Source organism: Streptomyces sp. NPDC005492 (assembly GCF_040605995.1).
GTDB lineage: Bacteria > Actinomycetota > Actinomycetes > Streptomycetales > Streptomycetaceae > Streptomyces.
Genome location: NZ_JBEXDX010000016.1, coordinates 1 through 56,646, shown reverse-complemented (window position 1 = coordinate 56,646; position 56,646 = coordinate 1). Strand labels below are relative to the sequence as shown.

50 protein-coding genes, 2 pseudogenes and 1 CRISPR repeat array are annotated in these 56,646 nt (G+C 68.9%); of the genes and pseudogenes, 30 read left to right on the top strand and 22 right to left on the bottom strand.

Going from position 1 to position 56,646, the window contains the following annotated elements; translation table 11 throughout:
- Positions 1-655: 655 nt before the first annotated feature.
- On the bottom strand, positions 656-1,375 hold the full coding sequence (gene fabG, locus ABZT04_RS22370; protein ID WP_356058633.1) for a 3-oxoacyl-ACP reductase FabG: 720 nt from the start codon (positions 1,373-1,375) through the stop codon (positions 656-658).
- A gap of 312 nt (positions 1,376-1,687) precedes the next feature.
- Between fabG and ABZT04_RS22365 the strand changes: the two genes are divergently transcribed.
- Together ABZT04_RS22365 and ABZT04_RS22360 are read left to right on the top strand one after the other, a co-directional pair.
- Positions 1,688-2,512, top strand: coding sequence for a helix-turn-helix domain-containing protein (locus ABZT04_RS22365; RefSeq protein WP_356058631.1), 825 nt, complete (start codon positions 1,688-1,690; stop codon positions 2,510-2,512).
- Between the two features lie 563 nt (positions 2,513-3,075).
- A complete protein-coding gene (locus tag ABZT04_RS22360) occupies positions 3,076-3,600 on the top strand; it encodes a DUF6417 family protein (protein WP_356058629.1) in 525 nt (174 codons plus the stop codon).
- Between the two features lie 43 nt (positions 3,601-3,643).
- On the opposite strand, the gene ABZT04_RS22355 is transcribed toward ABZT04_RS22360, so the two are convergent.
- The gene (locus tag ABZT04_RS22355) at positions 3,644-4,117 is read right to left on the bottom strand and encodes an SAM-dependent methyltransferase (RefSeq protein ID WP_356058781.1); all 474 of its coding nucleotides are present in this window, start codon (positions 4,115-4,117) and stop codon (positions 3,644-3,646) included.
- A gap of 148 nt (positions 4,118-4,265) precedes the next feature.
- Between ABZT04_RS22355 and ABZT04_RS22350 the strand changes: the two genes are divergently transcribed.
- Complete coding sequence (locus tag ABZT04_RS22350; RefSeq protein ID WP_356058627.1) at positions 4,266-5,297, top strand: NAD-dependent epimerase/dehydratase family protein; 1,032 nt, start codon at positions 4,266-4,268, stop codon at positions 5,295-5,297.
- A 7-nt stretch (positions 5,298-5,304) separates the two neighbouring features.
- On the opposite strand, the gene ABZT04_RS22345 is transcribed toward ABZT04_RS22350, so the two are convergent.
- Positions 5,305-6,645, bottom strand: a complete 1,341-nt coding sequence (locus tag ABZT04_RS22345) for a hypothetical protein (RefSeq protein ID WP_356058626.1) — start codon at positions 6,643-6,645, stop codon at positions 5,305-5,307.
- Between the two features lie 416 nt (positions 6,646-7,061).
- Here ABZT04_RS22345 and ABZT04_RS22340 point away from each other — a divergent pair, with 416 nt between their 5' ends.
- The 6 genes from ABZT04_RS22340 to ABZT04_RS22315 all read left to right on the top strand — a co-directional run bounded on the left by ABZT04_RS22340 (position 7,062) and on the right by ABZT04_RS22315 (position 10,893).
- Positions 7,062-7,496 (top strand): ATP-binding protein, encoded by a 435-nt coding sequence (locus ABZT04_RS22340; RefSeq protein ID WP_356058625.1) that lies wholly within the window; start codon positions 7,062-7,064, stop codon positions 7,494-7,496.
- Positions 7,497-7,501: 5 nt separating this feature from the next.
- The gene (locus ABZT04_RS22335; protein WP_356058779.1) at positions 7,502-7,939 is read left to right on the top strand and encodes a DUF6415 family natural product biosynthesis protein; all 438 of its coding nucleotides are present in this window, start codon (positions 7,502-7,504) and stop codon (positions 7,937-7,939) included.
- Positions 7,936-8,445, top strand: a complete 510-nt coding sequence (locus ABZT04_RS22330) for a hypothetical protein (protein WP_356058623.1) — start codon at positions 7,936-7,938, stop codon at positions 8,443-8,445. The genes ABZT04_RS22335 and ABZT04_RS22330 overlap by 4 nt, the downstream gene beginning before the upstream one ends.
- Positions 8,445-9,128, top strand: a complete 684-nt coding sequence (locus tag ABZT04_RS22325) for a hypothetical protein (RefSeq protein ID WP_356058791.1) — start codon at positions 8,445-8,447, stop codon at positions 9,126-9,128. The genes ABZT04_RS22330 and ABZT04_RS22325 overlap by 1 nt, the downstream gene beginning before the upstream one ends.
- On the top strand, positions 9,052-9,708 hold the full coding sequence (locus ABZT04_RS22320; RefSeq protein ID WP_356058622.1) for an NUDIX hydrolase: 657 nt from the start codon (positions 9,052-9,054) through the stop codon (positions 9,706-9,708). The genes ABZT04_RS22325 and ABZT04_RS22320 overlap by 77 nt, the downstream gene beginning before the upstream one ends.
- Before the next feature lie 288 nt (positions 9,709-9,996).
- Positions 9,997-10,893, top strand: coding sequence for a TauD/TfdA family dioxygenase (locus tag ABZT04_RS22315; RefSeq protein WP_356058621.1), 897 nt, complete (start codon positions 9,997-9,999; stop codon positions 10,891-10,893).
- A gap of 139 nt (positions 10,894-11,032) precedes the next feature.
- On the opposite strand, the gene ABZT04_RS22310 is transcribed toward ABZT04_RS22315, so the two are convergent.
- Entirely contained in the window at positions 11,033-11,806 is a 774-nt protein-coding gene (locus tag ABZT04_RS22310; RefSeq protein ID WP_356058620.1) for a glycosyltransferase family A protein, read from the bottom strand.
- 66 nt (positions 11,807-11,872) lie between these two features.
- On the opposite strand from ABZT04_RS22310, the gene ABZT04_RS22305 reads away from it, so the two are divergent.
- Genes ABZT04_RS22305 through ABZT04_RS22295 form a run of 3 tightly spaced genes read left to right on the top strand, consistent with a single transcriptional unit; the run spans position 11,873 to position 15,733 of the window.
- Entirely contained in the window at positions 11,873-13,120 is a 1,248-nt protein-coding gene (locus ABZT04_RS22305) for a nucleotide sugar dehydrogenase (protein WP_356058618.1), read from the top strand.
- A gap of 55 nt (positions 13,121-13,175) precedes the next feature.
- Entirely contained in the window at positions 13,176-14,534 is a 1,359-nt protein-coding gene (locus ABZT04_RS22300) for a hypothetical protein (RefSeq protein WP_356058616.1), read from the top strand.
- Entirely contained in the window at positions 14,531-15,733 is a 1,203-nt protein-coding gene (locus ABZT04_RS22295) for a glycosyltransferase family 4 protein (RefSeq protein WP_356058615.1), read from the top strand. Before ABZT04_RS22300 ends, ABZT04_RS22295 begins: the two co-directional genes overlap by 4 nt.
- 359 nt (positions 15,734-16,092) lie before the next feature.
- Here the strand turns inward: ABZT04_RS22295 and ABZT04_RS22290 are convergent.
- Positions 16,093-16,227 (bottom strand): annotated as a pseudogene (locus ABZT04_RS22290) (transcriptional regulator); the annotation flags it as partial.
- 1 nt (position 16,228) lies between these two features.
- Positions 16,229-16,440: direct repeats of the CRISPR family, unit length 29 nt; unit sequence GTCGTCCCCGCGCCAGCGTGGGTAGTTCC.
- Positions 16,441-16,548: 108 nt separating this feature from the next.
- Here ABZT04_RS22290 and ABZT04_RS22285 point away from each other — a divergent pair.
- A protein-coding gene (locus ABZT04_RS22285; protein WP_356058613.1) for an IS3 family transposase occupies positions 16,549-17,711 on the top strand; the annotation gives its coding sequence in 2 pieces (ribosomal slippage) (positions 16,549-16,833 and positions 16,836-17,711; 1,161 coding nt in all).
- A 374-nt stretch (positions 17,712-18,085) separates the two neighbouring features.
- Here ABZT04_RS22285 and ABZT04_RS22280 read toward each other — a convergent pair.
- The 3 genes and pseudogenes from ABZT04_RS22280 to ABZT04_RS22270 form a co-directional block, all read right to left on the bottom strand.
- Positions 18,086-18,580, bottom strand: coding sequence for a hypothetical protein (locus ABZT04_RS22280; RefSeq protein WP_356058611.1), 495 nt, complete (start codon positions 18,578-18,580; stop codon positions 18,086-18,088).
- A gap of 169 nt (positions 18,581-18,749) precedes the next feature.
- Positions 18,750-19,712: pseudogene (locus tag ABZT04_RS22275) on the bottom strand (ISL3 family transposase); the annotation flags it as partial.
- Positions 19,713-20,519: 807 nt separating this feature from the next.
- Positions 20,520-21,503, bottom strand: a complete 984-nt coding sequence (locus tag ABZT04_RS22270; protein WP_356058609.1) for a LacI family DNA-binding transcriptional regulator — start codon at positions 21,501-21,503, stop codon at positions 20,520-20,522.
- A gap of 249 nt (positions 21,504-21,752) precedes the next feature.
- On the opposite strand from ABZT04_RS22270, the gene ABZT04_RS22265 reads away from it, so the two are divergent.
- From ABZT04_RS22265 to ABZT04_RS22250, 4 genes are all read left to right on the top strand, one after another.
- Entirely contained in the window at positions 21,753-23,051 is a 1,299-nt protein-coding gene (locus ABZT04_RS22265) for an MFS transporter (protein WP_356058608.1), read from the top strand.
- A gap of 81 nt (positions 23,052-23,132) precedes the next feature.
- Entirely contained in the window at positions 23,133-24,533 is a 1,401-nt protein-coding gene (locus tag ABZT04_RS22260) for a sulfatase (protein WP_356058606.1), read from the top strand.
- Positions 24,503-27,106 carry a hypothetical protein gene (locus ABZT04_RS22255; RefSeq protein WP_356058604.1) on the top strand — a complete coding sequence of 868 codons (2,604 nt, stop codon included), beginning with the start codon at positions 24,503-24,505 and terminating at the stop codon, positions 27,104-27,106. Before ABZT04_RS22260 ends, ABZT04_RS22255 begins: the two co-directional genes overlap by 31 nt.
- Positions 27,107-27,321: 215 nt before the next feature.
- On the top strand, positions 27,322-28,266 hold the full coding sequence (locus ABZT04_RS22250; RefSeq protein ID WP_356058603.1) for a formylglycine-generating enzyme family protein: 945 nt from the start codon (positions 27,322-27,324) through the stop codon (positions 28,264-28,266).
- Positions 28,267-28,342: 76 nt separating this feature from the next.
- Here ABZT04_RS22250 and ABZT04_RS22245 read toward each other — a convergent pair whose 3' ends face one another.
- Entirely contained in the window at positions 28,343-28,765 is a 423-nt protein-coding gene (locus ABZT04_RS22245) for a hypothetical protein (RefSeq protein ID WP_356058601.1), read from the bottom strand.
- A 275-nt stretch (positions 28,766-29,040) separates the two neighbouring features.
- Here ABZT04_RS22245 and ABZT04_RS22240 point away from each other — a divergent pair, with 275 nt between their 5' ends.
- Positions 29,041-29,394 (top strand): hypothetical protein, encoded by a 354-nt coding sequence (locus ABZT04_RS22240; RefSeq protein WP_356058790.1) that lies wholly within the window; start codon positions 29,041-29,043, stop codon positions 29,392-29,394.
- 168 nt (positions 29,395-29,562) lie between these two features.
- On the opposite strand, the gene ABZT04_RS22235 is transcribed toward ABZT04_RS22240, so the two are convergent.
- The 5 genes from ABZT04_RS22235 to ABZT04_RS22215 form a co-directional block, all read right to left on the bottom strand.
- Complete coding sequence (locus ABZT04_RS22235) at positions 29,563-32,043, bottom strand: carbohydrate binding domain-containing protein (protein ID WP_356058599.1); 2,481 nt, start codon at positions 32,041-32,043, stop codon at positions 29,563-29,565.
- A 120-nt stretch (positions 32,044-32,163) separates the two neighbouring features.
- A complete protein-coding gene (locus ABZT04_RS22230; protein ID WP_356058597.1) occupies positions 32,164-33,021 on the bottom strand; it encodes a glycoside hydrolase family 43 protein in 858 nt (285 codons plus the stop codon).
- Positions 33,022-33,163: 142 nt separating this feature from the next.
- Complete coding sequence (locus ABZT04_RS22225; protein ID WP_356058596.1) at positions 33,164-34,054, bottom strand: carbohydrate ABC transporter permease; 891 nt, start codon at positions 34,052-34,054, stop codon at positions 33,164-33,166.
- 38 nt (positions 34,055-34,092) lie between these two features.
- Positions 34,093-34,965: a sugar ABC transporter permease gene (locus tag ABZT04_RS22220; protein ID WP_356058594.1), complete on the bottom strand. Its 873-nt coding sequence runs from the start codon at positions 34,963-34,965 to the stop codon at positions 34,093-34,095.
- 87 nt (positions 34,966-35,052) lie between these two features.
- On the bottom strand, positions 35,053-36,321 hold the full coding sequence (locus ABZT04_RS22215; protein WP_356058592.1) for an extracellular solute-binding protein: 1,269 nt from the start codon (positions 36,319-36,321) through the stop codon (positions 35,053-35,055).
- A gap of 390 nt (positions 36,322-36,711) precedes the next feature.
- Here ABZT04_RS22215 and ABZT04_RS22210 point away from each other — a divergent pair, with 390 nt between their 5' ends.
- A complete protein-coding gene (locus tag ABZT04_RS22210) occupies positions 36,712-37,734 on the top strand; it encodes a LacI family DNA-binding transcriptional regulator (protein WP_356058591.1) in 1,023 nt (340 codons plus the stop codon).
- A gap of 565 nt (positions 37,735-38,299) precedes the next feature.
- Here the strand turns inward: ABZT04_RS22210 and ABZT04_RS22205 are convergent.
- From ABZT04_RS22205 to ABZT04_RS22175, 7 genes are all read right to left on the bottom strand, one after another.
- On the bottom strand, positions 38,300-39,484 hold the full coding sequence (locus ABZT04_RS22205) for a thiolase family protein (RefSeq protein ID WP_356058589.1): 1,185 nt from the start codon (positions 39,482-39,484) through the stop codon (positions 38,300-38,302).
- 182 nt (positions 39,485-39,666) lie between these two features.
- On the bottom strand, positions 39,667-40,296 hold the full coding sequence (locus ABZT04_RS22200) for a CoA transferase subunit B (RefSeq protein WP_356058588.1): 630 nt from the start codon (positions 40,294-40,296) through the stop codon (positions 39,667-39,669).
- Positions 40,296-41,078 carry a CoA transferase subunit A gene (locus ABZT04_RS22195; RefSeq protein ID WP_356058586.1) on the bottom strand — a complete coding sequence of 261 codons (783 nt, stop codon included), beginning with the start codon at positions 41,076-41,078 and terminating at the stop codon, positions 40,296-40,298. The genes ABZT04_RS22200 and ABZT04_RS22195 overlap by 1 nt, the downstream gene beginning before the upstream one ends.
- Positions 41,075-41,728 carry a carboxymuconolactone decarboxylase family protein gene (locus ABZT04_RS22190; RefSeq protein ID WP_356058585.1) on the bottom strand — a complete coding sequence of 218 codons (654 nt, stop codon included), beginning with the start codon at positions 41,726-41,728 and terminating at the stop codon, positions 41,075-41,077. Before ABZT04_RS22190 ends, ABZT04_RS22195 begins: the two co-directional genes overlap by 4 nt.
- Positions 41,729-41,856: 128 nt before the next feature.
- Positions 41,857-42,420 (bottom strand): carboxymuconolactone decarboxylase family protein, encoded by a 564-nt coding sequence (locus ABZT04_RS22185; protein WP_356058584.1) that lies wholly within the window; start codon positions 42,418-42,420, stop codon positions 41,857-41,859.
- Between the two features lie 43 nt (positions 42,421-42,463).
- Positions 42,464-43,177 carry a cyclase family protein gene (locus ABZT04_RS22180; RefSeq protein ID WP_356058582.1) on the bottom strand — a complete coding sequence of 238 codons (714 nt, stop codon included), beginning with the start codon at positions 43,175-43,177 and terminating at the stop codon, positions 42,464-42,466.
- Positions 43,174-43,851, bottom strand: coding sequence for a hypothetical protein (locus ABZT04_RS22175; protein WP_356058581.1), 678 nt, complete (start codon positions 43,849-43,851; stop codon positions 43,174-43,176). Before ABZT04_RS22175 ends, ABZT04_RS22180 begins: the two co-directional genes overlap by 4 nt.
- A 150-nt stretch (positions 43,852-44,001) precedes the next feature.
- Between ABZT04_RS22175 and ABZT04_RS22170 the strand changes: the two genes are divergently transcribed.
- Positions 44,002-44,778 (top strand): IclR family transcriptional regulator C-terminal domain-containing protein, encoded by a 777-nt coding sequence (locus ABZT04_RS22170; RefSeq protein WP_356058580.1) that lies wholly within the window; start codon positions 44,002-44,004, stop codon positions 44,776-44,778.
- Positions 44,779-44,906: 128 nt separating this feature from the next.
- Positions 44,907-46,259 carry a cation:dicarboxylase symporter family transporter gene (locus ABZT04_RS22165; protein ID WP_356058578.1) on the top strand — a complete coding sequence of 451 codons (1,353 nt, stop codon included), beginning with the start codon at positions 44,907-44,909 and terminating at the stop codon, positions 46,257-46,259.
- A 117-nt stretch (positions 46,260-46,376) separates the two neighbouring features.
- Here the strand turns inward: ABZT04_RS22165 and ABZT04_RS22160 are convergent, their stop codons facing one another.
- Positions 46,377-47,732 carry a hypothetical protein gene (locus tag ABZT04_RS22160; RefSeq protein WP_356058576.1) on the bottom strand — a complete coding sequence of 452 codons (1,356 nt, stop codon included), beginning with the start codon at positions 47,730-47,732 and terminating at the stop codon, positions 46,377-46,379.
- A 181-nt stretch (positions 47,733-47,913) separates the two neighbouring features.
- Here ABZT04_RS22160 and ABZT04_RS22155 point away from each other — a divergent pair, with 181 nt between their 5' ends.
- From ABZT04_RS22155 to ABZT04_RS22115, 9 genes are all read left to right on the top strand, one after another.
- Positions 47,914-48,738, top strand: a complete 825-nt coding sequence (locus tag ABZT04_RS22155) for an SDR family NAD(P)-dependent oxidoreductase (RefSeq protein ID WP_356058574.1) — start codon at positions 47,914-47,916, stop codon at positions 48,736-48,738.
- Positions 48,731-49,675 (top strand): amidohydrolase family protein, encoded by a 945-nt coding sequence (locus ABZT04_RS22150; RefSeq protein ID WP_356058573.1) that lies wholly within the window; start codon positions 48,731-48,733, stop codon positions 49,673-49,675. The genes ABZT04_RS22155 and ABZT04_RS22150 overlap by 8 nt, the downstream gene beginning before the upstream one ends.
- Entirely contained in the window at positions 49,672-51,045 is a 1,374-nt protein-coding gene (locus ABZT04_RS22145) for an FAD-binding oxidoreductase (RefSeq protein WP_356058572.1), read from the top strand. Before ABZT04_RS22150 ends, ABZT04_RS22145 begins: the two co-directional genes overlap by 4 nt.
- A gap of 97 nt (positions 51,046-51,142) precedes the next feature.
- Complete coding sequence (locus tag ABZT04_RS22140) at positions 51,143-52,540, top strand: FAD-binding oxidoreductase (RefSeq protein ID WP_356058570.1); 1,398 nt, start codon at positions 51,143-51,145, stop codon at positions 52,538-52,540.
- 52 nt (positions 52,541-52,592) lie between these two features.
- Positions 52,593-53,600, top strand: a complete 1,008-nt coding sequence (locus ABZT04_RS22135; protein ID WP_356058568.1) for an ABC transporter substrate-binding protein — start codon at positions 52,593-52,595, stop codon at positions 53,598-53,600.
- A 16-nt stretch (positions 53,601-53,616) separates the two neighbouring features.
- On the top strand, positions 53,617-54,492 hold the full coding sequence (locus tag ABZT04_RS22130; RefSeq protein WP_356058566.1) for an ABC transporter permease: 876 nt from the start codon (positions 53,617-53,619) through the stop codon (positions 54,490-54,492).
- Between the two features lie 16 nt (positions 54,493-54,508).
- Complete coding sequence (locus tag ABZT04_RS22125) at positions 54,509-55,342, top strand: ABC transporter permease (protein WP_356058564.1); 834 nt, start codon at positions 54,509-54,511, stop codon at positions 55,340-55,342.
- Entirely contained in the window at positions 55,327-56,187 is an 861-nt protein-coding gene (locus ABZT04_RS22120; RefSeq protein WP_356058563.1) for an ABC transporter ATP-binding protein, read from the top strand. The genes ABZT04_RS22125 and ABZT04_RS22120 overlap by 16 nt, the downstream gene beginning before the upstream one ends.
- Before the next feature lie 3 nt (positions 56,188-56,190).
- Entirely contained in the window at positions 56,191-56,595 is a 405-nt protein-coding gene (locus ABZT04_RS22115) for a VOC family protein (protein ID WP_356058562.1), read from the top strand.
- Positions 56,596-56,646 lie beyond the last annotated feature (51 nt).

Below are 56,646 nucleotides of genomic sequence, written 5' to 3'. Positions count from 1 at the left end.
GCGCAGGACGGTCCGGGGGACGGCCTCACAGGGCCTCCGCCACTTCTCCGACGCGGCCGTCTCCGCGAGCGCCATACAGCAGCTCCCCACCGGGTCCAACTCGAAGAAGCCGACCACCCGAACGCTGGCCGACTTCTTCGGCGTGCCCCTGGTCTGCTTCTTCGAATTCGACGAGGTGGAGGCCGAGCGGTGGTACGCGGAGATCCAGGTGGTTGCCGCCATACATAGCCAGGGTGTGCCGGATCGCCGGGTACGCCGACGGGCTCACCGCTCCGGGCCTACTACATGCCGAACACCGCGATCAACGAAGCCCGTCAGATGGAGGGCAATGTCGGACGACTTGGGCCTGCTCGACGACGCGTGAGTTCGCTCCGCCCGAATCGCGGCGCGCGCCGGCCCTCTGGCCCGATTAGGCACTGCCTGTTCGACAGCCTTCCATCCACACGGTCACTCAGCGACGACCGCTCCACGCGGTTGCAAGGCGGCGATGCGAACAGCGATTTCCCGGCTCCAGTGGCACGGCCGCCTGAGCCGACGAAGGTCACCGTCGGCGTGTTGAACCATCTCGCGGCGATCCGGCCTCTCCATCTCCCTGGCCCCGCCGCGTCGACAGTGATCGCCGCACAACGGCACAGGCGGTCGGCGTCGAGGAAAGTCAGTGCCCCATGGAGATGCCGCCGTCGACCGGCACCACGGCGCCGGTGACGTAGGCGGCTTCCTCGCTGGCCAGGAAGGCGATGGCCGAGGCGATCTCCTCCGGTTTGCCGATCCGACCCAACGGAACGTCACCGATGATCTTCTCGACACGCTTCTTGGGCAGTGCCCCCGCCATGGCGGTATCGGTCAGGCCCGGGCTCACGATGTTCACGGTGATCCCGCGCGAGCCGATCTCCCTGGCCAGCGAACGACCGAAGCCGATCAGGCCCGCCTTCGAGGCCGCGTAGTTGGTCTGCCCGGCCTCGCCCTTGAGCGCGACAGCCGAGGATACGAAGATGATCCGGCCGCGCTTGGCCTTCAGCATGCCGCGGACGGCCCGCTTGGCCAGCCGGTAGGAGGCCGTGAGGTTCGTCTCCAGGACCGAGGCGAAGTCCTCCTCCGGCATGCGCAACAACAGGTTGTCCCGGGTGATACCGGCGTTGACCACCAGAACCTCGACCGGCCCCTGGTCGGCCTCGACCTCCTTGAAGGCGCTCTCGACCTGTTCGGGGTCGGTGATGTCGCAGTGCACCGGCAGGGCGCCGAGGAAAGCGAGGTCGGGATCGATGCCACCTGTGCGATAGGTGAAGGCTACGGAGTCGCCGCGGTGGACGAACGCGCGGACCGCGGCGTGCCCGATTCCACGGTTTCCTCCGGTGATCAGAACAGAGCGCGACATGAAGATCCTTTACACGAGTCAGCGGACTTGGTTCACCGTCGCGGAGATCGCCTCGCCGCGGCGGTGCCAGTGACAGTAAGACGTCGCCGCACGATTCAAAGGAACACAAAACCTGGGCTTACCCTGGCGGTGGGAACTGGTAGTTCCCACTACCTGAAGCAGGGGTATTACGTTCCGGATGCTGGACGAGGCACACGACGCCAACTCCCTTACATACAGGACGTGATGCGGTGAATGACCTGCAGGAAACAAGGGCTGCGAATACATCGGGAATGTGACCCAGGTCTCACCGTCCGCCGTTATGTAAACGTTATGAATGAGAGCGAAATGCAGGGCCAGATCGTCACCCGCATTCTGAAGCAAGCACGGGCGCGCCGTAGCACGTCAGACATCCCCGGCTTTGAGGCGACTTTCGGGACGTGTCGGGCCGCCGGCATCACGCAGGACCAGACGGCCCAGCTGGCCGGTGTCAGTCGCCGCTGGTACGGCAGTCTGGAGGCAGGGCGGCCCGGCAACTACAGCGACGCTTTTCTCCACGCTGTGCGGCGCATCCTCGCCCTGCGCGACGAGGAATGGGACATCGTCTACCGCGTCACCCGCGGCCACGCCCCCGCAGCCGCCCCCGTCAGTCAACTCGGCGCCCTGGTCCCCGACGCCTTCCGTGCCTTCATCGAGGACAGCAACACCTTCGCCGTCTACCTCAACGACCACCGGTGGGACGTCCTGGCCTACAACGCCAAAACCCTGGAACTTTTCCCGTGGATGAAGTATGGCCTCAACGTCATGGAATGGGCCCTCACCTGGCCTGAGGCGCGTACCCAGCTCGTCAACTGGGAGGAGGAGTGGGCGATGCCCATGATGGCCCAATTGCTTGTGCACGCCGATCAGTGGCGCACCGACGAGCGTCTGTGGGCCGTGATCGAAACCGTTCGTGCCGACCCGACCGCCCGTAAGCTCTGGAACGCACCCGACCTGCCAGCCATCACCCATCCGGCGTCGGAGCAGCCGCGCCGCCTCTACCTGGCGGGTCAGGGAGACCAGGAATTCAGCGTCCACTTCATGGCCGGAACGCCCGATGCACTTCCCACGTGCCGCCTCATGGTGGTGACGCCCGGGCGGGTCGTATCGAGCGACTAGGCATCGCTCTGTTGGTCAAGGCTCGCAGCTGATTCGGAATGGCGGAGTTGCGGAACGGCCATGGAATGCGTCAGGCAGGGAATATCGCAGCGGAGCTGCGCATATACCGCTTCTGATAGGCGTCATTGCCGTCCTGTACATACTCGAAAGTCGGTCCTGGTACACGGAAATGATGGGGAATCAGCTCGCTCGGAAGTGTACTGCGGACCCGGCTGCAGGAAGCATTTCTTCTCCCGCACCGAACTTCCGGCGACTCTCGCCGATTTCAGGGCCTTGCCCCTCAAATCACTCTGCAGTACATGGTGAGACCGCCGTTGACTTCGGACACCGGTGAGAGCGGGTCCATTCCGTACACCGTCATGGTGAAGGCCGGTGTGTGAACGTTGGGCAAGCTGGACAATGACGCGGTGGGCCATGGAGTTCGACCGGGCAGGGTGAGGATGCGGAGCGGGGAGATGCGGATCGCCGTACTGGAGGAACTCGACGAGCGTCAGCGCGCGGCCGAGCACCACTGGGTTGTGGACGAGTAAGGGCACGTTCCTTTCCGGCGCGGTGTGGAAGCGGTGGTCGGAGAAGGGCTGGCCGAGCTGGCCGATCGCGAGACACGCGCGGAACTCTCCGCCTACGCGGCCCGTCCCGTGCACTGGGCGGCGCGACTCACGGGACAGGGCCGCGACGTCCTGGTGTTCGCGCGTAGCCGGGCGCTGGCTGAGCCGGAGGTCTACTCCCCGGCGCCCGGCGAGCAGTTGGTGGAGCTGCGGCCAGCGCAGATGGCCGCCCTACGGGTTTTCGTCGCGCTGGCCGACGAGTTGGCGACCCCGCCCGCCGAGGGACTCGCCGACCAGGTCCGCAGCGCACGCTTCACCCCCACGGACAAGCGGTGGCGGTTGCACCTGACCCAGGAGCAGATCACATCGGCCGCCTACGGTTTCTACCTGCACCGGCTGGGCGGTTCGGCATCCGAGGCCAACAGATTCGGCCGCGAATACGGTGCGATCTACCGTTCGTCCGCCACCGCCGGCGAGCCGACCCTGATCCGCATGGCTGCCGTGCGCGGGCCCGGTCAGATGGAGGACAGGCAAGGCTGACCATCCGCCGAGTGTGTTCACCGTTCTCTGCCGGTCGCCGCCTTCAGGCCTTGCCAGCCCAGTAGTCGGCCAACATCTCACCAGGCCATGCAGGCTCGCGAACCGCGCCCCGCGGCCCCATCTCCTCGCAGTACGGCGACACGTCGTAGATCTTCGTGCCAACCACGGCGTCCAGATCGGTGACGCGCAGCCTGAGTCCATCGACCCCGAGCAACCGGGGGAAGCTCTGTGCCAGTTGGTTGGGGCGCCGATGGTTGCGATGCGCGAACGTGCCCGTCGCCGGCCACTGGGCGTTCCCACGCGGGCTGCGGGCGTGGTACTCGACGTCACTGGGTGAGGCCAGATGGAAGTGCCACACCACCACCAGGTGGGAGAACTCCTCCAAGCCCTGCACGGAGTCGACAGGGAACTCGGACTCGTCGAGCTGGATCACCGATTCGACCCCGCCCCAGTAGTCGTCGGCGACCTCGGTACGGCCTTCGACGACTTCTCCGATCGGGGTGATCTCCAACGCCATGCCCCAGCCCTTCGTCTCCGCCCCAACGGCGTTTGTGGTCAAGCTACTTGTGCCAGGTACGAGGCCGCTCGGGCGTCGAGCACACCTACTGATCGAGTAGTGGACACGGAGTGGCGTCCGAAAGGGCCTTCCAGGCAGGATCACGGCCATGCGGATTCTTGTGCTCGGTGGAACCTGGTTCTTGGGTAGGACGGTCGTGGAGGAGGCGCTGCGGCGTGGGTGGCAGGTAACTACCTTCAACCGCGGGCGCTCTGGAGCACCTGTGGAGGGGGCCGCCACCGTTCATGGCGACCGAACGATCCCTGCCGATCTGCTCCGCCTTGCCGAACACGGTCCATGGGACGCAGTAGTGGATACGTCTGCCTCGGCGCTGGCCCCGAAGGATGTCCTGGCCGGCGCCAAGGCGCTGGAGAGCGTGACGGGACAGTACGTATACGTCTCGACAGTCTCGGCGTACCAGGGCTGGCCCGACGAGCCGCTGACTGAGGCATCCGCCGTTTTGGACGGGCCCCCAGACGCCGACGCTGAGTACGGCAGGATGCCCGACGGCTGGGACGGCCCTGACCTGCACTATGGCCGTCAGAAGGCCGGCACGGAGCGCGCGGTCCTCGTCTCGTTCGGGGAGAACCGGACGACCATCATGCGGCCAGGCGTCATTCTCGGGCCCGGCGAGTACGTGGGGCGTCTGCCCTGGTGGCTCAACCGCGCTGCACGAGGCGGAAGGATCGTCGCCCCTGGAAGCCCAGAAAAGGCGATTCAGCCCGTAGACGTTCGGGATGTCGCGGCGTTCGCTCTCGATCGCGCCAACGCCAAACTGGGAGGCGTATTCAACGTCACCGCGCCGATTGGGCGCGAGACGATGGGCGGCTTCCTTACGGCTTGCCTGGAGACCACTGGCGGGGCCGGCCACCTTGAATGGGCCGCTGACGCGTTGCTCGTCGAATACCAGGTGCGGCAGTGGACAGAGCTGCCACTCTGGCGCACACACGCCGGCGTGTGGCAGATCGACTCCAGCGGGGCGTACGCCGCCGGATTGACGTGCCGCCCGCTGGCCGAGACGGTCGCCGACACGTGGCATTGGCTCCAGCGAGGTGGGATGCCCGTGGACCATCCCCGCTGGGCCGAGCACGGTATCGATCCCGCCAAGGAGGCGAAGATCCTGGCCGCGCTCGACCGCTGATCAGTTCCTAGCTCTCGATGGCCAATCGAGCGGCAGCCCCGAGCTGGCTGGGAGCGGCGATACGGCAGAAGTGCTCGATCCGTTCTCCCAGCGCGGCGGCCTCCGGAGAGCCCTGAAAGTCCGGGTGAGTCAGATCGGCGCGGACTGAACCGATCCGCTCCACGACGCCCGCTCCTCTCCACTCCGGCGGTACGCCGAAGACCTGCTCCAGGCTCTCGGTAGCTCCGTCCAACTCGCGGCGCATCAGTCTGGCGCGGGCCAAGTCCACGGCGGCCTGGGCGGTAATGAGCGTGGGCCGCTGATCTTCCGGTTTGGCGTTCAGCAGCGTCAGCGCCTGATCGGCGGCCTGTTCGGCGCCCTCTGCGTTCTGCAGCAGCAGATACGTGGTGGCGTTGCTCATGGCGACCCGGTCCGATGGGAACCCGAATTCGCCACCCACATCGTCATGCAATTCGTCACGGCGGCCCGTATTTGTCTCCAGCGACGCGAGGATGGCCCTTTCGGCCGCTTCACTGTTGCCCAGGTGCCCGTACGAGCGCGCTTCGATGACTGCAAGCCGAGTGACCGCTGTGTCGCCAAGTCCTGTGAAGCGCTGCGCCGTGTGGACCAGCCGAACGGCCTCACTCGGGCGGCCTTCCCAATAGGCCCGCAGCGCGAGAGCACCATGAGCGAACGCCTGGAGCGGGCCGTGCTCGATGACCTGCCCGTAGAGGGCGGCCGTGCGCGCGAGTTGAGCGGAAGGACCGAGCGCGCCAAGATCGAAACACCCGGCGGCCAGGACCGCCGCCGCCTGACCGGCGGCCAGATACGCGCGAGAACGCTGGCGTGGCATCTGCGTCCGTTCCAGCGCCTCCTGAGCTGTGACCAGCAACTCCTTCGCCCGCCGGTACACCTCGAACGGAGGGGTGCAACCGTAGGTCTGGGCGAGCGTGATTACGTCTTCTTCGAGCTGGTCGAGTGTTATGTCGGGCACGGCCTGAGAGGCGGCGCCGCCCGCATGGGCGGCAGCTTCCCGAGCAGTCATGAGTAGTTCACTTTCATAGTTCGCTGGCGGGGGCGTTGCACTCCCCGCTACCTCCGGCGCAGGTCCCAGTAGCTGCCGAATGGTGTAGCCGGCGAACATGTGCTCCAGAACCTGCGGTGCCGGACGGGCGGGCGTCCGCACGTTTCCCGCCGTCCAACGGCGGTAGGTCATCTCCGCGACCTCTGCACCGCGCAGGAGGTTGCGCAGGTCAGGGTCGGTAGTTCTGTCGTACAGCTCCGCTGCGGCGGCTTTGTAGCGCTGGTTGAACTCCGCGTATGGCCAGCCCCGTTCGTCCACGAGGCACCGAAGCAGTGTTGCTGCCATGGGTTGGTCTCCCGCCCTTCCCCGGAGCGCCGGGTGGCGTCGGATGATGTTTTCCCCTTCCTAGCCGATGATCACCCGCCTATAGCGCGCTTGAACGCTGAACGGCAGGGATGGTGCCCAAGTGGTATCTGGGTGGTGCTTGACACTTCCTGATGAGGCCTCACCGATACCCCCAGGTAGTGGTACCCAACTCGGCCCCGAGGCCACTCTGTATAGCCCGACGGCCAGTCACACGGCTGTCACTCAGAGTCCCCGGGACCGTGCTGAGGAGAACCGATGGGTGAACTGCGCAGAGCCATGAGCGCGTTCCGTTCCGCGGCGGTTCCAGGCACACACAACACGCCGAACGGGGGTGTCGCGTGTCAAGCGCCGATGTAACCGCTGCCGCGGCTACGCCTTCTACGGACGACGTCCGGATGCCGCCGCCACGCCTCACACCCCTCGTCACGCGCCTCGACCGCACCCCGTTGTCCGTACCCATCGTTCGCCGGCTGATGCGCCCCTGGCTCACCCACGCCTGCCGCATGCCGGTGGAACGCGTCGACTCCGTCGTCCTCATGCTCTCGGAGTTGTTCACCAACGCTGTCGAACACGGGGCCCACAAATCCGTCCTGTTTCGCGCAGAGTCGCCCGGCAACGGCTGGGTCCGTGTGGACATCGACAACAGCACGGCCTCGCCAATTCCTGCGCCGACCCTCGCCCCTGCCAGTTCGGTGAGGGGCCGCGGGCTCTGGATCGCAGAGATGTGCGTCGCGGAACTCGGGGGTAAATGGGGGCACTCAGCGGACGGTTCAGTCGCCTGGTGTGAAGTACCGATCCATCAACTGCCTCAGCCGAAGGAGCGGCCGTGACAGTCATGACCCCTGCCTCTCGATGGACTCTCCCCGTTGAGGCAACGACCCCTCCCCTGGGCAGCGCGGAGCTTGAGGCGATCTTGGACAAGGTCCGCGACTGGCAGCCGTTCAACGGCGATGCCGTGCTTGACGATGTCGGAGCCGTGCTGGACGACTTCGTGCTGCCGGAGGAGAGTCTCGACGAACTTGCGCAGCGCCTGCGCGGCCACTCCATGCGGCTCGTCGACATCGCCGTCGCCGCCCAAGCTGAGCAGAAATACAAAGCGGCAGCACGGCTGATCGACTGTGCCCGCACTGTGCGCTCGGAAGAGCTGCCGGGCGACCATCGGCAGGCCGTCGGGCATCTCCGCCGGATGGCGTGGTCCGTCAACGAACTGCTCGATCTGTTGGTCGAGTTGGGCTGCATGAAGGAACCGGACTCCCTGAGCGAGGCCCCGTGACCATCCCGGAGAGAGCCCCGAGGAGCGTCGAGCCGCTGCCCCTTGCGGGAGGGGGTGACAGGACAGAGGACTCCGTGCCCGTGGTGTCCATTGTCCGCAGCCTGGCCACCGAACTTCCCGGAGACCAAACCGCTGTCTTCGGAGCACGCATCTGGATTCGGATGGCGGTCACCGCGCTGGGCTGGAACGGCAACGTCCTGCGAGCGACCGAAGCCGTTGCCCGGCTCGTGGACAACGGCGTCCGGCACGGTATGCCCGCCGCAGTGCCTCGGAAGGAGCGCCTGGTCTCCTTGGAAGTCGCTCTCACCGATGCCGGCGGACTCGTCATCGATGTCTCCGACCTCGAACCCGCATTCCCCGACTTCGAGGCCGCGCGGCGGGGGGAGAAAGGGCGTGGCCTGTGGCAGGTCAGCCACCTAGGCGCACAGGTCACCCAGCTCTTACCGCGCACCGGAACTGGCAAGACGGTGCGCGCTGTTCTCTCTCCTGGACCGGTGGACCTGTGATGCCGAAGCAGCACTACTGGCGGGGCATGCACGTGCCCTACATCACGGCGTGGAGCGTGGAGTCCGTTCACCAGCCGTCTGTCGTCCGGCGCGTCGGACACGGTGGTGAGGGCATCGGCTACGACGACGAGCTACCCGTCATCGACCGTCGCCACGAGGCGCTGTGGGTACGCTCCGGTCTCGCGCAGGGCCGCGGCGAGCCGGACTTCAGCCGGATCAATACGCACCGGCAGAAGCATGCGATGAAGTGCAGCCTGTGCCAGGTGTGTGGCGGCACTGCCTACGGGTGGCGGGCCGACGACGAGCGCACGCCGCACCTGGTGGGAGGCGCGACCCCGATCGCCGAAGGGGAGACCACCGCCGCTCCTCCGATGCACCCGGGCTGCGCGGTTGAGGCGATCGAGAGTTGCCCTCCCCTCCGTCGGGGACATGCCGCCGCGCTTGTCGAGTACAGCCCGCTCTGGGGAGTGGCCGGAGTGGTTCACGACCCGGTGACGCTGGCCCCTCTTCCCAGCCCTGGCGCACGGCCTGGCGACCTTCAGCACGTCCACGTCGGCGATAAGGCAATCCGATGGACGCTGGCCAACTTCACCGTCGTCAGCCTCCATGGCGTCACGCCAGTTTCTCGGGACGAGCTGTACGCCATGGCCGAAGCCGACAAGCACCGGGCCGTCGCCGCCTAGACCCCGCTCGGGCCATCCCCTTGAGGCGGACCGAGCGGCACCACCAACTCCGTCAACACCGAGACCAGGGAGCGACATGTCGTCCGAGGGAGCACGAGACTGGTTCGAGGACCCGCCGCCTCGCCGCAGGGGGGTACACGGGCTGATCACGAGGGGCACGCGGCTCCTCATGGTCAGCCGCCCGTACAGGGAGCCCGTCCCTACATGGGGCCTGCCGGGAGGTTCAGCAGCCGCCAACGAACTTCCGTGGGATGCCCTCAGCCGCCTTCTTTCCGAGCGGCTGACCCTTAAGGCAACCGTCGTCGGTGACCTGCTCGTCGTCGACCACGTCCCGGCGAAGCCGGGCGAAGTTCACGAGGGCACCAACCACGTGTACCGGGTTGAGATCCCCGACGATGCCGAGCCGGTCGTGACCGAGTCCGGCCGCCTTGGTGAAGCGCGGTGGGTCGAGCGCGCGGCCGTGGGTGATCTCGCCGTCGATCACAGTCTGCGCCGTATCGAGCAGTGCCTCATTGCCGACGACACCAACCAAGTGCTGGAACTGCTTCGCGGCCTACCGCTGCGCGAGGTGGCCGCTTAGCCCCTGTCGGGTGGCCTCGTGCCGTACGGCCTTAGCCATCGACAGGTAGCACACTCCGCCCGTACGACAACCGGCAGTTGGCGCGGGCGGAGCCGGCGCTGGGGTCTGTGCCCCCGTAGGCCCCAGCGCCGAGCGAACTCCGTGCCCCTGTCGCCTGCCGCCTCAGTGCCCGCGGACACGGAACCCACCCTTTCTGCCGCTCGGACATGCACTGCTCAGCCTGGGCGGCAGAGGGCCCAACCCTCATCGCGAGGCACCCAAGAGCCCCAAGAGAGAAGGAAACTCCGCGTGTTCATCGACATCCCGAGCGAACTCGAAGCCGATCTGATCGACCGTCCCCTCCCGCCCTGGGCACTGGACGGTTCATTCCTGGCGCAGTCCAGCATGGAGGAGTACCGGACCGAGCTGACGGCCACCCCGGGGTTCGAGGAGATCACCGCGGCGCTGCGCCACGCGCTGACCGGGGAGGGCGACGGGTACGCCGTGCTACGCCTGGGAAACCTCGCCAAGGCGCTGAGTGGCGTCCGGTTCCAGCGGTTGGTGACGGGCTTCGCGGCCGAGGTGGCGGTCCCCTTCTCGCCCTTCCCTCGGTGGCCCCTGTGGAAGGACATCGGGGTCAAGGTCGACAAGGACCCCGGCAAGTCCAGCGGCATCGGGTACAACGCGTTCCACATGGACCTGGTGAACGGGACCCAACCACCGGACTACACCACGCTCCTGTGCGTTCGCCTCGACCCGCTCGGCGGCGGCACCAGCATCCTCTCCGATGCCCACGCTGCGGTGGCGCGGCTGTCGGAGGACAACCGCGCCCTGCTGGCCGAGTCGGCCTACCACTACGGGACCTTCTTCGACCTGCACGGCGTGGGCGAGGAGTATAAGCCGTTCCCGATCCTGGACGGCTCCAACCCGGGCGGGGGGTTCGTCCGGTTCACCGCCAAGATGCTGGAGAGGTCCGAGCTCGGCCAGGCGCACGCCGACGCCGCCAGGGAACTCGCCGAGGAACTCGTCCGGGGTCAGGTCTCCTGGATGCTCCAGCCCGGGGACTACCTCATCGTGAACCAGCGCCGCTTCCTGCACGGTCGGGAGGCGCTCCACAGCGGTCAGGACACCATCCCGGTCGCCGACCGGCGGCTGCTCCTCCAGTTGTTCCTGCGCGCGAGGGCAGGCGACGGCTCGGCCGCATAACCGGCCGACGGCACCGGTGACCTACCGAGTCCCACACCCGGGTCCAGCCCCTGAGCACGCGGCACGCCCACGGGGTGGGGCCTGGTCGGGCACCCCCGGAAGCTGTCGCGCACACGGTTCCCCGGGCCCGTGGAGGGATCTAGATGCGGGAGTTGTGCAACGACTGCCACACAGCGCCGACTAGCGCCCGCGTCGCCCGCGGGACCGACAGATGCTCATGCCCTCGGTACAGCGCCCAGTTGTACTGCACGAGCGAGAGCTTGTTGGAGGACAGCGATCCCGCCTGGTGGGCCCTGTACACCGCAAGCGGCTCAGCCAAGCCCCGGGCGTCAGCACCCTCCCGCATGATGCTCAGCCACAACGCGTAGTCCTGGCGCTTGCGCATCTCCGGCATCAGCCTCGTGCCCAGGACATTGCGGTCGTACATGGCGGTGAGCGCACCGATGTGGTCCTGGACCAGCATCGCGCGGTAGTCCACGTGCTCCCGCGCACGGATCACCCGCCCGTTCGGGACCCAGTCGGTGCTCTCGCCGTCGTAGTCGGCGTCCATCTTGAAGTACGAGGTGAACGTCAAAGGCGCAGCGGCCTCCGCAGCGAAGGCGAGTTGCTCCTCGGTCTTCTTCGGGAGCCACATGTCGTCGCTGTCGAGAAAGGCGATGTAGTCCCCGCGGGCCCGCTTGATCGCAAGGTTGCGGGCCCGGCCCGCACCGCCCTGTTCGGGTGCCGATTCCGGCAGGACGCGCTCGTCCTGCTCGGCGAACTCGCGGAGCAGGTCCATGGAGCCATCGGAGGACTGGTCGTCGGTGACCAGCAGCTCCAGGTCGCTGTGGGTCTGCGTGAGCACCGATCGGACGGCTGTGCCGAGGGTGGCTGCCGAGTTGTACACGGGCATCACGACGGACACCAGGGGCACAGCGCTTCTCCTTGCCAGTCCAGGAACGACGGTCCATTCAAGCACCGCAATCGAGTAGGAGCTGCCATGCAGATAGTTGTCGCTGGTCAGGGCTATGTAGGGCTTCCCCTGGCCGTACGCGCCGCAGAGGTGGGTCACCGGGTCGTCGGCTACGACGTGGACACGCACCGCGTCCAGCAGCTCGCCGCCGGCTTGTCCTACGTGAGGGATGTGGACTCCTCGCGGCTGCGCGCAGTGCTGGACTCTGGGGCCTATTCCGCGACCGCCGACGCTGCCGCGCTGACCGGCTTCGACATCTCGGTGATCACGGTGCCGACCCCGCTGCGGGACGTCGTGCCCGATCTGACCTACATCGAGTCCTGTGCCCGGACGCTGGGCGAGCACCTTCGCCCCGGTGCGACGGTGGTCCTGGAGTCCACGACCTACCCGGGCACCACCGAGGAGCTGCTGCTGCCGATCCTGGAAGAGGTGTCGGGCCTCAAGGGCGGGGTGGACTTCCTGGCCGGCTTCAGTCCCGAGCGGATCGGAAACAAGCGCTGGTCGTTCGATACGCCGAAGTTGGTGTCCGGAATCGACGCCACATCACTCGATGTGATCAAGGGTTTCTACGACGGCATCTTCGAGACCACAGTGCCGGTGTCCGGGACGAAGGTCGCCGAACTGGCCAAGCTGCTGGAGAACACCTTCCGGTTCGTCAACATCTCCATGGTCAACGAGATGGCGATGCTGGCCGGCTCCCTCGGCGTGGACATCTGGGAGGCGATCGACGCCGCCGCGACCAAGCCCTTCGGATTCACGCGGTTCACGCCGGGGCCGGGGGTCGGCGGGCACTGCCTGCCCGTTGACCCGATCCTCTTCTCGTGGAAGGCCCAGCAGGAGCTTGGCGTCCCGTTCCGGTTCGCGGAACTCGCCGCCGACGTGAACCGGCAGATGCCCGAATATGTCGTCCGGCGTCTCGTGGAGGCACTCGACAAGCGCGGCATGCCCGTCAGGGGATCTCGGGTTCTGCTGCTCGGCCTGACCTATAAGTACAACGCCACTGACCTTCGTAATTCCCCTTCGGCACGTGTCGCTGAACTTCTCATCGACCTCGGTGCCGAGGTCCGCGGCGCTGAACCCAACATCCCGGACGGCGACGACACCAGGCTGAACGTGCTCCGGGTCGATGCGACCCCGGACGAAATGGCCGCCGCTGATGCAGTGGTTCTTCTCATGGACCACCCGCGATTCGACCTCCCGATGATCGAGAAATGCGCGACCTATGTTCTCGACTGCCGAAACCGTCTTTCCGGAGTAAACATCGAGACTCTTTAGTTTCTCGAAATCCCCTTCCGGACCCGCTGCCAATCCTCCATCCCTGGGAGTTCTCTTGCGCGACGAATGGGAAAACGCCCATACGGACTACACCACGCCCGCGCAGCGTCAACTTCCTACGTCGCTGGCCGAAAGCGAGAGCGACTGGCGCCATTACCTGGAATGCTCAACCCCCAACGGCTGGCTGATACAGAACAACGCGATGACCGAAGCGCTCGTCAGCGGAAAGCCGATGTACCTGCTGCACAGCACCAAGGACATCAACGCCATCCGCATCAGCCGGCAGTTGCACGTCTCCACCGGATGCCTGGTCGGAGCCCTGTACTGCTCGCCTCTCGTCAGCCAGCGCGAGGGACTGCGCCCCCACAACCTCGGCGCCTACCTGATGCGGACGAAACCCTCCACCACACCCATGGTCTTCGAGGTCACCCCGGACGCCCCGATCCGGCCCAAGGGCGTCGACTACCTGCATCTCGGTGCCATCCACCTGCGTACCTACGAGCGCTACCAGAGCTTCCTGACCCTGGCCGAGAACGACCAACTCGACCACACCGTGCTGACCGGGATGCGCGCCGCAGCCGTGTTCCTCGACATCGCCCTGCGCAACGCCACCGGCCATGCCACTCCAGCACCCTCGTTCATCAACCAGTTGTCGGACGCCGTGGCCCACGTGCCATTCCTCGGCTACCTGTACTTCGAGGTTCTGTCCGAGTACCTGATGCTCCACTCCACCACTGCGGAGACCAAGACCTTCGCCCAGGCGGGAGAGCTGAACAACTGGCTCTACAAACGACTCGCCTTCGCCGCCGTGGACGGCATGGACCAGTTGTTCGACCTGGCCCGTTTCAATCCGCGCCATCCCCAGCTCATCCGGCTCGTCGAAGGCATGGAACCAGCTCTCGGCTCGGGAGTCGCCGAGTACGTCCGGCGGCGACTGTCCCACCTGTTCGCCCGGACCGCGCTGCACCCGTCCCAGGATGCGGCGTCGGTCACCTTCCTGGGCGCTGATCTCAACGCGCTCCGGAACGTCGCGCCTGGACTGGTCGGCCAGATGTTCTTCCGCGAAATCCGATACATGCCGCGCTACCAGCAGCTCTACCACTGCTTCGAGAAAGCCAAGGCTCTTGAAGCATGGGATTACTGGAACAGTGAGGGAATACCGACGCCCTTCAACGGAACCCTCCCCAAGGGAGAGATAGGGATAAACCCCGTCTACCCCCGATCGACAGTCAGAGCATGGACGGCAGAAGTGGACGGTAATGGCTATTTACATCCGGCCGATGAGGTCACGGCCGTCTTCACACCGCATCTGGCGTCGTGGTGGGCGCCACCCCGTCAGCGCGAGATGCAGAACGCCACCGACGATTCACGGTTCGATTTGCAATCTTCATCCACGAATGGAGTTTCCGCGTGACCGACAAGCCCCTGAACATCTTGACCGGCATCAACCGCAGTGCCGCGCCTTCGTCCGGGAGCATGATCCTCGTCAACGATCTCTACGGCGCGATGCCTGAAATCCACACGACGTTCCTGGGCAGGGCGCCGGTCGATCAGGCTTGGGAGGCTGCGTTCGATCAGCTGATCGCCCTCTCCACGACGAAACGCCCCCACGGTCCGGACTTCGCCCCCTACGTTGCCGAGTTGACGCGTGAGGTCGGTGCGCTCGTAGAGAAGATCCATCCGAACGCCATTCACGCCCAGTACCTCGGGCTCGCTCTCAGCCTGGCCTTCACCCGAACCGCCGGCAACATCCCGATCATCGCCATCGCCCACGGCCCCGACGTGATGGTGGCCGAGCGCAGCGCATCGGAACGCGAGGCCATGACTGAAGTTGCTGCCGCCAGCGCCGCGATCGTCGCCCCGACCTCTGTCCTCGCCGACCACATCGACCGCCTCACCGGACGCCGATTCACCGAGCGACTCACCGTCATCCCGTGGGGTATCCCTTTGCCCGATGCCCGGGTAAGCGATCAACCGCCTACCAGAACCGGACGCCTCTCTCTGGTGCACGCCGGTCGCCTGGACGACAACAAATCCACGATCACGGCCGTCGAAGCCCTCGCTCTAACCGATCAGCCGCACCACCTGACCGTGATCGGCCAAGGACCCCTACGGGAGCATCTGGAACAGCGAGCGATCGAACTCGGGCTCCGGAACCGGGTCCATTTTGATCCGTTCCTGCCCCGCACCGAACTGTGGCGCCGCCTGCCGGACTTCGACGCCTTCGTCTTCACGACCAGAGGTCTGGAGGCTTTCGGGCTCGTCCTCATTGAGGCCCAAGCCCACGGACTTCCGGTTGCCTACGCTGATCTTCCCGGTGTGAGGGACATCCTCGGGAGCGCTGGCGTTCCCTATACTCCTGGCGACCCGCACTCCCTGGCCGTGGCTCTAGACGAGCTGGGCCAGGACTTCCACCCGCGCATAGCCATGAGCAAGGCGGCTTTCAATAACGCGCGCCGATACGACATCGCTACCACCGGCCGCCAGCTTCGCGAACTGACGCTCCGCGTTATCTCCAGCTGGCCCCGGTTGAGGACGGAAAACCGGCCAGAATCTCATCCAGCAGCTCTTCGCCGAAGTCGGAGCGTCGGCTATGGGGTTGGGCCGAGGTAGCGATGCAGGCAGGTCTCGGGGATGCCGGTCTTGGCGACGATGACCCCCAGCAAGTCACCCTGGCCTTCAACGGCCAGGCATATTCGATCTTGCCTTCCGGGTGGGTGATCGACCGTCCGATCTGCCAGCTGGCTACTTCGACCACAGCGGGGGCGTGGACGGCGCGTTCGACGGTGAAGGTGCGTTCCATCTCCGCGAACAAGGCCAGAAGCGGGTGGAGGATGAAATCGCCACCCGGGGCTTTCTTTCTCCGCGGGCGTGCCGACGCCTTTGGAGGTGCCGACTGTTGCCCGCGTGCTAACCCTCCGAGCACCCTTGCCAAGGCTCGCTCAAAAAACGCCGCACCGGCGGCCTCGTCGTCAGGCCGCGGTAACAGCCGCCCGTGCGGGCGAAGGCGTAAGAAGGTGCCCCATCGCCGCAAGAACGGACGGCTCCCCGCGGTAGTACCCCCACGTCCCACGCCGCTCGGCGAGAAGCAGCCCGGCTTCCTTCAGCGTCGTCCCCGCGCCAGCGTGGGTAGTTCCTCCTCGCCCTGCGCCGCCAAGGCGTCCGCTTCGTCGTCCCCGCGCCAGCGTGGGTAGTTCCACTTCCGTACGTCGGCCAGCGTGGCGAAGGGGGTCATCCCCGCGCCAGCGTGGGTAGTTCGGCCTGAGGGCTGATGCGGTTGTCGGTGATCCAGTCGTCCCCGCGCCAGCGTGGGTAGTTCCGCTCAATGACGGTGGTGGCGCGCTCAGGGATGGTCGTCCGGGTCTGCCGCACGATCGGGTGACATCTGAACTGGCTTGCCCTGTGGGGCGGGTGGGAAGGATGTCGCTGTGCCCAAGCCTTATCCGGAAGAGTTCCGCGAGGACGTCGTGCGGGTCGCGAGGAACCGCGGCCCGGGCGTGACGGTGGAGCAGGTGGCCGCCGACTTCGGAGTCCACGCGATGACGCTGTGGAAGTGGATGCGTCGCGCGGACATCGACGACGGGACCAAGCCCGGAACGACCAGTCAGGAGAGCGCGGAACTACGGGAAGCACGTCGGCGGATCAAGCTGCTGGAGCAGGAGAACGAGGTCCTGCGGCGGGCCGCGGCCTACCTGTCGCAGGCGCATCTGCCGGGAAAAGGATCTACCCGCTCGTGAAAGAACTGGCCACGGGTGGAATTCCGGTCACGGTCACGTGCCGGGTCCTGAAGCTCGCCCGCCAGCCCTACTACCGCTGGCTCGGACGGCCGGTGACCAATACAGAGTTGGAGCAGGCCGCTCGCGCGAACGCGTTGTTCGACGCCCACTGCGAGGATCCGGAGTTCGGCTACCGGTTCCTGGCCGACGAAGCCCGCAGCGCGGGATCCGGCATGGCCGACCGGACCGCCTGGCGGATCTGCCGGGACAACCGCTGGTGGAGCGTGTTCGGCAAGAAGCGCGGCAGTGTCAAGAAGGCCGGCCCGCCGGTGCACGACGACCTCGTCCGCCGTGACTTCACCGCGACCGGCGCGAACCGGCTGTGGCTCACCGATATCACCGAACACGCCACCAGCGAAGGCAAGTTGTATCTCTGCGCGGTCAAGGACGTCTTCAGTAAGAGGATCGTCGGCTACTCCATCGACTCGCGGATGAAGTCCCGCCTGGCCGTCACAGCCCTGAACAACGCTGTTGCCCGGCGGGGACACGTCGCTGGGTGCATTGTGCACAGCGATCGCGGATCGCAGTTCCGGTCCAGGAAATTCGTCCGGGCGCTCGATCGGCACCGGATCGCCGGCTCGATAGGGAGGGTCGGGGCGGCGGGCGACAACGCGGCCATGGAGTCCTTCTTCAGCCTGCTGCAGAAGAACGTCCTCGACCGCCAGGCGTGGGCCACCCGCGAAGAACTCAGGATCGCGATCGTGACCTGGATCGAGAGGACCTACCACCGACGCCGCAGACAAGCCTCGCTCGGCCGACTGACCCCCATCGAATTCGAGACCGTCATGACCACACCGGCCCTCCGGGCCGTGTGACCGAACCTGTCACCCAAACCTGCAGCAGACCCTCCCCGCGCCAGCGTGGGTAGTTCGGCGCCTGAGACAAACCCCCGTTTCCGTCATAGGTCGTCCCCGCGCCAGCGTGGGTAGTTCCTGCGATGTCTTCGCAGCGCCGCTGGCTTCCTGGTCGTCCCCGCGCCAGCGGGGGTAGTTCGGCACTGCATCCGTGGCGCTCACCACGGCGACGTCGTCCCCGCACCAGCGGGGGTAGCTCGCGTCGACGATGACCTGCGCCTTGTCCGATCCTCGGCAGAGAACCCGCCCTCGTCCTCAAGTCGCCAGCATCGCGCTCACCGTCGACTCGCCGCGCCAGCCTGACGTCTCATCAAAACAAGTGTCAGACGCGCCTCTCAGCCGTGCGCTTCACCCCGGGAACGAAGCTCGTCATCACCGACACCTTCGACTCGACTCCCCCGCACCTGAGCAGCCAGCCGCCTCGACCGGACGGCCCCAACACGCAACTCCTTCCTCAACGTCTCAGCCGAAACGGGGCGCTGATGCCGATCCCGATGCCTGGCATCGATCAGCCGAGCCTGAGCCAGCAACGGATCACCTCCGTGCTGATCACTGCCGCTCTCTTGCTGCACCTCAGCCTCCTCGACCTTCCGATCAGCCGGGCGATGCACCAAGAGTTCGACGGACAACAACAGAGCCACCGGAGGCCATCCGGCGACCAGCACCGGCTGCCACTCCAAAGCCGGTGCCGCCGCGATGTTGGCCGCCAGCGAGACCCCGATCCCCAGGAGAAACGCAGACCAGACCGCACCTCGCGCACGTCGCGTACGAGCCCCGGCGGGCTTCAACAGGCCGACGGTCGCCAAAAGCAACAGGCCGTCCACAGACATGGGCCACAACGAGGCGCTGACACGATCCGCTCCGCCCTGCATGGAGTTCCACGGCGCTGGTGTGGCCCTCGTTCCAACGCCGGTGGAGGTAGGGCTTGTGGGGGTCCAGGGTGCTGGGGAGGTTCTGCCAGCGGCCGGTGGCCAGTTCCTCCCAGGTGACGGCGCGGGCATAGCGGCGGACGGTGTTGCGGGACAGCTCCAGGCGGCGGGCGACGGCTTGGATGTTGAGGCCCTGGCCGAGGAGACCGTGCACGGCGGTGTGGTGCTGCTGGACCCGCTCGGCCAGCCGGCCCGCGCGGGAGAGCGGCGGGTGCAGAACTTCAGGAAGTGACTCCGAAGCGGGGGCCGGTTCGCGAAGGCAGGAACTGTGCTTGCTGACAAGGGACTTCACCGCCTCGGCGAGGTTGTGCCAGAGGTGCCACAAGTCGGCGACCTGGACGGCGCCGGGGGCTCCGGAACGGGCGCCGCCCGCGAAGGCGCCGCCGCGGTCGCGGCAGATGATCTCTACGCCGGGATGGTCGGTGAGCCAGGCGGCGAACGTCGCCGACTCCCGGTCGGGCAGCAGGTCGATGGGGGCGTGGGTCTCGCAGTCGACCAGCACGGTGCCGTACGTGTGTCCCTTGCGGGTGGCGAATTCATCGACCCCGAGCACCCGGGGTGTCTGTGCGTACGGATCGGCCAGGGCCATGGCCAGGCTCAGCAGAGTGGTGTCGCTGACCGGAGCCGGCAGCCGGGCTGCCAGGCGTTCACCGGCGCGGCCCGCCAGGGCCACCGCGATCGCGCCCAACAGGCCCGTGAGCTGTGGAGTCCGCCGCCCGTAACGCACGGTGAGTCCCTCGACCTGCTCGGCGAACGTCACTCTCGCGCAGTCCGGGTTGTCGCAGAACAGGCGCCGGATGGTCAGCGTGATGGACACTCGCCGGCCGCCGACTGCGTCGTCGGCGAGCCGGCCCTCGTAGCCGCTGTGCCGACGTCTCGACAGAATCTCGCAGTCCGGGCACGACGCCGAGATTGTCGATGCCGTAGTCGCCACGATCCGTAACAGACCGCCCTCTGCCACCACTTGCTCCACCAAAACCCCGCCGAGGTGCGGAAACACCGTCTTCAGTAGCTCCTCACACTGACCGGGCATCCCGCCCTCCATGACGGAGCGTCACTGGCGCACGGAAGCATGACCGGCTTCACGGAAATCTTGGAAGAGCCACGATTTCACCCGTCGCCGACAGGGTGCGGGAAGGTATCGAGACCTATGCATTACGAGCCCGATAGGGGTCGTGCCGGGTTGTGCTCCGTGGTCGTACCAGATCCCGTTTTCCCAGATCAGAGCACATGTCGCGGTCCCGCTGGTCGCGCCCCGTGTTGCACCGTCCAAAGGCGTCCGCGCTCCCCTTGCGCTCCCCCGTCATCTGATCGGGCGCCACATCTGCGCAGGCAACCCGCCGTTGCCGACATACCGGCGCAGCTTGTCGAGAGCGAACAGCCGGAACGGCTCGGGGCGCGGGGAAGCAGTCCGCTCAGCGGATCCGCGACCGCAATTGCCGCTTGGCCTGGTCGAGTTCGGCCCGCAGGCACCGCGGAACCGCCGGGCTCGAAGTGCTGCATCCTGGCCACCGCCGAAGCCGACGTCCAGGCCCTGTGGGCCACGACATCCGCAGCAAGGTCTTCAGTCTCAACGGCACACCCACCAGGTGCGACAGAGGCCGCTGCCGGACCAGAGAGGCAGGCCGGCGTCTCCATGGACGGCTACGCCTGCGACAGGTGCCCTCCACGCATCAGGCGGATCCCCTCGGCAGGGGGGGCTTCCCGCCGGGACGAACGTGCTCGGACAGGCTCGGCCGCGTGAGGTGTGCGACCGCACCGGAACCCGAATGATGCCGGTCCGGCGAGGGGCTGCCGCGTACGCCGACCGCGACCGTGGCCGGAGGCAGAGGACCTCAAGTCAGCCTCGCGCCGGCGCCGTTGATCCACGCACCATCAGCCGCAGATCCGTCTCCTCGTGTTTCGCTCCGGCACGACCCGCGATGCGTTCGAGAAGCAGGCGTACGGCACGACGCCCGAGGTCGTCGCCCGACTGGTCCACCGTCGTGAGCGACATCTCGGGGTGACCCGCGAAACGCACGTTGTCGTATCCGACGACGGACAGGTCGTTCGCGTCCAGGCCGCGCTCCCTGACGGCGCGAAGCACCTCGAACGCGAGGTCGTCGTGCGAGGCGAAGACCGCGGTCGGCGGATCGGCCGAGTCCAGCAGTGCGATCGCGGCGTGGTAGGCGTCGTCCGTCGAGTGCGTCCGCACCACCCGTGCGTCGGACTCGTGCCCGCTTCGGGCCATCTCGTCGAGGTAGGCGTTCAGCCTCACCGCGAGCGCCCCGTTCTCCTGGGCCGTCGCTTCCTCATTTCGCGTCAGGTGCGTGATCCTGCGGTGCCCCAGGTCGAAGAGGTGCCCCATCGCCAGGCGTGCGCCCGCGTCGTCGCCGCCCGCGACGGTGTCGTAGTTGACCGACGGATCGTGCCGCGACACCAGCACCAGGGGAATCCGCGACGCCAGTTCCTCCAGCCACGCGTGGGTGGCGCGCGGGGCGATCGCGACGAGGCCGTCGACCCGCAGGTCCACGAGCGCGTCGATCGCGTCGTGGCCCCGGGGGTCGCCGGGAGCGATGACCAACCGGTATCCGGTCCCCTCGACCCCCTCGGCGGCTCCGCTTAGGATGCGGCTGAGTGCCGGATTCTCGATCTCGTGGAGTTCGAACCCGATCGTGAAGCTCGATCCGCGGATCGCCCGGGCCGCGACACTCGGCCGGTAGCCGAGCCGTTCGATGGCTGATTCGACCCGGTTACGCATATCGGGACTCACGCCGTACGCGTCGCGGATGACCTTGGAGACCGCCGCGCGCGACACCCCTGCCTCGCGTGCGACGTCCATCATCGTCACGGCCCTGCCTGGCCTCACAGCACCCCCTCCGCACCTGCACCGCGACTCCGCGGCGTGCCGCCACCCTATCGAGCGGGCGGCGGACGTCCCACAGCCTCTTCGGTCGGGTGTATTGACACGGGACCGACTCCGCCCGACCATCGTAGACCGATCTACAGCGGCGCTTTCCCGCCACTTGTAGATCGATCTACGAACGCGGGGAACGAACTGCCAGACCAGGTTCCGACTCAATGAGGAGTTCGCATGACGCACCCTGTCCCGGCACAACGCCCGTGGCGTACGGCCGTCCTCGCCGGTATGGCGTCCTACCTCGATTCCGCCGCCCTTGTCGGGTCCGGGATCGGGATCGGCGTGCTCTACGCCGGTCCGCTGGGTCTGTCCACGGGGATGATCGGCACGGTGCTCGCGTGCCAGCAGTTCTCCTTCGCCGTCGGCGCGCTCTTCGGCGGGCGGCTCGGCGACCGGTTCGGGCGACGCCGGGTGCTGACCCTGGCCCTGATCGTGTTCGCGGTGGGTGCCGTGCTGCTGGCGGTCGCGAACGGGCCGTCGACGCTGGTCTGCGGCGCTGTCCTGACCGGTCTCGGCATCGGTGCCGACCTGCCCGTGGCGCTGGCACTCGCCAACGAGGCCGCCCCGCCCAGGCGCAAGGGCCGGATGGTCAGCCTCTCGGCGGTGCTCTGGACGGTCGGTATCGCCACCGTCCAGCTCGTGGTCAGCTTCGCCGGGCACCTCGGGATCACCGGAGGTCGCATCATCTTCTGGGGCCTGGCGGGTGTCGCGGTCCTCGTCCTGTTGCTCCGCATCACGCTCCCCGAGTCCGCGGAGTGGCTCGCCGCGAGGAACGCGGCCGCCGGCGGCGGCCGGGCATCGGCACCCTCCGTCCGGCTCCGCGACATCAGCCAGATCTTCCGCCGTCCCGTGGTCTTCACGGTGCTCGCGACCGGCGTCTTCTACGCGACGTGGAACGTCGGAGCGAGCGTCAACGGCGCGTACAAGACGTACATCTGGACGAACCTGGCGGGCGGCGACGTCGAGACGATCTCGCGCCTGGCCCTCTACGCCCTCGGCCTGTCGTTCCTCGGGACCGTCCTGTTCATGACCCTCGTCGACACCCGGTGGCGCCGCCCGCTGACCCTGCTCGGGACCGTGCTCGTCCTCGTGAGCTGGGCCCCGCTGACCTTCTTCGGGCCGTCCAAGGGCTCGATCCTGTGCGTCGTCTTCCTCTTCGGCGTCGCCAGCAGCTTCGCCGGCGAACCCCTCTACAAGGTGTGGTCGCAGGAACTCATCCCCACCCTGCTGCGCGGCACCGCCCAGGGCGTCACCATGGCGTTCGCCCGTGTCATCGCGGCGCTGCTCGCGTTCGTCGTGCCGTCCCTGCTGGCTTCCAGCCCCCGGACGGTGTTCACCGGCATCTTCGTGTGCGCCGTCGTCTCGACCCTGGTCCTGGTGTTCTGGATGCCCCGGCTCCGTACGCCCGACGCCGACGCCGCCGAGCCGGCCGCCCTGACCGACGGGGCCCCGGCCATCCCGTCCCCGCGCTGACCGCCACCCACCACCACTCCGCGACAACACGAGTGTGGCCCCGCGCCGACGGAGCCACCACCTACGACGAGGGACACCCGCATGAGCGAGCGGAAGCCGAACGTACTGTTCATCCTCACCGACCAGTGGCGCGCCCAGTCCGTCGGGTACGCGGGCGACCCGAACGCGAGGACGCCGCGGATCGACGAACTCGCGGCGGAATCCGTCGACTTCGAGAACGCGGTCTCGGGCGCCCCCGTGTGCTGCCCGGCCCGCGCGAGTCTCCTCACCGGCCAGTACCCGCTGGAGCACGGCGTCTACATCAACGACGTGGAACTGCGGCCGAACGGCACCACGTTCGGCGAGGCGTTCCGCGACGCCGGATACCGCACCGGCTACATCGGCAAGTGGCACCTCTACGGCAGCCCCGACGGGCGCTACGGGCGGCGCACCGATCCGGTACCGGTCGAGAAGCAGTTCGGCTTCGAGTACTGGAAGGCCGCGGAGTGCACGCACGACTACAACGAGTCGTTCTACTTCGAGGGCGCGAGCACCGAGCGGAAGTACTGGGAGGGATACGACGCGGAGGACCAGACGGAGGACGCCTGCGCGTTCATCGCGGACGGCGACGACGAGCGGCCGTACCTGCTCGTGCTTTCCTACGGACCACCCCACTTCCCCCTCCACACGGCACCCGAGCGCTTCCGCACCCTGTATGAGGACGCCCCGATCGAGCTGCGGGGCAACGTCCCGGACGAACTCGCCGACGCCTCCACCGAGGCTCTGCGCGGCTACTACGCGCACATCGCCGCGCTGGACCAGTGCGTCGAGCGGTTGCTGGAGGCGGTGCGGCGCAGCGGGTCCGCCGAGGACACCATCGTGGTCCTCACCTCCGACCACGGCGACATGATGGGATCGCAGGGCATCCGGCACGACGTCAAGGTCGCTCCGTGGGACGAGTCGGTGCGGATTCCGCTCCTGCTGCGCTACCCGGCGCGGTTCGGGGCCGAGGGCACCAGGAACGCCGTTCCCGTCAACACCCCCGACCTGATGCCGACCCTCCTCGGCCTCTGCGGTGTCCCCGTCCCCGAGACGGTGCGGGGCACGGACGTCCTCGGCGCGAGCCCGCCGGAATCGGCGTTCATCGGGATGCCGGTGCCCATCCTGTGGGCACGGACCTACGGCATCGGCGCGTACCGCGGGCTGCGCACCGTCCGCCACACCTACATCCGCTCCCTCCAGGGCCCCTGGCTGCTCTACGACAACATCGCCGACCCGCTGCAGCTGACCAACCTGTGCGCGGATCCGGCGTACGCACCGCTGGTGGCGGAACTGGACGGCGAACTCGACCGCCGGCTGGCCGAACTCGGCGACGAGTTCCTCCCCGCCGAGGAGTACCTGCGACGCGACGGTCTGGAGCACTACTCCGAGGTGAACACCCCGGTGGGCAGCAGCGAGGGACCGGACGGGGCATGGCGGTCGACGTTGGTGCCGACGCCGTGAATCCACAGCACCGTGACGGCGCCCGCTGGTCGATCCCGGCGAAGGGGCGCGCCCCGGACGGGGCACCGGCACAGCCGTCAGAGAAGGGGGAATGGCCCGGCGGCTGGATCGGGCCGGCCGCGCAGGAGGCGGACGGAGGATTCGGCCGGGTGCTGTTCCGCCGGACGTTCGACCTCGCCGAGGTACCGCGGGACGCGCTCGTCCGGATCACCGGTGACTCGCGCTACATCCTGTTCGTCAACGGTACGGAGACGGCCCGGGGACCGCAGCGATCCCAGCCGCACCGTATGCGCTACGACGAATGGGACGTCGCCGGACACCTGACGGCGGGACGCAACACGCTCGCCGTGCTCGTCACGTACTTCGGTGAGTCGAACGCGATCTGGCACCGTCCCGTGGCGAGTGGACGTCTCGGCGCGGCGCCCGCGCTTCTCGTCGCCGGAACCATCGGCGGTGTCCCGGTCTCCTCCGGTCCCGCCTGGCGGGCGGTCAGGAGCGACGCGTGGGTGCCCTTCGCCCGGCAGGGCATCGAAGGCGTCGCGGCGACGTGCCTCGACGCGCGCCGGCTCCCCGCCGACTGGACGACGAGGGACTTCCCCGACGCGGCCTGGCCACCCGCGGTGCCCCTCACGGCGGCCCACCGCGGCGCGACGGGCAGGTGGGTGCCGCCGGTGGCGCCGTACCTCCGGCCGCTGCCGAGGAACATCCCACCGCTCGGCGGCGAGACGGTACATCCGGTCACCGTCCGGGCGTTCACCCTTTCACGGGCCGCGACCGGCGAGACGGACGACGCCGAGCACCCGGCGCTCTCGGCCGCCTCCGCGCTGACGGCCGCCTCCACGCTCTCGGCCACCTCCGCGCTGACGGACCCCGCGAGCGGACGGCTGCCGAAGCCGGTCGCCTCCGGCGCCGGCGGAACGGTGACCCTCCAAGTGGCCGCGGACAAGGACCTTGTCGTCGCCCTGGACTTCGGCCGCGTCGTCGTGGGCGCGTTCGCCTTCACGCTCGACGCCCCCGAAGGCACGGTCGTGGACGTGGCGTTCCACGAACGCTCCGCGCACGCCATCGACGCGCTCGTGCCGCGCTCCGGCCTTCGCTACATCGCCCGGGGAGGCGGCGCCGAGTCGTACCGGTCGCCCGAGACCGACGGGATGCGCTCGGCAACGATCCGGGTACGGCCCGTCGGCCCGGGACAGCGCACGGTCTCGGTGACGGGGACCCACGTGAGCGAACTCCTCCAGCCGATGGCCGGCGACGCGTCCTTCGAGTCGGACGACCCCGCACTCGACGCACTCTGGCGGGCGGGCGTGCGCACCGTTCACGCCAACTCCAGCGATGCCTTCACCGACTGCCCGAGCCGGGAACAGCGGGCGTGGGTCGGTGACGGTGTCGTGCACCAGGCCGTGCACCTCGTCGCGAACCACGACTGGCGGGCCGCCCGCGCCTACCTCGACCTGGCGCGCTCCCCGCGGCCGGACGGCCTGCTGCCGATGAGCGTCGCCGGGGACTTCGAGCAGGCGGGCGGCACCACCATCCCGTCGTGGTCCCTGCACTGGATCCACGGACTGCACACGCTGTTTCGCTACGCGGGACTCGTGCCCGAGGTGCGACGCGGCCTGGCGACGGCACGGGGCGTACTCGAATGGTTCACGGACTACGTGGATCACCGCGGCACACTCGACGACGTTCCGCACTGGAATCTCATCGACTGGTCCAGCGTCATCACGGAGGGCCGGAGCGCCGCGATCACCGCACTGTGGTGCCGCGCGCTGCGTGAGTACGCCGAGGTGTGCCGGTACGCCGGAGACAGGGACTCGGCACGCTGGGCGAACGGCCTCCACGCGAAGGCCGCGAACGGGTTCGCCGACTTCTGGGACGCGAAGCGTGGCCTGTACGTCGACTGCGTCGTCGACGACCGGCCGCTGTCCCCCGTGTCGCAGGCCACGAACGCCGCCGCGATCGTCTCCGGTGTCGTACCGAGGACGCGCTGGAGCGGGATCGTCGACCGGATCAGCGACCCCGGACGACTCGTGATCCGGTCCTGGCTCGGCGCCGCGGACGGCGGTCTCGACACGGCCAAGTGGAGCCGGGTCTCGGCGGGCCCCTGGGAGATCGACTGGGACGCGCACACCCGAATCGTGCGCGCCGAGCCCTTCTTCAGCTACGTCGTGCACGACGCGTACGCGCTCGCCGGACGTACCGACGCGTTGCTCACGGCGGTACGAGACTGGACGGTGTTCCTCCACGACGGATTCGACACCTTCGGCGAGGCGTGGGGATGGGGGACGCCCTGTCACGGGTGGAGCGCCACACCGACGAAGGACCTGACCCGGTACGTACTCGGCGTCACCCCTGACGTTCCGGGATTCGAGGTCGCGAGGGTCGCCCCCCGCCCCGGCGGCCTGCGCCGCATCACGGGCCGCACGCCCACCCCGCACGGCACCCTCGCGGTCACGGTCGAGGACGGCCTGGTGGAGGTCACGAGCCCGGTGCCGATGGCCTTCGTCGCACTGGACGGTACGGAACTCCGCCTGCCGGCCGGCGACCACCGCCTGAAACTGGGAAGTGCCTGAGCAGGGGTCCCGGGCAGGGACGGCGCGCACGGGGCGGGCGCGTCCGGCCCTGCGACTGTCCGCCGCCGGGACCTGCCGTCGGGGCATCGCCGACATCGTCCTCGTCTTGATCGAAATGATCGTCATCGTGATCGGGAAGTTCGTATGACTTCACTCAACACCCGCCTCCCGTCCGCCCCCGCAGGCGTCACCGGCCCGGATCCCGAGGCTGGGCGGTGAGCGGGTTCGTCCGGATCGAGGGGGGCTTCTTCCGCATGGGGTCCGACCGCTTCTATCCGGAGGAAAGGCCCCAACACAGCGCCTGGACAGGGCCGTTCGAGATCGCTCGCCACGCCGTCACCAACCGGGAGTACGCGACGTTCGCCGAGGCGACGGGGTACGTCACCGTCGCGGAGCGTCCGATCGACCCCGCTGCGTTCCCCGGTGCCGGGGAGGTCGAACCCGGCTCGCTCGTCTTCACACCGACGAGGGGACCGGTCGATCTGCGCGACTGGCGCCAATGGTGGCGCTGGGTTCCCGGCGCGTCCTGGCGGCACCCGTACGGCCCCGACAGCGATCTCGAAGGATACGAGGACCACCCCGTCGTACAGATCGCCTACGCGGACGCGCTCGCATTCGCCGAGTGGTCGGATGCGCGCCTGCCGACCGAGGTGGAGTGGGAGCGCGCGGGGCGCGGGGGCCTCGACGGCGCGACCTACGCGTGGGGGGAGGAGCCGGACGACGGAAGTCGCGCGAACACGTGGCGGGGGCGTTTCCCCTACCTGGACAGAGGAGCGCACGACCGGGTGGTCCGCACGGCCCCCGTCGGATCCTTCCCACCGAACGGTTACGGCCTCCACGAGATGACAGGCAACACGTGGGAGTGGACATCGACGCCATGGAGCAGCCCGCACCGGGTCGACGAGCATCAGGCGCCAGTCCGGTCCCGTTCCCCTCAGAGCGGCACAGCGGGTGGGCACTGCTGCGCTCCGCGGTGGGACCCGCCCGCGCAGTTCCCTGCCCCCGAGGTTCTGGTACCGAACGCCGATCGCGTACTCAAGGGCGGATCCCACCTCTGCTCGCCCGAGTACTGCCTGCGTTACCGCCCCGCTGCCCGATCCGCCCAGAGCGAGGATTCGGCCACCACGCACATCGGGCTGCGCCTCGCCCGAGACGCTTGACCACATCGGACGCGGGATCAGCACACTGCAGAGCACCTCCTCCAGCATCTCGTCGTAGATGTCGAAGAGCATCGACTCAACGTGCCAGCCGCTGCGCGCACCGATCAGGGCCTGCCGCAGCTCGAAACACGTGTCGAAGGCGCGCAGCCACAACTGAAGCGGGTCGGCGAGTACCGGCCGGGCCTTTGCCACCGCGTACAGCCGGCTTGGCCACCCGGACCAGCCGTGCCTTCTTCGCCCACTCCACCAGCAGGCCCAGCCGCGGCAGGTCGTTCGAAGAGCGCACCCCCTCGGTCCTGTCGCCGGTGCCGAGCACGTCCACCAGTTCGCGGACGTCGGCCATCCGCAACCGCCCCGCGGCCGTGACCACCCGGCCCTCGTGCCCCGCCCACTGCGCAAGCCCCCGCAACTGCGCCACGACCGTCGACGTCTCGGCCTGTAGCCGCAGTTCACTCTCCGGAGGGAACCACAGGCAGCTGCGAATCGGCCCGAGCCCCATCGGCCAACACGCGGCCGTTCAACCGCCGATCCATGGTCGCGTCAAGGGCTGCTGATCGTAGGCGACGTCTCCGCGCTGAGCGCGCTCCGCGAACCGCTGGAACGCAGCCCCGTCCATGACGTCCACGGCCCCGCTCTGGCTGCGGGCCGGGGCGCACGTTCTGTGAGCGGGGCGTCGCACGCCGGCCCGGGGCTGTGCGCCGACTGTCCAGGGCGCTTCGGAGGTGGGGCTCCGGGACGGGAGAGGTATCCCCCGGGGGGACTCGGGAGGGCCCGATGGGACGTGACGTGCCGGCCCTGGTGTTCACGCGGGAGGACCGCCGACGGTACCGGGACAAGATGCACACCTGCCTCGACGTCCTGGCGCAGATGCTGCGCGAGTCCGGCTTCGAGAGCGAGCGGCCGCAGGTCGGGCTGGAGATCCCCGATCCGCAGCCGCCCGCGCCGCCAGCCCCGCAACTGCCCGACCGCCCGGCCTACCAGCAGATCATGGCGGTGTTCGCCACCGCCGACGCGCCGCTGCGGGCGCGGCAGGTGTGCGAGGCGCTGGACATGGAGATCGCGCCCAACAACATCAACAACACCCGCCTGAAACTCAAGCGGCAATCGCCCTGGACCGGGCTCGGGTGATGCGGTGCATGACGATCGTGCCCCGTACCTGTTCTCGTCCGCCAGAGGCGCGTTCCTGTACGGCCGAACCTCGCGTTGAGCGGGTCCGCCGGCCCTGAGGCCGCGGCGGGCCGGGTGATTCCGGCCCGCCGCCTGTGCGAGGGAGCCTTCCCGCGGGATCAGTGACCGTCAGGGCAGTTTGATCAGGGTGTAGTCGTCGCAGTATCCGGACGCCGAGCCGCTGTTCTTGTAGCAGTACACGTCGGCCGAGGAGGCGGTGGCGCCCGTGGTGAAGAAGATCGGTTGCTGGGCGTAGGACGTCGTCGAGGTGCGCAGATACGTTTCCGTGCCGCCGAAGCTCTTCACGCCCACCGCCACTTCCTCGCCGGCGGTCGCGGCCTTGGCCCAACCCGCCAGCAGGTAGGTGCCGCTGGAGGTGAGACCGCCGACCGTCTGGATTGCGCCGCTCGCACTGGCCGCCGTCTGGAGGGCGTACGTGCCGGTGCGGGCGTTGGACGCGACCACACTGGACGCCGTACCGGTGCTCTGGACCCAGGGGGTCAGGGCGGCCGTCTCGAAGCCCGGGTTGGTGATCGCGTTGGTGGCGGAGGTCAGGGGTTCCACCGCGAGGTCGTCGCAGTAACCGGTGCCCGTGCCGCCCGCGTTCTTCCAGCAGTAGACGGTGGCCGTGGTGCTGGAGGAGCCCGTGGTGAAGACGACCGCGGCCTGGGAGTACGACGTCGTGGCGATGTTGGTGAACGTCTCCGTGCCGCCGAAGCCCTTGACGCCGATCGCGAGGGTCTCACCGGCGTACGCGACCTTGGCCCAACCGGTCAGCAGATAGCTGGTGTTGGGGCTGAGGCCGGTCAGCGCCTGGTTGGCTCCGCTGCCGCTCGCTGCGGTGGCCAGTGCGTAGCCGCCGGTACGGGCGTTGCCGCTCGCCACCGACGAGGAGGTTCCGCTCGCCTGGGTCCAGGGGCTCAACGCACCCGTCTCGAAGCCCGCGTTGGAGAGCAGGTTGCCGCCGGTGCCGTTGTAGGCGCCGATGTTGGGGGCCGCTGTCGCGGAGACCGTGTTGCCGTAGGCGTCCTTGCCGCCGTTGTCACTGATGACCGCGCCCGCCCGGATCGCCGGGGAGGAGGGGTGCACCTGGTAGGCGTTCTTGCCCATGTACGACGAGGACGTGACCGTGTTGCCCGGGTTGCGGAACTGGGGGTCGGTCACCACCTTCGCCGCGTCCGTGGGCTCGGACGAGGGATGGTTGCCGTAGAAGAGGTTGTTGGAGTAGACGGACGAGCCAGTGGTCGTGAAGTAGCCGCCGGTGCCGTAGTTGAAGACCGCGTTGTTCTTGAAGGACAGCGCGCCGGAGATGCTGGAGCCCGAACGCGAATACAGGATCGGGGTATTGAGGCCGCTCCGGTTGACGTAGATGCTGTTGTTGTAGATCAGCGGGACCGCGGCCGAGGACCCGCTCCGGTTCGGGACGCCGCCGACGAAGTGGAAGACGCCCTTGCCGTGGGTCGGGGTGCCGGAGGCGGGGCAGCCGTCGTTCGTGCCGTCGTTCTCGCTGATGTTGTAGCGGATCACCGTGCCGTCGCTGGGGACGGTCGAGGTGGGCTCGTTGGCGATGGTGAACGGGGGCATCACCAGCATGAAGCCACCGAGGTTCTGGTGGCTGTAGTTGTACTGGAACGTGGTGTTGTGGTTGCCCCAGTCGACGTCGTAGCCGGTGCCGTCGGCGCCGTTGACGTGGCAGTACACCTCGTTGTTCTGCACGACGGTGTCGTTGCTGCCGGACATCCAGATGCCGGCCGAGGCGCCATTGCAGTACTGGCCCGAGGGCGGGCAAGTGTTCTTGGCGCCGCCGTAGCCCGCCTTGTTGCCGTCGATGAGGGCGCCGTCGTTCTTCACGACGAGGATGTCGTCGGCGCCGTCGTAGGTCATCGTGTTGTTGCGGATGACCGTGCCGGTGGTCTGGCCGGTGCCCTGGCCGTCACCGTCCGGGGTGACGGCGACGGCTATCCGGTCGACGTGGTCGAAGGTGTTGTTCTCGATCACCACGTCGTCCCACGTGGAGACCGGGGTGGTGTGGTCGGTCTGGACACCGACGCCCGCGTTGGTGGCGTACCAACCGCCCGCCCAGCCACTGATGTTGTGGATGCTCATGTCGTGCACCCGGATGTGGTGCAGGATCCCGCCGGAGCTGTTCTCGGCGAGGACACCGGAGCGGTAGGCGGGCGAGGACGCCGCGTTGGTGAGGTCCAGGCCGCCGATCTCCCAGTACTGCTGGTTGAGGAGATGGATGACCGGGCCGGTGGCGCCGTTCGCATCGATGACGGGCTTCGCGCCGCTGCCGTACGCACCCATGGTGATCGGGCTGCCGGAGGCGCCCGAGCCGCCGGGGGTGAGCTGGCCGGTGCAGGTGGTGCCCGCGGCGAAGAGGACGCTGTCGCCGGCCGCGAAGGTGGTGGCGTTGACGCTGCTCACCGAGTTCCAGGGACTGGCCTGGGTGCCGCTGCCGTTGGTGGCGGCCGAGCAGTTGACGTAGTAGGTGCTGCCCGCGGCCAACGCGGTATGGGCCGGGAGAAGGAGGGCGCCCGCCAGGGTGGCGAGCAGGGTGAGGATGCGGGATGCCCGGACGCCCGGGCGGTCCGTTCTGCGACGCTTCATCGCGGCGCTCCTTGCTGAGTGGAGGTGTCCGCCGCGACGCGGGACGCGACGCGGGGCTTCCTACACCGGGCGACCGACCTGAACGGACGCGCCCGGAGTCTGTGGCTGGCCGCGATCACCTCATCGTGCGGGGAGCGTGGCCGGGAGGGAGGTCTCCAGGACGGAGGCGTGCCGCATCCCCTGTGGCAGGGCCAAGGCGACGGGCTTCCAGTCCACGCCGTCCTTGCTGCGGACTGCTCCGTACCGTCCTTCGAGGTAGTGATCGAAGATCATCACCAGTTCGTCGTCGCGGCGCAGGAGCGAGGGGCCTTCGACGACCGAGGGCGTGATCGGGCCCGTGGAGTCCGTGTACGGCCCTCCGGGGATCTCGAAGGTCGTCAGGTGGATGTCCTTGTGCGCGGTGGCGAGGTCGTTGGTGCCGCGTTCGTCCTTGTACGCCATGAGGAAGCCGCCGCCGTCGAGTGCGCGCACGGTGGCGTCGATGACCGAGTGCCCGGGGTCGAAGAAGACATCGGGGGCCGAGAACGTACGGAAGTCCTCGGTGGTGCAGTGCCAGATGCGGTGGTCTTGGCCGATGTGCTCGTAGTCCCGCCCTTCGGCCGTGCTGCCCGGCTCGACGACCGACGACCAGATGAGGTGGTACAGCCCGGTCCGGCGGTCCAGGAAGAACTCCGGCGCCCAGGCGTTGTGGGCGCCCTCCACGGCGGCCATCACCGGTATGAGTTCCTGGTCCGACCAGGTGAGCAGGTCCCCCGAAATGGCGTGGACGATGTGGGGGCTCGTCCAGCCGTCGGTGGCCAGCAGATGGAACAGACCGTCCGGGCCCAGGCCGATGAACGGATCCCGCAGTCTGCCGGTGCCGACCATGCCGCGCAGGACGGGCCGGCCGCCGTTCACCGCCGCGAATTCCTCGCCGTCGTGGCTGTAGGCCAGGTGCAGGGCCTCGTCGGCGTCGGTGAAGTAGGAGACCACGTACATCGGTTGGGGTCCTTTCAGAGCATCGGACGTCGGGGCGCGGGCGAGCGCGTCGGGCAGGGGGCACATCGCCCTCGGACGCCGAAGTCGTCGAGTGCGGGAGGGGGGCCGCGGTCGGGGTGGGGTCAGTGCGGGGCCGGGCGGGTCAGGACTTGACCGCTCCGGCGGACATGCCGGCGACGACCTGGCGCTGGAAGAAGGCGAAGATCACCAGCAGCGGCAGAACACCGAGCAGGGCGGCCGGGAACAGGGTGGTCGGCTGCACGGTGTGCGGGTCGATGAAGGAGTACGCGTTGACCATGACGGTCCGCTTGGACGGGTCCTGGAGGAACACCAGTGGGACCAGCAGGTCGTTCCAGATCTGAAGGGCGACGAAGGTCAGCAGCGTGCTGGTGACCGGGCGCAGCAACGGCAGGATGATCGTGAAGAAGGTCCGGAAGGCGCCGCAGCCGTCGATCGCCGCCGCCTCCTCCAGGTCGGCCGGGATCGTGCGGATGAAACTGGTGTAGAAGAACACGGCGACCGGCAGGTTCAGCGCGGTGTAGATGAGGACGACGCCCAAGTAGCTGTCCAGCAGATTCAGATCGCGCATCAGCAGGTACAGCGGCGCCACGACCACGAACACCGGCACGGAGGTGCCGAGGATGAACAGCCGGTACACCGCGGTGGACCAGTGCTGGGTGATCCGGGCCAGCGGATAGGCGGCGAGCGAGCCGATCGCCGTGATGGTCACGCACGAAAGGCCCGTGATGAGCAGGGTGTTGAGGGTGCTGGGCCCGTAGTGGATCTGACTGAAGGCCTGCGAGAAGTTCTTCAGCGTCAGCGAGTGCGGGACGCCCAGCGGGGAGCGGGCCACGTCGGCGGCGGTGCGCAGCGAGGTGACGACCGTGAAGAGGAACGGCAGCACGAAGAGGAGCGTGCCGAGGCAGAGCAGCACGGTGCCCAGGCCGCCGGTGAGCCGGCGCAGCCGGTCGCGGGGCGCCTTGGCTGTCGCGGACGCCTTGGGCGCCGTACGAGTCGCGGTGAATGAAGTCATGATGACGATCCGTCAGCTTCCGTTTCCGTCGGGTTCCATCAGATCCGTCGCTCGCGGAGCCGGAGCAGGGACGAGGTGGCGCTGGACAGGACGACCACGGTCACCAGGAGGACGACCGACAGGGCGACGCCGTAGGCGAACTTCCCGCCACCAAAGACGTTCCGGTACACCAGCAGGGTCAGGGTGTCGGTGGCGCCGGCCGGGCCGCCGTTGGTCAGCACGAGCGGGAACTCGAAGACCTTCAGCGAACCGATCAGACTCAGGGTCACGTTGACGGTGAGCGCGGGCGCGAGCATCGGCCACTCGATGCTGACGAAGCGCCGCCAGCCGCTCGCGCCGTCCAGTGCGGCGGCCTCCAGGAGTTCGGTCGGCAGGTTCATGTAGCCGGCCAGGAAGATCGCACAGGAGTAGCCGGTGAACATCCAGATGTTGACCGCGGCGACCGAGTACAGGGCGGTCGAAGTGTCGCCCAGCCAGACGTGGTTGAGTCCATGCAGGCCGACCATGTCCAGCAGGGCGTTGATACCGCCGTCGGGGGCGAACAGGTACGACCAGATGAAGGCGGCCATCACCGGGGAGATCAACGTCGGGGTCAGCAGGACGACGTTGAGCACCTTGCGCACCTTGGGGCGGCGGAACAGCATGCTCGCGAATAGCAGCCCGAGGCCGTTCTGGACGACGACCACGACGACCGCGTAGAGCACGGTGTGCCACAGGGCGGCGGTCACGGCCGAGTCGTCGGCCATGGCCTGGTACTGCTGGGTGCCGACGAAGTTGGCGATCGGGCCGCCGAGGCTGTCGGTCATGCTCAGGTAGACGCCGCGGGCCAGCGGATACAGCATGAACAGGCCGTAGACGACGATCGCCGGAAGCAGGAAGGCGGCCATGGTGGCGCGCCGTCGGTGGAACACGGAGTCCTCCTCTTGCCCGGATGGCCGTGGTGGGGGCGGCCAGGAGTCGTCCTCCCGTCCCCACCACGGCAGACCAGGGTGGCCGGGTTACTTCGCGGAGGCCGCGGTCTGGATGTCCTTCAGAGTCTGGGCGGCGGACGCCTTGCCCAGCAGATAGGCCTGGATCTTCGAGCCGATCGCGGTCTCGGCGGCGGCGCCGTACCAGGAGTCGGACGGCAGGATCCGGTAGCGGCCGTCCTTGAATGCGGTGGTGAAGGCCGTCGTCTCGGTGCTCTCCGGCGTGGTCCCGCCGGTGAACGGCGACTCCGCGTGCTCGGCGTCGAGGTACTTGGCGAGGTTCTCGCTCTGCGACCAGAAGTCGACGTATTCGCGGGCCGCGTCAGCCTTCTGCGACTGGGAGTTGACGGCCCACATTGTGCCGGAGAAGAGCATTCCGTTGGGCTCGGTGCCCTTGTCGCCGCCCGGCCAGGGCGCGAACGAGACGGGGAAACCGGCCTTCTTGACGTTGGAGACCTGCCAGGCGCCCTGGTACCAGAAGGCGCTCTTGCCGGCGCTGAAGTCCTGCGGACCCTGGGACCACTCGTCGATGCCCAGCTCGTTCTTCCAGTTGACGTACCCCTTGTCCTCCAGGGTCTTCAACTGGGCGAGCGGGCCGGACCAGTCGGGGTCGAAGGAGTTCTTGCCGACCAGGAAGTCGGCGTCCCACGTCCTGCTCTTCTGGTAGACGGTGGTCGAACCGGCGGCCTGGAAGACCGAACTGCCGGTCCAGCCGGACTTGTCGGGCAGCGCGATGGGGTTGATGCCGGCCTTCTTGACCTTGGCGAGGTCGTCGAGGAACGTCGGCCAGTCGGCGGGGACCTCGGTGATGCCCGCCTTCTTCAGCAGGTCCATGTTGGCGTACAGGCCGATGCCGATCAGCTCCATCGGCATGGCGAGGGTCTTGCCGTCGGCCTGCGCGAAGGGCTTGGCGTCCGGGGCTATCTTGCTCGCCCACGTCTCCTTGGACAGGTCGGCGAGGTAGCCGGAGGCGCCCCACTTCTTCATCTTGTCCGTGTCGACCATGATGACGTCGCCGGCCTTGCCGCCGAGCAGCTCCGGCTGGAGCTTTTGTACGTAGGTGTCGTTCGCGGTGATGTACTCGAAGTCGACCTTGATCTTGGGGTGGGCCTTCTCGAAGGCCTTGTTGATCTCCGCGACGTTGGCCGGCTCGGCGCCGCCGCCCTTCCATGCCTGCACGTGGATGGTCACCGTGCCGTCGCTGGAGGCGCCGGACGACCCGCCTCCGCACGCGGCCAACGGCGCCGCCATGGCGGCGACCGTGATGACGACCGCGAGTCGTCTCCCAGAACGCTTCATTGCACACCTCACCCGTCGGTGGACACCGACTTGTCATGTCTGAAGGGGCTTGTGATCCGACCGGCCCGCGCCGGGTGGGCGCAGCGCCGATACGTACGGAAAAGGGCCGGTCGACCCGAGTTGCGGCGAACGTTACGTGCCGATGGCCGGGAACTGTAACGCAAAACTTATCCGACATCTATATGTAACTTTCTGTGGCCGATCGGGCGGGGTGGAGTTGCCGATCCCCCGGGCGCTTTCTGCACAAGCGGCGCATGTGCCAGTCTGTTCGGAGGGTCGAACCGACACTTCTCGGGAGTCTTCATTGACTGACGTCTGACTTATCGTTAAAGTTTCGACACGCATGTGGCAGTTACGAGATGGCCGCAACGTCGGGCAAAAGGAGTTCGGGTGGCAGGGCGGGTGACCATCGCGCAGGTGGCCGAGGAGGCTGGCGTCTCCGCGATGACCGTGTCCAACGTCGTGAACGGCAAGCCGGGGGCCTCCGAGGAGACCCGGCGCCGCGTCATGGAGGTGGCAGGGAAGCTCGGCTACCGGGCCAACGTCGCGGCCCGCAACCTCAAGGCCGGCCGCAGTGGACTCGTAGGGCTCATCGCTCTGGATCTGACCAGCCAGTACGGCCTGGAGATCCTCCGCGGAGTCGCCGACGAACTCGCCAGCGCGGAGCAGGAGTTGCTCGTCAACGCCTCGTACCACGACGCGGTGCGGGAGAAGGACCGCATCGAGTTCCTGACCCGTGGCCTGGTCGACGGCGTACTCCTGATCGCCCCCGTGCTAGAGGACGACACGGTCAAGCTGCTGCGCCGGCAGAAACTACCGTGCGTCATCATCGACCCCCGCCGGTTGGACGTACCGCTGCCCCGGCTGACCGTCGACAACTACCACGGCATGCGCCAGGGCACCCAGCACCTGATCGACCTGGGCCACACCCGCATCGCCTACCTCCGCGGCGAAGAGGACCTCGAAAGCACGTCCATCCGCTTCCAGGGCTTCGAGGATGCGATGCGTCTTGCGGGCCTGGAGGTCGACGGCCGTCTGGTCGCCTCGTGTGACTTCTCCTACGCCAGCGGCTTCCGCACTGCCAAGCGTCTGATTACGGAACACCGGCCTACGGCGATCATGGCCGGCGCGGACCTGTTGGCGCTGGGCGCCATAGATGCCGCACGAGCGCACGGCCTGAACGTTCCCACCGACTTCTCGGTCGTCGGCTTCGATGACCTCCCGCAGGCCGCGCAGAGCTTCCCCGGCCTGACCACCGTGCGGCAGCCGCTGCATGACTTGGGTCAGAAGGCTGCCCGCGCACTTCTGTCCCTCATCGAGGGGCAGAAGTTGCTTATGGAGCACATGGAGGTGGGCACCGATCTCGTGGTGCGCAACTCCACCGCTCCGCCCTCCGGCGAAAGCATGCCGTGACCGCGGGCCCCGCGCCGGGCTGTCCCCGAAGGAGCCGCGCTGATCTGTCGGCGCTCTGATGAGAGGTGTGCAAGCTGAAGTTGCTGGTCACGGGGCTGGTGTGCGTGGGTATCGGGATGCTCGTGCTGGTCGCTGGCAGGTGACTTGGGTGAAGATCGTCGGTCATCGGCCGCCGACCGGCATGAGTACCCAATTCACCATTCACACCACACCCGTGACCTGCGACTCCACGATGCACACTGCTCACTGCACAGGCGGAGCCGGGTATTGCTCCGCCGGACTCCGACAAGACGGCTGTCTAACTGGACACAGCGGGACGGGTGATCGACAGGTCCCCAGACGCGGCGGCGACCACGAAAGCTGGCGGACTCCGGTGTACACCGGTAAGTGGGAGGGACAACCCACTGAACTGCCCCGAGTTGGGTGGAGCCGAGTCACCTGGTTTTACTCCACAGTCGTTGTGTGCAGTTCGTACTCCACGGGACAGGGCATGCCCAGGGCGGAGTGCATGCTCGGCCGAAGGCCAGCTCGGCTGGTCGGCGAGGCGGGCAGGGGTCACCACGCCTCAGCGTTCGAGGACGAGGGCGATGCCCTGGCCGACTCCGATGCAGAGTGAGGCAAGGCCGGTGCCGGTGCCCGTGGCGGCCAGCTGGTGGGCGACGGCTCCGGTGAGGCGGGCGCCGGAGGCGCCGAGGGGGTGGCCGAGGGCGATGGCGCCGCCGCGTGGGTTGACGACGGCGGGGTCCAGGTCGGGCCAGGCGGCGAGGCAGCCGAGCGACTGGGCGGCGAAGGCCTCGTTCAGTTCGAAGGAGGTGAGGTCGGCGAAACCGCGCCCGGCCCGGTCCAGCGCCTTGCGGGCGGCTTCGACGGGACCGAGGCCGAAGTACTGCGGCTCGATGCCGGTGACGGCACTCGCGCTCACACGGGCGAGCGGCTCGCGGCCGATCGCCTTCAGCCCCGCCTCGTCGCAGAGCAGCAGGGCCGCGGCACCGTCGCTGAGCGGTGAGGCATTGCCCGCGGTGACCGTGCCGGTGTCGGAGGGGCGGAAGGAGGGCTTGAGGCGGGCCAGGGAGGCGATGGTGCCGCCGTCGCGGATGGCCTCGTCGCGGGCCAGGGCCACCCCCTCGTACGGGACGACCTCGGCGTCGTACAGGCCGTCCTTCCAGGCGCGGGCGGCCTTCTCGTGGCTGGCGAGGGCGAAGGCGTCCTGTTCCTCGCGGGTGATGCCGTGACGGTCGGCGATCAGCTCGGCGCCCTCGCCCAGTGACACCGTCCACGCGGCGGGCAGGCGCGGGTTGACCATGCGCCAGCCGAGCGTGGTGGAGTACAGCTCCTGGTGGCCGGCGGGGAAGGCGCGGTCGGGTTTGGGCAGGACCCAGGGGGCGCGGCTCATCGACTCGACGCCGCCGGCGATGGCGATGGAGGCGTCACCGGCGCGGATGGCGCGGGCGGCCTGGACGACGGCCTCCAGACCGGAGGCGCACAGCCGGTTGACGGTGGTGGCGGGCACGGTGACCGGCAGTCCGGCGAGCAGGACGGCCATGCGGGCCACGTCGCGGTTCTCCTCGCCCGCGCCGTTGGCGTTGCCGAAGAAGACGTCGTCGACGCGGGCCGGGTCGAGGTCCGGGCTGCGGTCGGCCAGGGCGCGTACGACATGGGCGGCGAGGTCGTCGGGGCGGATGGCCGACAGGGCGCCGCCGTACTTCCCGAAGGGAGTGCGGACGGCGTCGACGATGTAGACGTCGGTCATGAGGAGACTCCTTCCCGGCCCCTCGCGGGAGCCGGAGGTAGGTGCGGCGGGGCGGGCCCGCGCCCGGGGCAGCTGTCTGCCCGCCGGTCACCGGGGGTCAGGGGGAAACCCTGGTCGCTCTTGCGGCCCAGCTCGCCTGCGGCGACGTTGTCACGCAACTTCGCGGTCCGTCCGGTGCGGCCCTAGACATGGAGCCGTGCGGCTGTGCGGGTGGCGATGTCGTCCGCGGTGACGCCGGGGGCGGTCTCGACGAGGGTGAGTCCGTCGGGGGTGACGTCGATGACGCCGAGATCGGTGATGACGCGGTGCACGCAGGCCTGGCCGGTGAGGGGCAGGGTGCAGTGCTCCACGAGCTTGGGGCTGCCGTCCTTGGCGGTGTGCTCCATGAGGACGATCACGCGGCGGGCGCCGTGGACCAGGTCCATCGCCCCGCCCATGCCCTTGATCATCTTGCCGGGGATGGCCCAGTTGGCCAGGTCGCCAGTGGCGGAGACCTGCATGGCGCCGAGGACGGCGGTGTCGATGTGGCCGCCGCGGATCATGCCGAAGGACAGTGCGGAGTCGAAGAACGAGGCGCCGGGCAGGACGGTCACCGTCTCCTTCCCGGCGTTGATCAGGTCTGGGTCGACCTCGTGTTCGTACGGGTGCGGGCCGGTGCCGAGGATGCCGTTCTCGGAGTGCAGGGTCACGTGCACGCCCGGCGGGAGGTGGCCCGAGATCGCCGTGGGCAGGCCGATGCCGAGGTTGACGTACGAGCCGTCGGTCAGCTCCATGGCGGCGCGGGCCGCCATCTGGTCGCGGGTCCAGGCCATCAGTGTCGTACCGTCCCTCGTGCCGGAGGCGCGGAAATCAAGCGCCGTTCGATCTTCTTGGCGGTCGCCTGCTCGCGGGTGAGAGGGACGACCCGCTGCACGAACACACCGGGTACATGGATCTGGTCGGGGTCGAGGGCCCCGGGATCGACGAGTTCCTCGACCTCGGCGACGGTGATCCGGCCGGCCATCGCGGCCAGCGGGTTGAAGTTGGCGGCGGCCTTGCGGAAGACCAGGTTCCCGTGGTGGTCACCGCGCCAGGCGCGTACGAGCGCGAAGTCGGTGGTGATGCCGTGTTCCAGGACGTACGTCCGATCGGCGAAGGTACGGGTCTCCTTGGCCGGGGAGGCGACAGCGACAGTGCCGTCGGGCGCGTACCGCCAGGGCAGCCCGCCGTCGGCGACCTGGGTGCCGACGCCCGCGGGGGTGAAGAAGGCCGGGATGCCCGAGCCCCCGGCACGCAGCCGTTCGGCCAGCGTGCCCTGGGGGACCAGCTCGACCTCCAGCTCGCCGGCCAGGTACTGCCGGGCGAACTCCTTGTTCTCGCCCACGTACGAGCCGGTCACCCGGTCGATGCGGTGGGCGGCAAGCAGGACGCCGAGGCCGGCCCCGTCCACTCCGCAGTTGTTGGACACGACCGACAGCGCGGTGGCGCCCTGCCGGTACAGCGCGTCGATCACGACCTTCGGCACGCCGCTGAGGCCGAATCCGCCGACGGCCAGTGACGAGCCGTCGGCGATGTCGTGGACCGCCTCGGCGGCGGTCGCGCGGACCTTGTTCACGGAGCGGGCTCCTTGTCTCTGGGGGCTCGGGGGTCCTGAGCGTCCTGGGTGTCCTGGGTGTCGGGCGCGTCCGGTGCGGGGACGGCGAAGAGGCGCAGTTGCAGGGCGAGGGTGGCGTAGTAGCCGACGAGTGTGGACAGTTCGAAGAGCGCGGTCTCGCCGAGGACGGCGCGAGCCCGCGTGTACCAGGCGTCGTCGAGGCCTTCCGGCCGGGCGGCGAGGGCACGGGCCGCCGACCACGCTGCGCGTTCGAACGGGTCGGTCAGACCGGGATCGGCGCCCTCGCGCAGCGCGAGGATCTCGGCGTCGGTGAGGCCCGCAGCCCTGCCGACAGGTTCGTGGGCGTAGCGCTCGAAGTCGCTGTCCCACACGGCTGCGACGACGAGGATCGCGGTCTCGCGCACACGCGGCGGCAGGTCGGTGCGGTAGCGGATCGCCGAGCCGAGCGCCTGCAGGGCGCCGCCCAGCCGGGGGCTGAATAGCATGGCGTTGAAGGGGCCGTTGAGGCGTCCCGCCGCGTCGGTGAGGGCGAAGAGCTGGGGCCCGTCGGCGCGGGGACCGCCGGTGATCTCCTCGTACAGAGCCCGCTGCCCGGCATCGAGCCGGTCGGGGTGGAGGAGAGGCAGACGGCCGGTGGAGGTCGGGGGCATCGCGGCTCCGTACACACGGTTGTGTCTTTGTGCTTTACGGGAGGGTCGATGAACAATCTGTCGACAGATTGCTCATCTCTTCGGGAGCATAGCACCAAGAGCGCGCATTCTGTCGACACTACGGGCTCTCATGCGCCGACGCGGAAGACGCCCAGTTGCAGGGCGAGGAGCTGGTAGTAGCCGACCAGGGTGGTGAGCGTGAAGAGCTGCTCGGCGCCCAGCGAGGCGACGGCTCTCGCGTAGGCGTCGTCGGTGAGGTCCCTGGTGGCGACGAGTTCCCAGGTGGTGTCGAACAAAGTCCGTTCGGCCCGGTCCGCGAAGGCCTCCCCTCGGCGCTCGGGGATGGCGGACAACTCCTCGTCGGTCAGCCCGGCCAGACGGGCGGCGTGCTCGTGGACCTGCCACTCGTAGGCGCAGTCCGTGTGGGCCGCGACGATCAGGATGGCGATCTCCCGGGCGCGCGGGGACAGGGGTGTGCGGTACCGCACCGCGCCGCCCAGATCCTGCAGGGCGTTGCCGAGCTCGGGTTCGAGCAGCATGGCGCCGAAGGGGCCGCGCAGTCTGCCGTCGTCGTCGACCAGGGGGAAGGGGCGCGGGCCGGACGACCGGGGGCTGGAGAGGAGCTTCTTGTACAGCTCGTGCTGGTCGGGGCTCATCTCGTCCGGCGTCGGCTGGACGATGCGCGGGCGCATGTGTCTCCTGGGCCTGTCGTGGTGGTGGGGTGGGGGCTGTCACTCAGGTCTTGCTGTCGGTGCTCTCGGCATCGGCGTCACTCGTGCCGTCGAACCACCCGAAGACGCGGCACGGTGCGCCATCGGCTCCCGTGATCGGCATCGGGGCGATCAGGACGTGCCCGCGCAGGCCCGCCAATTGGTCGAGGTTGGCGGCGTTCTCCACGATGGGGATGTCGGCGCCGAGAATCCGCCGGTGGATGTCCAACGCGAAGTCGGCGCCGCGCCGTTGCACCGGAGGCTCGGGGGTGAGGGTGTCCAGGACGAGGATGCGGACGCGGTGCTCCACGATCCAGTCGGCCGCGGAGGGAGCGAGGTGGGGGTGGTCGTGGTAGACGGGCGAACCGTGATGGGCCTGCCAGCCCGTCGCCAGGCAGAGGACGTCCCCGGGGCCGGGGCCGAGGGCCGCGGCGTCCAGGTCCGCGGCCGTGATCTCCTCGCCCCGCTCCTTGGCCACGCCGATTCCGACGGCGGGGGCCGCGAAGAAGTCCGGCGGGTAGTCCGTGATGCGCTTGCCGTCGGCGAGGGCATGGAACGGCGCGTCGATATGGGTGCCGGTGTGCGTGCACAGGCTGAACGCCGTGACCGTGGAGAGGGCGGCGGGCACCTCCCGGATGCGGTGTGCCTCGAATCCGGGCTGGCTGGGCACATGCGGAGTGCCGGGCGTCAGCGGGTGGGTGAGGTCGATCGGAGTTCCGGTCACGGCGAACGTTGTCATCGGGCACCCGGCTTCTCGTCGCCGGAGCCTGCGGCGGGGGGCTCGGCGACGCTGTTGTGGAAGGTGAAGACCCGCCGTTCCCGGGCGGTCGCGTAACGGTGGATCCGTCGGCGCCACGGGGTGGTGGTCGCCGTGCGGTACTGGTCCGTCCCGAAGGCCTCCACGCCGTCGATCTCGTGCAGGGCCAGGAAGACGGGACCCGGTCCGTCGGTCTTGCGGTAGCGGCGGATCCGGTTCCAGCCGGGGGTCTTCAGCAGCATCGGGATGTGCTCTTCCTCGTACCACCGGTGCAGTTCGCTCTCGTGCTCGGGAGCGACCGACAGCAGGGTGGCGACCAGCGCCGGAGCCAGCCGCTCTGGTGCGGCGCCGTGAGTGCCGGTCAGTTCGTAGACGCGCCGGTCCAGGGTGCGCAGGCCCGCTATGACCTGTCGCTCGCGGGCACTGCGGCGCGTGCGCAGCCGCTGGTAGTCCTCGGACCGCAGGACCTCCAGCTCCAGGTCGTAGACCGCCAGCCAGGACGGGGTCGCGCCGTCGGCGGCACGGTAGCGGCGGCCGGCGTGGAATCCGGCCATGGCTGTCCGGGCGGGCGCGTGTTCGTTGTCGTACCAGTCGTGGAAGGTGGCCTCGTCACCGGGCTCGGGCTCGGAGAGCACGAAGAGCAGTCCCTGTGTCATGGGTGGCTTCTCCATCTGATGGGCTGTGCGACGGCGTTGCCGGGCCGGACGGCTGAGGGAGGGTTCCGAGCTCCGGGACGATAGAGACGGTAAAGTCGACTGACGAACAATCGTTCGCCAGTAACACACGATGCAATCAGGGAGTTACAGATGTCAAGGCAGGACCCCGACGTCCTCGACTCGGTGGAGAAGGCGTTCCTCGTGCTGCAGGCGTTCTCCGCGGACCATCCCGCGCTCACCGTCAGCGAGGCCGCCGAGCTGACCGGCCTGTCCCGGGCCACGGCCCGGCGCGTCCTTCTGACCTGCCAGAAGCTCGGCTTCGCGGAGGGCGACGACGGACGCTTCCGGCTGACGCCGCGAGTGCTGAGCCTCGGCTACGGCTATCTCTCGTCGCTGCCGTTGTGGGACCACGCGCACCGGCACATGCGCGACCTGGCGGACCTGCTGAAGGAGTCCTGCTCGGTCTCGGCACTGGACGGGGGCGAGATCGTCTACGTGGCGCGGGTGCCGGCCAAGCGCACCATGGCGCTCACGCTGACCGTCGGCTCACGGCTTCCCGCCTATCCGACGTCGATGGGACGCGTGCTGCTCGCCGCCCAGTCACGGGAGTGGCTCGACGCGTACCTCGCCGGCACCGAGCTGGTCGCGCTGACCGGGCGCACGATCACCGATCGGGCCGAGCTGAGGCAGGAGTTGGACCGGGTACGCGAGCAGGGTTTCGCGGTCGTCGACGAGGAGCGCGAGGAGGGTGTCCGCTCGGCGGCCGCACCGCTGCGCGACCGCACCGGGAGGGTGATCGCCGCGCTCAACGTCTCGGCCAACGCGGCCCGGGTCCCGCTGGCGGAGTTGCGGGGCGCGTACGTTCCGGAGGTGGTCCGGACCGCGGAGGTGATCACCCGGGACATGGGGTTCTTCATCTCCCGGTAGGACCCCACCCTCTCCAGGACCCACCACGAACGGATCGTGTTCGGGGGCTTGTCATCCCCTGACCTCGTCGGCATCCTGAACCCCGCCAATCGCGCACAAGTGTGCGACCGACGAACAAAGGGGTTCCGGTGTCCAAGGCGGCTGACTGCCTCAAGGCGGCGTTCACCACGAAGCTCTACCTCAGCGTGCTGGGGGCGATCGTGCTCGGCGGGGCGCTGGGGCTGCTGTTTCCCGGCGCCGGCGCCTCGCTGCAGCCCCTGGGCGACGGCTTCATAGCCCTCATCAAGATGATCGTCGGGCCCGTGATCTTCTGCACGATCGTCACGGGCGTGGCCTCGGCCGGGAAACTGAGCAGCGTCGGACGGATCGGCGGGAAGGCGCTCGTCTACTTCGAGGTCGTCACGACCATCGCCCTGATCATGGGGATCGTCGTGATGAACCTGTTCAGGCCCGGCGCCGGCGTGCACGCCTCGGTCGGCGACGCCGTCGTCACCGGTCCGGCGGCCGACTACGTCCAGCAGGGGGAGCACCAGCACTGGTACGACTTCATCGTCAACATCATCCCGGAGAGCTTCGTCGGCGCCTTCGTGGACGGCAACGTCCTGCAGATCCTGCTCGTCTCGGTCCTCTTCGCGATCGCCGTGAGCATCCTCGGCCGGCGGGGCGCCCCCCTCGTCCGCGGTGTGGAACTGGTGGGCGAGGCGGTGTTCGTCATCATCCGCCTGATCATGTACCTCGCTCCGGTCGGCGCCTTCGGGGCGATGGCGTACACGACCGGCAAGTTCGGGCTGGACGCCCTGCGCAGCCTCGGCGTCTTCGTCGTGGAGTTCTGGCTGACCGGGCTGCTCTTCGTGCTCCTGGTGCTCGGCGTCGTGGCGCGGCTGTGCGGCATCCGGGTCCTGCGGCTGTACCGCTATTTCAAGGACGAACTCCTGATCACCCTCGGCACCGCCAACTACGAGGCGGTCATGCCCCAGTTGATGAGGAAGCTGGAGCACCTGGGCTGTCCCAAGCGCGTCGTCGGCCTGGTCGTTCCCTCCGGATACGCGTTCAACTCCGACGGAATCTGCCTCTATCTGGGCTTCGCCGGTCTCTACATCGCGCAGGCGTACGACATCAGTCTCTCGATCGCGCAGCAGCTCGGGCTGCTCGCGGTCTTTCTGCTCACCTCCAAGGGCGGTGCGGGAATCGCCGGCGCGGGCTTCGTCATCCTCGCCGCCTCCCTGTCGAGCACCGACGCGGTTCCGGTGGCCGGCATCATGCTGATCTTCGGCGTCGACAGGTTCCTCTCCACGGGCCGGGGCCTGGTGAGCCTGTGCGGCCAGATGCTCGGCAGCATCGTCGTCAGCAGGTGGGAGGGTGTCTTCGATCTCACGCGCGCCACGTCGGTGCTCGCCGACCCCGGACCGGAGGCCGTCGCGGCCCTGCGCGGCGCACCGGCACACGAGGACGAGGCGAAGCCGGACGTCGCGGTGGCGTAGGCCCGCACGGACCGGGGGCAGGGGCCCAGGGCCTGTCCGCAAAGTCCCGTCTGCCGCGCGACGCCCGGCACGCCGGGAGCACGCACCGGACCCGGGCCCTCCCCGGCCCCCCGCCCGTCACCCCGTGGGCCGCCTTCCGGCCGCCTCCCCCGTCACCTCGCCCGCCAGCGCCGCCAGGTCCGGGTCGGTGAGCAGGCGGCCCTCGCGGGTCATGATCTCGCGGGCCCGCCGCAGCACCTCGTCGATCTGGGCGGTGGTGGTGTCGACACCCAGTGCGGCCAGCTTGTCGGCGAGTGTGTAGGGGCCGCTGTCGGGTGTGAAGGGGACCTTGCGTTCGTTGCCGACGAGCGTGGGTTCCAGGCAGTTGTGGAGCAGTGGGTCGACCGCCGTCTCCTGGGTGATGAGGTCCATACCTCCCCAGGAGAAGGCGCTGGTGCCGGTCACGGGGTGGTTCCAGGCCAGGTGATAGCCCGTCAGTTCCTCGCCCGCGCGCGCCAGTTCGGTCAGCCGCTCGGTACTGATCCCGGTGCGTACGCCGTACAGCGCCTCGAAGGCCAGTGCCGTCGCCGCCAGGTCGGCGTTGCCGGGGCCGCCGCAGTACCCGTTGACGGACAGCTCGACGACGTCGGCGCCGGCCCGGACGGCGCCGACCGCGCAGCCGACGGCCAGCCCGAAGGTGTTGTGCGGGTGCAGGCCGACCTCGACCCCGGGGGCGAGTTCCTTCGTGCGGGCGACCAGATGCCCGTACGCCTCGGGGCTCATGGCGCCGGGGCCGTCGAAGAGGGTGAGCTCGGTGGCGCCCGCACCGGTGAGGTCGGCCACCGACTCCTCAAGGACCTCGTCGGTGAGGTACGACACCATCAGCATCGGTACGACGGCGTCCAGGTCCCGGGAGCGGGCGTGCCGGATCAGCGGGACGGCGCGGGCGAGCACGTCGGCACGGCTGCGCGGCGTCTGGGGTGTGCGCCAGTCCGCGCCCCGCCAGGCCTGCTGGTAGACGGCCGGGTTGTAGATCTGGGACGCCTCGTCCAGGCCCTGCACCCAGATCTGTACGGCGTCGTAGCCCGCGTCGGCGGCGCGGTCGATGTCCTGCGTGGTGCGCAGCAGCGGCAGCACCGCCCGGCAGTCGGCGTTCTCGCCCTTGATGACCTCGACCTCGGCGCGCAGCGCCTTGTCGTCCCGTCCGGCGAGGCCCGCCGTGACGACCTCGCGGACGCCCGCGCCGACGAGGCGGCGCAGATACGCCTCCTTCGCCTCGGTGGACGCGACGACGCCGGGCAGGGTCTCGACCGACCGCAGGGTGGCGTCACGCAGCCGTACGGTTTCCGGCATCGGCCCGCGCACGTCCGGGTCGCGGGTGAGCGGGCTCACCGACCAGTGGCCCGGTTCGTAGGCGCCCGGCGCGCGCTTGGCGGCCAGTTCGGCCCGGAAACGGGCGATCTCTTCGTCGGTGAACACTGCCGGCTTGTCCATGGGTCCCTCCGGGTGCAGGTATCGGGCCGATCCCTATGAGTGTGCATCCAAGCATTCTGTCGACACTCATGCAATAAAATCGCGCCTGATCTGCAAATTCCCTGCCTCCTGTTTACTTTCTGTCGACACTAATCGAAACTGTCGGCAGTATGGACATCGGATTCGACCGAGGGAGACCACCGTGACCCACGATGTGCCCGCTGTGCGGCCCGGCCGCCTGGCCGGGCGGACCGCCGTCATCAGCGGCGCCGGAAGCGTCGGTCCCGGCTGGGGCAACGGCCGGGCCACCGCGGTGATCTTCGCCCGCGAGGGCGCCACCGTGTTGCTGACCGACCGCGACAAGGACGCGCTGGAGGTCACCGCCCAGCAGATCCGCGAGGAGGGCGGAACCGCCCACACGCAGCTGCTCGACGTGACCGAACCGGCCGCCGTCCAGGCGTACTTCGAGGAGGCGGAGCGGCAGACGGGCCGGATCGACATCCTGGTCAACAACGTCGGCGGCTCACGCGCGGGCGGGGCGGCCGAACTCTCCCTGGAGGACTGGGACAGCCAGCTGCGGACCAACCTCACCACCGCCTTCCTCGCCTGCAAGCACGTCATCCCGGTCATGCGGCGGGGCGGCGGCGGCTCGATCGTCAACACCGCGTCGGCGTCCGGGCTGCGCTGGACCGGTGCCGCCCAGGTGGGATACGCGGCGGCCAAGGCGGCGGTCATCCAGCTGTCCCGGGTGAGCGCCGTGCAGTACGCGCCGTACGGCATCCGCGTGAACACCGTCGTCCCCGGTCAACTGCACACCCCGATGGTCGAGGCTCGCCTCGCGGGCCAGCGCGCGGGCGGGGACGTACAGAAGCTGCTGGCGCAGCGGCAGGCCCGGATCCCGCTCGGCTTCATGGGCGACGGCCGCGACACGGCGTACGCGGCGCTCTTCCTCGCCTCCGACGAGGCCCGCTTCGTCACCGGTACGGAGATCGTCGTCGACGGCGGAATGACGGCCCGCTGTGACTGAGCCCGCCATTCGCGACACCGCGTCGGCGCCGTCCCCCGGCTGCCCGCCGCCCCATCCGGCGCCGAGAAAACCGGCCCTGGCGCTGCCGCCCGGCAGCTGCGACGCGCACTGTCATGTCTTTGGCCCGGCCGAGATCTTCCCGTACGCGGCGCGGCGCACGTTCACCCCGCTCGACGCGCCCAAGGAACAGCTCGCTCAGGTGCGCGCCCACCTCGGCCTGTCCCGGGCCGTGCTCGTCCAGTCCTCCTGCCACGGCTTCGACCACCGGGTGCTGCTCGACGCCCTGGCGGCGGGCGGCGGCCGGCTGCGCGGGGTCGCGCTGGTCGGCGAGTCGACCACCCGGGCCGAGATCGAGGAGCTGCACCGCGCCGGAGTCCGGGGCTTCCGGCTCAACTTCCTGCCGCACCTGCGCACCGCGCCGACCCGCGAGGAGATCGACTCCGTGCTGGAGCGCGTGGACGGTCTCGGCTGGGCCGCCGAGATCCACGTCGCCGGCCGGGAGGTGGCCCACTACGAGCCCCTCATCCGCGCGCTCCCGGGCCGGGTGGTGATCGACCATCTCGGCCGGGTGGACATCACGGAAGGGCCCCGCAACCCCGCCCTGCGCAGTCTGCGCGCCCTGCTCGACACGGGCGACGTCTGGCTCAAGGTGAGCGGTGTGGACCGGGTGTCCCGGCAGGGCCCGCCGTACGCCGACGCCGTGGCGCTGGCCGCGTCGCTGGTGGCGTACGCGCCGGAGCGGGTGGTGTGGGGCACCGACTATCCGCATGTGAACATCGAGGGCGCCGCCCCGGACGACGGCCTGCTGGTGGACCTGCTGGCCGGCATCGCCCCCGATCCCGGCCGGCTGCGCCTGCTGATGGTCGACAACCCGGCGGACCTCTTCGACTTCCCGCACGACGAGTTCCCGCACGACCTGCGAGTGGAGCAGACATGACCGACTTCGACGGCGCCTTCCTCCCCAGGGGCGCCCACGACTACGAGGAGGCCCGGCTCGGCGCGGTCTGGAACGAGCGCAAGCCCGACCGCCACCCCGACGCCATCCTGATCGCCGCGAGCGACCGGGACGTCCAGGAGGGCGTGCGCCATGCCGCCGCCCGGGACATGCCGGTCTCCATCCGCTCCGGCGGGCACAGCTGGATCGGCAACGGGGTGCGCGACGGCGGTCTGCTGATCGACCTCTCCGCCCTGGACGAGGTCACCGTCGACGCCCCAGACCGCCGCGCCACCGTCCGCCCGGCCGTCCAGGGCACCCGCCTGAACGCACTGCTCGCCGCCGAGGGCCTGGTCTTCCCCAGCGGCCACTGCCCCTCCGTGGGCGTGGGCGGCTTCCTGATCGGCGGCGGCTACGGCTGGAACTCCCGCGCCCTCGGCCCGGCCTGTTTCAGCGTGGAGGCGGTCGACGCCGTCCTGGCCGACGGCACTCTGGTGCACGCCACCGACGAGACCCACCCCGGCCTGATGTGGGCCCTGCGCGGCTCGGGGCCCGGGTTCTTCGCCGTGGTGACCCGCTTCCACCTGAGGGTGTATCCGGCCTACGACCAGATCCTGCGCAGCGCGTACACCTTCCCCCGCGAGATGCGCGACGAGGTGCTGGCCTGGACGTACGACACCGTGCCGGACATCTCGACCTCGCTGGAGATGTCGGCGAAAGTCGCCTTCACGCCGGGCGTGGAGCGGCAGACCACGATGATCACCGCCGCCGCCTTCTGCACCCCCGACGAGGGCCCCGGGATGCTGGATCCGCTGGAGAAGGCCCCCTTCCTGCACCACGCCCTGCGCAGGGTCGAGCGGGTGCCGTCGACCCTGGACGACCTGTACGCCCTCTCCGACGGGCTGACCCCGAAGGGCAACCGGTACGCCGTGGACGGGGTGTGGACCGACGCCCCGGTGGCGCAGGTGCTGGACGCCGGCCGGGAGGTGCTGGACGGGCTGCCCAACCGGGAGAGCTTCCTGCTGTGGATGCTCTGGGGCGGGCAGCCGACCCGCGAGGACGCCTGCTGGTCCACGCAGTCGCGGCTGTACTTCTCGCCGAACGCCGTGTGGCACGACCCCGCCGACGACCTGCGGGCCGAGTCGTGGGCCCACGACTCGCTGCGAGCCATGGCCCCGGTCGCCCACGGCACCCAGTTCGCCGACGCCAATCCGGCCGACCGGCCCGACCACGGGCTCCAGCCGGAGCAGGCGGCGCGGCTGGAACAGCTGCGGCACAGCTACGACCCGCAGGGGCTGTTCCGTACGTACCTGTCGCCCGCCGAGTCCACGACGGCCCTCGCGCTGCACCGGCGTCGCATGACCGGCCGTTAGTGTCGACAGAGATGCCTAAATGGTGCTTCGTAACCTCTTGACCCCTCAAGAGTGTCGACAGTACCGTCGCGATATCTGCACCACCGGAGGAGACACCGTGTCCAGGCCGACCGATCCGAACCCTGCCCAGGTTATGCGGGGAGCCGTCATCCGCCGAGGCGAGGACCCCTATGAGGCCGCCCGCCTCGACGCGGTGTGGAACGAGCGCAAGCCGGCCCGGTTCCCCGACGTCATCGTCATCGCCGAGGACGAGCAGGACGTGGCCTCGGCCGTACGGCTCGCCCGCGCCGAGGGACTGCGCGTCTCCGTCCGCTCCGGGGGACACAGCTGGGTCGGCAACGGGGTACGGGACGGCGGCCTGCTGATCGACCTCTCGCACCTGCGGGAGATCACCGTCGACCCGGCCGCCCGCACCGCCGCCGTGCAGCCGTCCGCCAAGGGCCCGGCGATCCAGCGGGCGCTGGCCCCGCACGGGCTGTTCTTCCCCACCGGCCACGCGCCGACCGTCGGCATCGGCGGTTTCATCCTCGGCGGCGGCTACGGCTGGAACTCGCGCCACCTGGGGCCTGCCTGTCTGAGCATCCGGGCGATCGACGTGGTCCTCGCGGACGGCACGCTGGTGCACGCCACCGACGAGACGCACCCCGACCTGCTGTGGGCGGCGCGGGGCAGCGGCCCCGGCTTCTTCGGCATCGTCACCCGCTTCCACCTGGACGTGCACGAGCGCCCCACCTCGATCGTGCGCACGGTGCACAGCTACCCCCTCGAACTGCGTGACGAGGTGCTGGCCTGGACGTACGACATTCTGGAGACGCTGCCCACCAACGTGGAGTTCTCCGCCAAGGTCGGCTTCACGCCGGGTCTCGGCACCCGGACCGTCTCCATGACCGCCACCGCCTTCTGCACCCACGAGCACGGGCCCGAAGCGCTGGCTCCGCTGGAGGCCGCGCCCTTCCGCGACAAGGCCCTGCGGGCGGTGGTCGGGCAGGAGACCAGCATCGAGGAGCTGTACGACATCGCGGACCGCCTCAACCCGGAGGGCCTGCGCTGGGCCGTGGACGGCGTGTGGGCCGAGGGGCCCGCCGAGGAGATCCTCACCGCCGCCGCGCCCGTCCTGGACACCATCCCGGGCGGTGCCGGCTTCGTGCTGTGGATGCTGTGGGGCCACTACCCGCCGCGCCCCGACGCCTGCTGGTCGGCCCAGGCCAAGGCCTATCTCTCGCCCAACGCGGGCTGGAGCGACCCGGCCGAGGACCTGCCCCACGAGAACTGGGTGCACGGCTCCCTGGCCGCCGTACAGCACCTCTCCAAGGGGCTGCAGTTCTCCGACAACAACGTGGCCGACCGCTTCGACCTCGGCCTCAGTGCCGAGCACGCGCGGCGGCTGGAGAAGATCCGCCGCGTCCACGACCCCGACGGGCTCTTCCGGACCTATATGACCCCGGCCGAGTCCACCACCGCCTACGCCACCGCCCTCCGCTCGCACGTCTCGTAAGCAAGGCCACCCCGACTCGCAGAGCCGCATCCGTGCAAAGGAGCACACCCTGATGTCGAAGAGCACGAGAAGCCCATGGGGCCGCCTCTCCGTCGCCGTCGTGACGCTCGTCGTCGCCGCCCCGCTGGCCGCCTGCGGCTCGGGAGCCGCCGAGACCACCACCAGCGACGGCACCCCGAAGATCACTGTCCTGCGCTCCAACGGCGCACTCTTCGAGCCGCTGTACATCGCCCAGCAGCAGGGCTACTTCAAGGACGCGGGTCTCGACGTCACCATCAAGACGGGCGCCCAGGACACCTCGCAGAACGCGCCGTCCGTCCTCAACGGCGAGGCCCAGTTCGCCATGACGGACAGCTCCGGCTTCCTCAAGGGCGCCGCGAAGAACATGCCGATCCGGATCGCCACCGGCCTGGTGTCCGCCACCACGAAGACCGAACCCACCGACGGCCTGCTGGTGAAGAAAGGCAGCTCCATCACGTCCTTCTCCGACCTGGAGGGCAAGACCGTCGGACTGTCGGCGCTGGGCGGCACCATCCAGTTCATCGTGGAGTACCTGGTCGAGAAGGACGGCGGCGATCCGAGCAAGGTCAAGTTCGTCTCCCTGCCGACGACCTCCCTCAACGACGCCGCCGGCAGCGGCAAGACCGACGCCGTCTACTCCTTCGGCGCCTTCTACGCGGCCGGCAAGCAGGCCGGGCTCACGTCCATCGGCAGCGGGATGAACGACCTGCCCGGCATCACCCAGGGCGTGCTCTTCGCCAGCGAGAAGTACCTGTCCGCCAACCCGGGGACGGCGAAGAAGTTCATCGACGCCGTCGCCAAGGCGCTCACGTACGCCGACGCCCACCCGGACGCGGTAAGAGCGGTCGACAAGAAGTACACACAGCTGTCCGCCGACTACATCGAGAAGGCGCCGGCCACGTACTACGACAAGGACGTCAACACCACGGTCATGCGGACCGTCATCACGAAGATGCACGACTACGGCCTGCTCACGAGCGAGCCGAAGGACAGTGCCATCTACTGGGACAAGGCCCCGACCGTCACGTCCGGCAGCTGAGGCGGCGAACGAAACCATGACCACTCCGACAACGGGCCGGGACCCGGCCCCGCCCCGGACCCCGAAGGAGCCCCAGCCGCCCGCTCGGCGCGCCGGGACCGGGCGGGCCCGCGGGCCCGGCGGCCCGGGGCGCCGCGGGATCCTCCTGCTCCAACTGGCCGCCGTACTCGCCGTCCTCGGAATCTGGGGGGCACTCGCCGCCGCGGGCTCCGTCAGCGCCACGGCGCTGCCCGGCCCCGGGGCGGTATTCGCGAAGTTCCCCGAGCTGTTCGGCAGCGACGTGTACTGGCAGGCGGTGAGCGACACTCTGCGCGGAGCCGTGACGGGCTTCGTCGCGGCCGCCGTGATCGGCATCCCGCTGGGGCTGGTCACGGGCACGTACGCGGCCGCCGAGCGGTCGTCCCGGCTGCTGGTGGACATCCTGCGGTCGTTCCCGGTCATCGCGCTGCTGCCGGTGTTCCTGCTGGTCCTGGGGTCGACGCCGTCGATGAAGGCCATGGTCGTCTTCATCGCCTGTGTCTTCCCGGTCTTCCTGCAGGCGCAGTACGGGGCCCAGGCCGTGACATCGATGATCGCGGAGACCGTGGACAGCTACCGGATCCCCCGGCACCTGCGCTTCCGCAAGGTGGTCCTGCCCAGCGCCACCCCCTCGATCATGACCGGGCTCCGGCTGGCGGCGACGACCTCCGTGCTCGTGGCGATCGGCGTCGAGGTGCTCACCACGCTGCCCGGCATCGGCCACGAGGTCGTCCAGGCCCAGCAGGGCGGCGCGTCGGCGCAGGCGTACGCGTACATCCTCACCGCGGGCACGATCGGCTACTCGATCAACCTGCTGTCCCAGTTCGCCGAGCGACGTCTGCTGCGCTGGCGTCCGCCGGCGCACACCGACTGAGGCGGGGAGGAGCATCATGTTCTCGAAACCTTCAAGCGCCTTCTGGAAGTCGCTGCTCGTCCAGCTGTGGCTGCCGGTCCTGGTCGTGGCCGTCCTCCTGCTGGCCACCGCGGGCAGCACCAGCTTCTACTTCCCGCCGGCCACCGACGTGCTCGCCACCCTGTGGCGGGAGCTCGCCCACGACGGGCTGCTGGACGACCTGTTCTTCTCCCTGCGCAACATCGCCCTGGGCCTCGCCATCGCCACCGTGGTCGGAGTGGGCGCCGGACTGGTCATCGGAGAGGTCGGGCTGCTGCGGCAGGCGACCGCCCCGCTGCTGGACTTCGCCCGCGCGACCCCGACAGTGGCGTTCGTCCCCGTCATCATCCTGACCCTCGGCATCGGCTCGGGGCCCAAGATCTTCCTGATCGCCCTCGGCTCGATGTGGCCGATCCTCCTCAACACCATCAGCGGCGTGCACGGCATCAACCCCGCCGTGCACGAGACCGCCCACAGCTACCGCATCCCCTGGCGGCTGCGGCTGCTCAAGGTCGTCCTGCCCGGAGCCCTGCCGCAGATCTTCGCCGGCATCCGCGTCGCCCTCTCCATCGCGGTGGTCCTCATGGTCGTCAGCGAGATCTACGGATCCCCGGTGGGCCTCGGCAACTTCATCCTGCAGAGCGGTTCCAGCTTCGCCGTCCCCGAGACCTGGGCCGGCACCGTTCTGATCGGCATCCTCGGCTACGGCCTGAGCGTGCTCCTCCTGGCGGCCGAGTACGCGCTGCTCGGCTGGTACCACCAGCGTCCGCCCCGCACCCGGCGGACCGACAAGTCCCGGAACGAGGTCAAGACGTCATGCAGCGACATGTGAAGCCCGGCGGATCCAGCCTGATCGTGGAGGACGTCTGCAAGACGTTCGGCCACGGCGCGGACGAGCACCGGGTGATCGAGGGCCTGTCGCTCCGGGTCGACCCAGGCGAGTTCGTGTGCGTCGTCGGCCCGTCCGGCGCCGGCAAGACCACACTGCTGCGCTGCCTGTCCGGACTGACCCGGCCCACCTCGGGCACGATCCGGTACGGGGACAAGCCGCTCACCAAGCCGCTCGGCGACATCGCCGTGGTCTTCCAGGACTACCGCGGCTCGCTGATGCCCTGGATGCGGGTCCGGGACAACGTGGCCTTCCCGTTGGAGGGCATGGGCGTCAAGCGGGCCGAGCGCAGGCAGCGTGCCGACGAGAGCCTGGCCGCCGTAGGGCTCGCGGACGTCGGCGACAAGTACCCCTGGCAGCTGTCCGGCGGTATGCAGCAGCGCGTCGCCATCGCGCGGGGGCTCGCGTACGAGGCGCCGGTGCTGCTGATGGACGAGCCCTTCGGGTCGGTGGACGCACAGTCCCGCTTCGACCTGGAGGACCTGACGCTGTCGCTGCGCAGGACGCTCGGCATCACCGTCATCGTCGTCACCCACGACATCGACGAGGCCGTCTACCTCGGCGACCGCGTCGTCGTCCTGGGCGGCAAACCCACCACGGTCGTCGACAACCTCACCATCGACCTGGGTGCCGACCGCGACCAGATCACCACCCGGGCCGACGCCCGCTTCACGGACCTGCGCACCCGCGTCCTCACGAGGATCCGCGGCGGGCAGACGCCACCCGCGAAGACCGCCGACGGGACGACCGGTGAGGCGCCGGAGAAGCCCGCGCGGGCGGTGATCTGACCGATGGCACGCTTCGACCATGTGGGGATCTCGGTGCCCGACCTGGAGGCCGCGATCTCCTGGTACTGCGGCGCGCTCGACCTGACCGCCGCCCCGGTTTTCGCCATCCCGGGCACCGACCTGCGCGGCGTGATGCTGCTGCACGAGAGCGGTTACCGCATCGAGCTGCTGCACCGGCCCTCGGCCCGGCCGGGCCTCGCGCCGGCCAGCGCCCTGGACGCGGCGGGCACCCTGGGCTTCGGCCACATGTGCCTGTGCGTCGACGACGTGGACGGCGAGTTCGCCCGGCTGACCGAGGCCGGGGCGACGGTCCGCATGCCCCCGCAGGCCGCGCCCCGCCCCGGCGCCCGGATGGCATTCGTGGCCGACCCGTACGGCAACCTGATCGAGCTGATCGACCGCAAGTGACACCCTGTCCGTCCCCGCGAAGCCGAGTTCCCCGCACCCCCTTCGAGGAGG

What these genes read in the sequence shown, in the direction of transcription:
- ABZT04_RS22235 (WP_356058599.1), bottom strand. Translation starts at nt 32,043, where the DNA reads ATGAAGCGTCGCAGAACGGACCGCCCGGGCGTCCGGGCATCCCGCATC.
- fabG (WP_356058633.1), bottom strand. Translation starts at nt 1,375, where the DNA reads ATGTCGCGCTCTGTTCTGATCACCGGAGGAAACCGTGGAATCGGGCAC.
- ABZT04_RS22130 (WP_356058566.1), top strand. Translation starts at nt 53,617, where the DNA reads ATGACCACTCCGACAACGGGCCGGGACCCGGCCCCGCCCCGGACCCCG.
- ABZT04_RS22225 (WP_356058596.1), bottom strand. Translation starts at nt 34,054, where the DNA reads ATGACTTCATTCACCGCGACTCGTACGGCGCCCAAGGCGTCCGCGACA.
- ABZT04_RS22125 (WP_356058564.1), top strand. Translation starts at nt 54,509, where the DNA reads ATGTTCTCGAAACCTTCAAGCGCCTTCTGGAAGTCGCTGCTCGTCCAG.
- ABZT04_RS22340 (WP_356058625.1), top strand. Translation starts at nt 7,062, where the DNA reads ATGCCGCCGCCACGCCTCACACCCCTCGTCACGCGCCTCGACCGCACC.
- ABZT04_RS22350 (WP_356058627.1), top strand. Translation starts at nt 4,266, where the DNA reads ATGCGGATTCTTGTGCTCGGTGGAACCTGGTTCTTGGGTAGGACGGTC.
- ABZT04_RS22170 (WP_356058580.1), top strand. Translation starts at nt 44,002, where the DNA reads ATGTCAAGGCAGGACCCCGACGTCCTCGACTCGGTGGAGAAGGCGTTC.
- ABZT04_RS22270 (WP_356058609.1), bottom strand. Translation starts at nt 21,503, where the DNA reads ATGATGGACGTCGCACGCGAGGCAGGGGTGTCGCGCGCGGCGGTCTCC.
- ABZT04_RS22245 (WP_356058601.1), bottom strand. Translation starts at nt 28,765, where the DNA reads ATGGGGCTCGGGCCGATTCGCAGCTGCCTGTGGTTCCCTCCGGAGAGT.
- ABZT04_RS22215 (WP_356058592.1), bottom strand. Translation starts at nt 36,321, where the DNA reads ATGAAGCGTTCTGGGAGACGACTCGCGGTCGTCATCACGGTCGCCGCC.
- ABZT04_RS22135 (WP_356058568.1), top strand. Translation starts at nt 52,593, where the DNA reads ATGTCGAAGAGCACGAGAAGCCCATGGGGCCGCCTCTCCGTCGCCGTC.
- ABZT04_RS22240 (WP_356058790.1), top strand. Translation starts at nt 29,041, where the DNA reads ATGGGACGTGACGTGCCGGCCCTGGTGTTCACGCGGGAGGACCGCCGA.
- ABZT04_RS22335 (WP_356058779.1), top strand. Translation starts at nt 7,502, where the DNA reads ATGACCCCTGCCTCTCGATGGACTCTCCCCGTTGAGGCAACGACCCCT.
- ABZT04_RS22175 (WP_356058581.1), bottom strand. Translation starts at nt 43,851, where the DNA reads ATGACACAGGGACTGCTCTTCGTGCTCTCCGAGCCCGAGCCCGGTGAC.
- ABZT04_RS22200 (WP_356058588.1), bottom strand. Translation starts at nt 40,296, where the DNA reads ATGGCCTGGACCCGCGACCAGATGGCGGCCCGCGCCGCCATGGAGCTG.
- ABZT04_RS22345 (WP_356058626.1), bottom strand. Translation starts at nt 6,645, where the DNA reads ATGGCAGCAACACTGCTTCGGTGCCTCGTGGACGAACGGGGCTGGCCA.
- ABZT04_RS22160 (WP_356058576.1), bottom strand. Translation starts at nt 47,732, where the DNA reads ATGGACAAGCCGGCAGTGTTCACCGACGAAGAGATCGCCCGTTTCCGG.
- ABZT04_RS22120 (WP_356058563.1), top strand. Translation starts at nt 55,327, where the DNA reads ATGCAGCGACATGTGAAGCCCGGCGGATCCAGCCTGATCGTGGAGGAC.
- ABZT04_RS22205 (WP_356058589.1), bottom strand. Translation starts at nt 39,484, where the DNA reads ATGACCGACGTCTACATCGTCGACGCCGTCCGCACTCCCTTCGGGAAG.
- ABZT04_RS22230 (WP_356058597.1), bottom strand. Translation starts at nt 33,021, where the DNA reads ATGTACGTGGTCTCCTACTTCACCGACGCCGACGAGGCCCTGCACCTG.
- ABZT04_RS22190 (WP_356058585.1), bottom strand. Translation starts at nt 41,728, where the DNA reads ATGCCCCCGACCTCCACCGGCCGTCTGCCTCTCCTCCACCCCGACCGG.
- ABZT04_RS22185 (WP_356058584.1), bottom strand. Translation starts at nt 42,420, where the DNA reads ATGCGCCCGCGCATCGTCCAGCCGACGCCGGACGAGATGAGCCCCGAC.
- ABZT04_RS22305 (WP_356058618.1), top strand. Translation starts at nt 11,873, where the DNA reads ATGCAGATAGTTGTCGCTGGTCAGGGCTATGTAGGGCTTCCCCTGGCC.
- ABZT04_RS22325 (WP_356058791.1), top strand. Translation starts at nt 8,445, where the DNA reads ATGCCGAAGCAGCACTACTGGCGGGGCATGCACGTGCCCTACATCACG.
- ABZT04_RS22265 (WP_356058608.1), top strand. Translation starts at nt 21,753, where the DNA reads ATGACGCACCCTGTCCCGGCACAACGCCCGTGGCGTACGGCCGTCCTC.
- ABZT04_RS22115 (WP_356058562.1), top strand. Translation starts at nt 56,191, where the DNA reads ATGGCACGCTTCGACCATGTGGGGATCTCGGTGCCCGACCTGGAGGCC.
- ABZT04_RS22255 (WP_356058604.1), top strand. Translation starts at nt 24,503, where the DNA reads ATGGCGGTCGACGTTGGTGCCGACGCCGTGAATCCACAGCACCGTGAC.
- ABZT04_RS22355 (WP_356058781.1), bottom strand. Translation starts at nt 4,117, where the DNA reads ATGGCGTTGGAGATCACCCCGATCGGAGAAGTCGTCGAAGGCCGTACC.
- ABZT04_RS22320 (WP_356058622.1), top strand. Translation starts at nt 9,052, where the DNA reads ATGGCGTCACGCCAGTTTCTCGGGACGAGCTGTACGCCATGGCCGAAG.
- ABZT04_RS22180 (WP_356058582.1), bottom strand. Translation starts at nt 43,177, where the DNA reads ATGACAACGTTCGCCGTGACCGGAACTCCGATCGACCTCACCCACCCG.
- ABZT04_RS22280 (WP_356058611.1), bottom strand. Translation starts at nt 18,580, where the DNA reads ATGTCTGTGGACGGCCTGTTGCTTTTGGCGACCGTCGGCCTGTTGAAG.
- ABZT04_RS22260 (WP_356058606.1), top strand. Translation starts at nt 23,133, where the DNA reads ATGAGCGAGCGGAAGCCGAACGTACTGTTCATCCTCACCGACCAGTGG.
- ABZT04_RS22145 (WP_356058572.1), top strand. Translation starts at nt 49,672, where the DNA reads ATGACCGACTTCGACGGCGCCTTCCTCCCCAGGGGCGCCCACGACTAC.
- ABZT04_RS22365 (WP_356058631.1), top strand. Translation starts at nt 1,688, where the DNA reads ATGAATGAGAGCGAAATGCAGGGCCAGATCGTCACCCGCATTCTGAAG.